The 56,877-nt window shown below is 57.8% G+C and carries 53 protein-coding genes and 1 pseudogene; 23 read left to right on the top strand and 31 right to left on the bottom strand.

Features of this window, described 5'->3' with window-relative positions; genetic code table 11:
* Positions 1 to 142 precede the first annotated feature (142 nt).
* The 3 genes from APH35_RS05205 to APH35_RS05195 all read right to left on the bottom strand — a co-directional run bounded on the left by APH35_RS05205 (position 143) and on the right by APH35_RS05195 (position 2,918).
* Positions 143 to 379, bottom strand: coding sequence for a hypothetical protein (locus APH35_RS05205; RefSeq protein WP_060494576.1), 237 nt, complete (start codon positions 377 to 379; stop codon positions 143 to 145).
* Between the two features lie 124 nt (positions 380 to 503).
* Positions 504 to 2,561 carry an LTA synthase family protein gene (locus APH35_RS05200; RefSeq protein ID WP_012271092.1) on the bottom strand — a complete coding sequence of 686 codons (2,058 nt, stop codon included), beginning with the start codon at positions 2,559 to 2,561 and terminating at the stop codon, positions 504 to 506.
* 165 nt (positions 2,562 to 2,726) lie between these two features.
* Complete coding sequence (locus APH35_RS05195) at positions 2,727 to 2,918, bottom strand: PLDc N-terminal domain-containing protein (RefSeq protein ID WP_012271091.1); 192 nt, start codon at positions 2,916 to 2,918, stop codon at positions 2,727 to 2,729.
* Between the two features lie 126 nt (positions 2,919 to 3,044).
* Here APH35_RS05195 and APH35_RS05190 point away from each other — a divergent pair, with 126 nt between their 5' ends.
* The gene (locus APH35_RS05190) at positions 3,045 to 3,983 is read left to right on the top strand and encodes a ZIP family metal transporter (protein WP_012271090.1); all 939 of its coding nucleotides are present in this window, start codon (positions 3,045 to 3,047) and stop codon (positions 3,981 to 3,983) included.
* A 149-nt stretch (positions 3,984 to 4,132) separates the two neighbouring features.
* Here APH35_RS05190 and APH35_RS05185 read toward each other — a convergent pair whose 3' ends face one another.
* Together APH35_RS05185 and APH35_RS05180 are read right to left on the bottom strand one after the other, a co-directional pair.
* Positions 4,133 to 4,663 carry a hypothetical protein gene (locus APH35_RS05185; RefSeq protein WP_012271089.1) on the bottom strand — a complete coding sequence of 177 codons (531 nt, stop codon included), beginning with the start codon at positions 4,661 to 4,663 and terminating at the stop codon, positions 4,133 to 4,135.
* A gap of 60 nt (positions 4,664 to 4,723) precedes the next feature.
* Complete coding sequence (locus tag APH35_RS05180) at positions 4,724 to 5,248, bottom strand: ankyrin repeat domain-containing protein (protein WP_012271088.1); 525 nt, start codon at positions 5,246 to 5,248, stop codon at positions 4,724 to 4,726.
* A 266-nt stretch (positions 5,249 to 5,514) separates the two neighbouring features.
* Between APH35_RS05180 and APH35_RS05175 the strand changes: the two genes are divergently transcribed.
* Positions 5,515 to 5,787 (top strand): DUF3509 domain-containing protein, encoded by a 273-nt coding sequence (locus APH35_RS05175; RefSeq protein WP_012271087.1) that lies wholly within the window; start codon positions 5,515 to 5,517, stop codon positions 5,785 to 5,787.
* A gap of 61 nt (positions 5,788 to 5,848) precedes the next feature.
* Here APH35_RS05175 and APH35_RS05170 read toward each other — a convergent pair whose 3' ends face one another.
* The 3 genes from APH35_RS05170 to aroC all read right to left on the bottom strand — a co-directional run bounded on the left by APH35_RS05170 (position 5,849) and on the right by aroC (position 8,705).
* Positions 5,849 to 6,385 carry an oxidase gene (locus APH35_RS05170; protein WP_060514318.1) on the bottom strand — a complete coding sequence of 179 codons (537 nt, stop codon included), beginning with the start codon at positions 6,383 to 6,385 and terminating at the stop codon, positions 5,849 to 5,851.
* The gene (locus APH35_RS05165; RefSeq protein ID WP_060494578.1) at positions 6,385 to 7,539 is read right to left on the bottom strand and encodes an MFS transporter; all 1,155 of its coding nucleotides are present in this window, start codon (positions 7,537 to 7,539) and stop codon (positions 6,385 to 6,387) included. The genes APH35_RS05170 and APH35_RS05165 overlap by 1 nt, the downstream gene beginning before the upstream one ends.
* Positions 7,540 to 7,613: 74 nt before the next feature.
* Positions 7,614 to 8,705, bottom strand: a complete 1,092-nt coding sequence (aroC, locus tag APH35_RS05160; RefSeq protein ID WP_012271084.1) for a chorismate synthase — start codon at positions 8,703 to 8,705, stop codon at positions 7,614 to 7,616.
* 130 nt (positions 8,706 to 8,835) lie between these two features.
* Here aroC and APH35_RS05155 point away from each other — a divergent pair, with 130 nt between their 5' ends.
* A complete protein-coding gene (locus tag APH35_RS05155; RefSeq protein ID WP_060494580.1) occupies positions 8,836 to 9,798 on the top strand; it encodes an alpha/beta hydrolase in 963 nt (320 codons plus the stop codon).
* 65 nt (positions 9,799 to 9,863) lie between these two features.
* A complete protein-coding gene (locus tag APH35_RS05150; RefSeq protein WP_060514317.1) occupies positions 9,864 to 10,646 on the top strand; it encodes a hypothetical protein in 783 nt (260 codons plus the stop codon).
* Between the two features lie 150 nt (positions 10,647 to 10,796).
* On the opposite strand, the gene prmB is transcribed toward APH35_RS05150, so the two are convergent.
* Positions 10,797 to 11,705 (bottom strand): 50S ribosomal protein L3 N(5)-glutamine methyltransferase, encoded by a 909-nt coding sequence (gene prmB, locus APH35_RS05145; protein WP_012271081.1) that lies wholly within the window; start codon positions 11,703 to 11,705, stop codon positions 10,797 to 10,799.
* 179 nt (positions 11,706 to 11,884) lie between these two features.
* Here prmB and APH35_RS05140 point away from each other — a divergent pair, with 179 nt between their 5' ends.
* From APH35_RS05140 to APH35_RS05120, 5 genes are all read left to right on the top strand, one after another.
* A complete protein-coding gene (locus tag APH35_RS05140) occupies positions 11,885 to 12,475 on the top strand; it encodes a cysteine hydrolase family protein (RefSeq protein ID WP_012271080.1) in 591 nt (196 codons plus the stop codon).
* An 85-nt stretch (positions 12,476 to 12,560) separates the two neighbouring features.
* Entirely contained in the window at positions 12,561 to 12,881 is a 321-nt protein-coding gene (locus tag APH35_RS05135) for a hypothetical protein (RefSeq protein WP_012271079.1), read from the top strand.
* A 105-nt stretch (positions 12,882 to 12,986) separates the two neighbouring features.
* Complete coding sequence (locus tag APH35_RS05130) at positions 12,987 to 13,547, top strand: Smr/MutS family protein (protein WP_012271078.1); 561 nt, start codon at positions 12,987 to 12,989, stop codon at positions 13,545 to 13,547.
* A gap of 70 nt (positions 13,548 to 13,617) precedes the next feature.
* Positions 13,618 to 14,163 (top strand): GTP cyclohydrolase I FolE, encoded by a 546-nt coding sequence (gene folE, locus APH35_RS05125; protein WP_012271077.1) that lies wholly within the window; start codon positions 13,618 to 13,620, stop codon positions 14,161 to 14,163.
* A 59-nt stretch (positions 14,164 to 14,222) separates the two neighbouring features.
* Positions 14,223 to 14,594, top strand: a complete 372-nt coding sequence (locus APH35_RS05120; protein WP_060514316.1) for a glutaredoxin family protein — start codon at positions 14,223 to 14,225, stop codon at positions 14,592 to 14,594.
* A gap of 69 nt (positions 14,595 to 14,663) precedes the next feature.
* Here the strand turns inward: APH35_RS05120 and APH35_RS05115 are convergent, their stop codons facing one another.
* Positions 14,664 to 15,266 carry a glutathione S-transferase family protein gene (locus APH35_RS05115; RefSeq protein ID WP_012271075.1) on the bottom strand — a complete coding sequence of 201 codons (603 nt, stop codon included), beginning with the start codon at positions 15,264 to 15,266 and terminating at the stop codon, positions 14,664 to 14,666.
* 145 nt (positions 15,267 to 15,411) lie between these two features.
* Here APH35_RS05115 and APH35_RS05110 point away from each other — a divergent pair, with 145 nt between their 5' ends.
* Positions 15,412 to 16,602: a benzoate/H(+) symporter BenE family transporter gene (locus APH35_RS05110; RefSeq protein WP_012271074.1), complete on the top strand. Its 1,191-nt coding sequence runs from the start codon at positions 15,412 to 15,414 to the stop codon at positions 16,600 to 16,602.
* Positions 16,603 to 16,708: 106 nt separating this feature from the next.
* Here the strand turns inward: APH35_RS05110 and APH35_RS29675 are convergent, their stop codons facing one another.
* The 3 genes and pseudogenes from APH35_RS29675 to APH35_RS05100 all read right to left on the bottom strand — a co-directional run bounded on the left by APH35_RS29675 (position 16,709) and on the right by APH35_RS05100 (position 19,662).
* Positions 16,709 to 17,413, bottom strand: coding sequence for a methyl-accepting chemotaxis protein (locus APH35_RS29675; RefSeq protein ID WP_371040180.1), 705 nt, complete (start codon positions 17,411 to 17,413; stop codon positions 16,709 to 16,711).
* A 204-nt stretch (positions 17,414 to 17,617) separates the two neighbouring features.
* A pseudogene (locus APH35_RS29670) lies at positions 17,618 to 17,710 on the bottom strand (hypothetical protein); the annotation flags it as partial.
* Between the two features lie 1,190 nt (positions 17,711 to 18,900).
* A complete protein-coding gene (locus tag APH35_RS05100; protein WP_060514314.1) occupies positions 18,901 to 19,662 on the bottom strand; it encodes an SDR family oxidoreductase in 762 nt (253 codons plus the stop codon).
* A 177-nt stretch (positions 19,663 to 19,839) separates the two neighbouring features.
* Here APH35_RS05100 and APH35_RS05095 point away from each other — a divergent pair, with 177 nt between their 5' ends.
* Positions 19,840 to 20,841, top strand: a complete 1,002-nt coding sequence (locus tag APH35_RS05095) for an NADP-dependent oxidoreductase (protein WP_060492563.1) — start codon at positions 19,840 to 19,842, stop codon at positions 20,839 to 20,841.
* 164 nt (positions 20,842 to 21,005) lie between these two features.
* Positions 21,006 to 22,031 carry an acyltransferase gene (locus APH35_RS05090; RefSeq protein ID WP_060514313.1) on the top strand — a complete coding sequence of 342 codons (1,026 nt, stop codon included), beginning with the start codon at positions 21,006 to 21,008 and terminating at the stop codon, positions 22,029 to 22,031.
* 101 nt (positions 22,032 to 22,132) lie between these two features.
* Here APH35_RS05090 and pyrF read toward each other — a convergent pair whose 3' ends face one another.
* Positions 22,133 to 22,834: an orotidine-5'-phosphate decarboxylase gene (gene pyrF, locus APH35_RS05085; RefSeq protein ID WP_060492565.1), complete on the bottom strand. Its 702-nt coding sequence runs from the start codon at positions 22,832 to 22,834 to the stop codon at positions 22,133 to 22,135.
* Between the two features lie 181 nt (positions 22,835 to 23,015).
* Between pyrF and APH35_RS28085 the strand changes: the two genes are divergently transcribed.
* Positions 23,016 to 23,183 carry a DUF2897 family protein gene (locus tag APH35_RS28085; protein ID WP_012271069.1) on the top strand — a complete coding sequence of 56 codons (168 nt, stop codon included), beginning with the start codon at positions 23,016 to 23,018 and terminating at the stop codon, positions 23,181 to 23,183.
* 251 nt (positions 23,184 to 23,434) lie between these two features.
* On the opposite strand, the gene APH35_RS05080 is transcribed toward APH35_RS28085, so the two are convergent.
* On the bottom strand, positions 23,435 to 23,770 hold the full coding sequence (locus APH35_RS05080; RefSeq protein WP_012271068.1) for a ComEA family DNA-binding protein: 336 nt from the start codon (positions 23,768 to 23,770) through the stop codon (positions 23,435 to 23,437).
* A 690-nt stretch (positions 23,771 to 24,460) separates the two neighbouring features.
* Between APH35_RS05080 and wecB the strand changes: the two genes are divergently transcribed.
* From wecB to APH35_RS28765, 10 genes are all read left to right on the top strand, one after another.
* A complete protein-coding gene (gene wecB / locus APH35_RS05075; RefSeq protein ID WP_060514312.1) occupies positions 24,461 to 25,585 on the top strand; it encodes a non-hydrolyzing UDP-N-acetylglucosamine 2-epimerase in 1,125 nt (374 codons plus the stop codon).
* Between the two features lie 27 nt (positions 25,586 to 25,612).
* Positions 25,613 to 26,860, top strand: coding sequence for a UDP-N-acetyl-D-mannosamine dehydrogenase (gene wecC / locus APH35_RS05070; protein WP_060514311.1), 1,248 nt, complete (start codon positions 25,613 to 25,615; stop codon positions 26,858 to 26,860).
* 11 nt (positions 26,861 to 26,871) lie between these two features.
* On the top strand, positions 26,872 to 29,058 hold the full coding sequence (locus tag APH35_RS05065; RefSeq protein ID WP_060514310.1) for a glycosyltransferase: 2,187 nt from the start codon (positions 26,872 to 26,874) through the stop codon (positions 29,056 to 29,058).
* A gap of 10 nt (positions 29,059 to 29,068) precedes the next feature.
* Positions 29,069 to 31,651 carry a heparinase II/III domain-containing protein gene (locus APH35_RS05060; RefSeq protein ID WP_060514309.1) on the top strand — a complete coding sequence of 861 codons (2,583 nt, stop codon included), beginning with the start codon at positions 29,069 to 29,071 and terminating at the stop codon, positions 31,649 to 31,651.
* A 43-nt stretch (positions 31,652 to 31,694) separates the two neighbouring features.
* A complete protein-coding gene (locus APH35_RS05055; RefSeq protein ID WP_060514308.1) occupies positions 31,695 to 32,171 on the top strand; it encodes a hypothetical protein in 477 nt (158 codons plus the stop codon).
* Between the two features lie 16 nt (positions 32,172 to 32,187).
* Positions 32,188 to 33,921 (top strand): hypothetical protein, encoded by a 1,734-nt coding sequence (locus APH35_RS05050; RefSeq protein ID WP_156341194.1) that lies wholly within the window; start codon positions 32,188 to 32,190, stop codon positions 33,919 to 33,921.
* A gap of 24 nt (positions 33,922 to 33,945) precedes the next feature.
* Positions 33,946 to 35,181: a glycosyltransferase gene (locus APH35_RS28080; protein ID WP_177335350.1), complete on the top strand. Its 1,236-nt coding sequence runs from the start codon at positions 33,946 to 33,948 to the stop codon at positions 35,179 to 35,181.
* Positions 35,174 to 36,361 (top strand): glycosyltransferase family 4 protein, encoded by a 1,188-nt coding sequence (locus APH35_RS05045; RefSeq protein ID WP_060514306.1) that lies wholly within the window; start codon positions 35,174 to 35,176, stop codon positions 36,359 to 36,361. The genes APH35_RS28080 and APH35_RS05045 overlap by 8 nt, the downstream gene beginning before the upstream one ends.
* Positions 36,362 to 36,583: 222 nt before the next feature.
* Positions 36,584 to 37,081 carry an acyltransferase family protein gene (locus APH35_RS05040; RefSeq protein WP_060514305.1) on the top strand — a complete coding sequence of 166 codons (498 nt, stop codon included), beginning with the start codon at positions 36,584 to 36,586 and terminating at the stop codon, positions 37,079 to 37,081.
* A 96-nt stretch (positions 37,082 to 37,177) separates the two neighbouring features.
* Positions 37,178 to 38,527, top strand: coding sequence for an acyltransferase family protein (locus tag APH35_RS28765; RefSeq protein WP_156341193.1), 1,350 nt, complete (start codon positions 37,178 to 37,180; stop codon positions 38,525 to 38,527).
* Between the two features lie 102 nt (positions 38,528 to 38,629).
* On the opposite strand, the gene APH35_RS28075 is transcribed toward APH35_RS28765, so the two are convergent.
* The 16 genes from APH35_RS28075 to APH35_RS28070 form a co-directional block, all read right to left on the bottom strand.
* Positions 38,630 to 40,570 carry an acyltransferase family protein gene (locus tag APH35_RS28075; RefSeq protein ID WP_177335349.1) on the bottom strand — a complete coding sequence of 647 codons (1,941 nt, stop codon included), beginning with the start codon at positions 40,568 to 40,570 and terminating at the stop codon, positions 38,630 to 38,632.
* A 398-nt stretch (positions 40,571 to 40,968) separates the two neighbouring features.
* Positions 40,969 to 41,850, bottom strand: coding sequence for a glucose-1-phosphate thymidylyltransferase RfbA (gene rfbA / locus APH35_RS05035; protein ID WP_060514368.1), 882 nt, complete (start codon positions 41,848 to 41,850; stop codon positions 40,969 to 40,971).
* A gap of 5 nt (positions 41,851 to 41,855) precedes the next feature.
* On the bottom strand, positions 41,856 to 42,752 hold the full coding sequence (gene rfbD, locus APH35_RS05030) for a dTDP-4-dehydrorhamnose reductase (protein WP_060514304.1): 897 nt from the start codon (positions 42,750 to 42,752) through the stop codon (positions 41,856 to 41,858).
* The gene (gene rfbB / locus APH35_RS05025) at positions 42,749 to 43,819 is read right to left on the bottom strand and encodes a dTDP-glucose 4,6-dehydratase (protein WP_060514303.1); all 1,071 of its coding nucleotides are present in this window, start codon (positions 43,817 to 43,819) and stop codon (positions 42,749 to 42,751) included. Before rfbB ends, rfbD begins: the two co-directional genes overlap by 4 nt.
* Positions 43,820 to 43,921: 102 nt before the next feature.
* Positions 43,922 to 45,919, bottom strand: coding sequence for a polysaccharide biosynthesis protein (locus APH35_RS05020; RefSeq protein WP_060514302.1), 1,998 nt, complete (start codon positions 45,917 to 45,919; stop codon positions 43,922 to 43,924).
* 58 nt (positions 45,920 to 45,977) lie between these two features.
* Positions 45,978 to 46,991 carry an MraY family glycosyltransferase gene (locus APH35_RS05015; protein ID WP_060514301.1) on the bottom strand — a complete coding sequence of 338 codons (1,014 nt, stop codon included), beginning with the start codon at positions 46,989 to 46,991 and terminating at the stop codon, positions 45,978 to 45,980.
* Positions 46,988 to 47,959 (bottom strand): UDP-glucose 4-epimerase family protein, encoded by a 972-nt coding sequence (locus APH35_RS05010; protein WP_060514300.1) that lies wholly within the window; start codon positions 47,957 to 47,959, stop codon positions 46,988 to 46,990. Before APH35_RS05010 ends, APH35_RS05015 begins: the two co-directional genes overlap by 4 nt.
* Positions 47,959 to 49,059, bottom strand: coding sequence for a DUF1972 domain-containing protein (locus tag APH35_RS05005; RefSeq protein ID WP_060514299.1), 1,101 nt, complete (start codon positions 49,057 to 49,059; stop codon positions 47,959 to 47,961). Before APH35_RS05005 ends, APH35_RS05010 begins: the two co-directional genes overlap by 1 nt.
* Positions 49,049 to 50,140, bottom strand: a complete 1,092-nt coding sequence (locus APH35_RS05000; RefSeq protein WP_060514298.1) for a glycosyltransferase family 4 protein — start codon at positions 50,138 to 50,140, stop codon at positions 49,049 to 49,051. Before APH35_RS05000 ends, APH35_RS05005 begins: the two co-directional genes overlap by 11 nt.
* The gene (locus tag APH35_RS04995; protein WP_060514297.1) at positions 50,137 to 50,844 is read right to left on the bottom strand and encodes an acyltransferase; all 708 of its coding nucleotides are present in this window, start codon (positions 50,842 to 50,844) and stop codon (positions 50,137 to 50,139) included. Before APH35_RS04995 ends, APH35_RS05000 begins: the two co-directional genes overlap by 4 nt.
* A complete protein-coding gene (locus tag APH35_RS04990; protein ID WP_256213714.1) occupies positions 50,841 to 51,683 on the bottom strand; it encodes a hypothetical protein in 843 nt (280 codons plus the stop codon). Before APH35_RS04990 ends, APH35_RS04995 begins: the two co-directional genes overlap by 4 nt.
* Positions 51,649 to 52,914: a hypothetical protein gene (locus APH35_RS04985; protein WP_177335348.1), complete on the bottom strand. Its 1,266-nt coding sequence runs from the start codon at positions 52,912 to 52,914 to the stop codon at positions 51,649 to 51,651. The genes APH35_RS04990 and APH35_RS04985 overlap by 35 nt, the downstream gene beginning before the upstream one ends.
* Positions 52,915 to 52,916: 2 nt before the next feature.
* Positions 52,917 to 54,353, bottom strand: coding sequence for a group 1 glycosyl transferase (locus APH35_RS04980; RefSeq protein ID WP_177335347.1), 1,437 nt, complete (start codon positions 54,351 to 54,353; stop codon positions 52,917 to 52,919).
* Between the two features lie 3 nt (positions 54,354 to 54,356).
* Positions 54,357 to 55,628, bottom strand: coding sequence for an O-antigen translocase (locus tag APH35_RS04975; protein ID WP_060514294.1), 1,272 nt, complete (start codon positions 55,626 to 55,628; stop codon positions 54,357 to 54,359).
* A gap of 3 nt (positions 55,629 to 55,631) precedes the next feature.
* The gene (locus tag APH35_RS04970; RefSeq protein WP_060514293.1) at positions 55,632 to 56,744 is read right to left on the bottom strand and encodes a DegT/DnrJ/EryC1/StrS family aminotransferase; all 1,113 of its coding nucleotides are present in this window, start codon (positions 56,742 to 56,744) and stop codon (positions 55,632 to 55,634) included.
* On the bottom strand, positions 56,737 to 56,877 hold a 141-nt coding region (locus APH35_RS28070; RefSeq protein ID WP_441295874.1), incomplete at its 5' end, for an acyltransferase. The genes APH35_RS28070 and APH35_RS04970, both read right to left, overlap by 8 nt.

Here is a 56,877-nt window from a genome sequence, read left to right as displayed (position 1 = left end):
TTCCGTGCACTACGCACCTGCCGGCAGCGGCCGGGCAGTTCGAGCTGATGCAAGACGCGAATTGATGCAGTGCCCACCCACAGATCAGGCAAGCACCTTCCACCAGCGTAGTGCCTGCAAGAGCACCACGCAAACGTGTGGCTCAGAGCGCTTCGTGGATGCTGGTGATGGTCACGCCGCTATGCTCCTTGAGCCAGCGGGCGGTCGGGGAAATGGTGCGGTCCTGGAAGTCGTTGAGGTCCAGCTCGTCCATCACCGGAAACAGGTGCGAACGAATGGCCCGCGCGGCGTCCTCTTCGCTGGGGCAGTGCTCGGCCCGCAGCGTCATGGTGGACGGTTCGCCTTTCTGATCGGCAAAGATGACTTCCCACTCTTTCATTGAACGAGCCCTCTCAATTCAAGAACACCAGTTGGGTGATGCCTGAATAAGTGACCTTGGGGCTGAAGGAATGTTCAGTCCGCTTTAGCCGCGAATGGGCCGCATAGCGGCCCGGTTTACGGCCTTACTTAGGTGTGCCGTGCACGACACCGGCGGTGTTATCCAGCAGGCTCTTGGTCGCGGTCTGGATATACGCTTCCAGCTTCTTGAGCATTTCCGGCTGGTCTGGGCTTTCGATCAACTCGGCCTTGAACTCGCTGCCCAGCTGGTAGCGGTACATGCGCGGGGACATGTCCTTGGACTCGATCAGGATGCGGTCGCCCTGCACCAGGCCGACGATCTGTTCGCTGCCAGACGGTTTGATCATGCCAACGCCCTGGTCGCCCTCAGGCAGGTTGAGCAGGTCACGGCCCCAGCACTGATGACGGGTCTGGCCGCCCAGGCGGCCCATGATGGTCGGCACGATGTCGACCTGGGTACCCACCGTGTGGTTGACCGCACCAAACTTCTCCTGAATGCCCGGGGCAATCAGCAGCAGCGGTACGTTGAACCGGCCAAGGTCCAGCTCGGTGACCTGCTGGTGGTTGCCAAAGCCATGGTCGCCGACGATGACGAACAGGGTGTCCTTGAAGTAAGGCTCTTTACGCGCCTTCTCGAAGAACTGGCCCAGCGCCCAGTCCGAATAGCGCATGGCGGTCAAGTGCTCGTCCAGGCGGCCCTGGCCAGTCACCTTCTCTACCGGCAGGTCTTTGGGCAGCGCATAGGGCGTGTGGTTGGACAGCGTCTGCAGCAGCGCGTAGATCGGCTTCTTGCCGTCGTGCTTGGCCAGTTCCTCGTTGCCGCGGTCGAACATGTCCTGGTCAGACACACCCCAGGTCGGGTCGGAGAACACCGGGTTCACGAAGTCGTTACGGCCGATGAAGGTGGTCATGCCCTGGTTACCGAAGAAACCGGACTGGTTGTCCCAGGCAAAGTCGCCGTTGTAGACATACACGTCGTCGTAATCACGGGCGCTGAGCAAGGCCGGCAGGCCAGACAGCTTGTGGCCGCCTTCCGGGGTCTGCATCAGGTATTCGAAACCTGGCAGGTTGGGGAAGCAGGCCATGGTGGCGAACATGCCCTGGTGGGTATGGGTGCCATTGGAGAAGAAGCGGTCGAACAGCAGGCCCTCTTTGGCCAGCTTGTCGAAGTACGGGGTAATGTTGTTGGGGCTGCCCAGCGCGCCTACCGAGTGGCCGGCGAAGCTTTCCATCAGGATCACCACCACATTCTTGATCGGCAGGGTGCGCTCAGCCGGCGGCACGAAGTCGCGGCGGATGGCTGCCTCGTCGGCATCGACCAAGGTGTCGTTGGCGGTCAGCAGCTGCTCGCGCACGCTTTGCGTGGCCACGTTCTGCTCCAGCACCGGCTTCCAGATATTGGCGCGGTCCTCGCCGAAGCGGCTCTTGGCAGCGTCGATCAGGGTCAGGGTGCCGTTCAGGCCCAGCTGGTTGACGAAGTTGGAGTCGGTGGTGAAGGCATCCCCCCAGCGCATCGGTGGCCCCTGGCGCAGGGTGCCACGGGCAGCGACCACGGCCACCAGCAAAATCACCATGAACACCGCCACGCGCTTGTACCACGGCGCCACGCGCTGCAGGCCATCGCCACGGGTCGCGCGGTCGATACCTTTGAACAGCAGGCTCAGCAGCCAAGTGCCGAAGGCCCAGGCCAGCAGGTAGCGCACCACCGGGAAACCGTACCAGAGCATGCTCATGACGGTTTTCGGGTCTTCCTTGATGTACTGGAACACCAGGCCGTTCAGGCGCTGGTGGAACTCGCGGTAGAAGTCCATTTCCATCAGGCCGAGGAACATCACCACGCTCGAGGCGAGGGTCAGCCAGAAACGGAACACGCCGCGCCGCGCCATGGCCCAAGGGCTGAGGATGGCCAGCAGCAGCGGAATGCTGATGTACACCACCACCCGCAGGTCGAAGCGCAAGCCGTTGACGAAGCCTTCGGCGACGGTCGAATAAGGGGTCTCGCCGATCATGTCGCTGTTGTAGACCAGCAGCGCCAGGCGCACGAGGCTGAGCATCAGCATGATCACCAGGCCGCTGAGCAGCGTGTAGGCCAGGTGGGATTTCAGGGTCGGCGAAAGCGACGTTCGCGCGCCCTGTTGCTTCAAGGCGTCCGTGTTAGCCATGAATGGGAAGGTCCTAGGATTGCGGTTTGCGAAGAGGCGGTGGCGCTAGACCAACGCAGCATTGTGCGGGTGCGGATTCTGTTTAAACCAATGTGAAAATTTTGTCACGGCCCCATTACCGCTTATGTCTGTTTCACCGCACCCGCAGCGAGCAACTCACATGGCTCAGATCCGCACATTCCCCCGCGGCCCGGCAATCGCCCAGATCACCAGCCCTACCACCGGCAGCAGGGCAATGAGCAGTATCCACAACACCTTGATGCCCACCTCGCTGCCACTCTTGATCACATTGAGGATGGCCCAGATATCCAGCGCCAGAATGATCAGCCCGACCAGGCTGTTGAATGTAGACCCCATGCCTAAACTCCTGTCCAGAGGCTTTGCTGCACAGCATAGTCAGCTATCGCGCCAATAGAAGGGAATCCTTGGCGATTGGCGCAGGTCCCTGAGTAGACTGCCAGTATTCATTGATTCGAGGTTCGCATGCCCCCCGCCCATAGCCAAAGCGCCGCTCCCTCCTCACTGCTGCACGCCTGGCGCCAGCAGGTTACCAGTACCCCTTGGCTCAGCGCCGGCCTGGGACTGAGCCTGCTGGCCGTGTGCGTGCTGCTGGCCGCCAGCTTCTGGAACGCAGTGAACGGCGACCATGCCGACAACCTGCACCTGGCCGTACTGGGCGGGCTGTCCGGTTTTGGCGCCACCGCGCTGGGCGCGGTGCTGGCGGTGGTGCTGCGCGATGTCAGCGCGCGTACCCAGGACGTGATGCTGGGCTTTGCCGCCGGCATGATGCTGGCCGCCAGCTCGTTTTCGTTGATTCTGCCGGGCCTGGACGCTGCCCGCGAGATCACCGGCAACGGCCCGGCTGCGGCGTTTACCGTCGTGTTGGGCATGGGCCTGGGGGTGCTGCTGATGCTGGGCCTGGACCGTTTCACCCCACATGAACACGAAAGCACCGGCCCGTGCGGCCCCGAAGCCGAGCGCATCAGCCGAGTCTGGTTGTTCGTGCTGGCGATTACCCTGCATAACCTGCCTGAAGGCATGGCGATTGGCGTGAGCTTTGCCAACGGCGATATGAACATCGGCCTGCCGCTGACCAGCGCCATTGCCATCCAGGACATCCCCGAGGGGCTGGCCGTGGCGTTGGCCTTGCGTGCCACGGGCCTGTCGAACCTGAAGGCCGCGCTGGTGGCGATAGGGTCGGGGCTGATGGAGCCGCTGGGGGCGGTGATCGGGCTGGGGATCTCGACCGGCTTTGCCCTCGCCTACCCCATCAGCATGGGGCTGGCGGCGGGGGCCATGATCTTTGTGGTAAGCCACGAGGTGATTCCCGAAACCCACCGCAACGGGCACCAGACAGCAGCGACCCTGGGGTTGATGGGTGGGTTTGCGGTGATGATGTTCCTGGATACCGCATTAGGCTGAGGCTAAACACCGGCCTGTAGGAGCGGCCTTGCGTCGCGATGGGGCGCGAAGCGGCCCCAGCATTTTCAGCTTCGCCGCATAAAATGCCGGGGCCGCTTCGCGGCCCTTTCGCGACACAAGGCCGCTCCTACAAGGAACCGCGCCAGGCTTTAGATGTGTACGGCGACTTTCAGGGCTTCCAAGGCCGGCTCGACCTTGATGCCCAGCTCTGCTCCCAGCTCCAGCACCCGCGCCAGGTCGTTCTGCCCCACCATCACCATCTGCAGTTCGTCGTCCAGCAGTTGGCTGAAGTTCAGCAGCACATAACCACCGGCCTCCTTGTTCAGCGCGCCCATCTGCACCTGGATGCGATTGAGCGCGGTCAGTGGCTCGGTACGGGCCAGCTGCTTGGGCTTGAGGGTAAACGGCACGCTGTTGTCGAACGAATCGCTGATCTGCTGGAACAGGTCCTGATAGCTGTCGGCCTGGAACACCACGGTGTCCGGCAGGCTGCCCAGCACCACCCATTCGCCCAGCGGGATCGGGAAGCTGTCGTCGTAATTGATATCAGGGTTGGCGGCCAGGAAGGCGACAGGGTCGGCGTAGGCCTCGGCGGCCTCGGCGGCGATGCGCTCGATGTCTGCCTCGCGCATGCAGCCGGCGCCAATGAGGCTGATGAATTCGAGCAACTGAGTTTTCATGAAAGGGGGCCTGCGACGGGTGAAAAGTCGCCAAGGATAGCCGCAAATGCCCCCAGGCGGTTAGCCGGCCAGCGCTTGCAGGCGTGCGGCGGCGTCCACCGCGCCCATGGTCTGGGCCGCCATCAGCGCCGTGGCGCCGCGTGCATCCTGGCGCGCCGGGTCGGCGCCCTGGGCCAACAAGTAGTCGATGATTTCGCTGCGGTTGAACATGGCTGCCAACATCAGCGCGGTACGCCCATCCTGCGCGGCGGCATCCACTGGCACACCGTGCTCAAGCAACAGGCGAATCATCGCCAGATCCCCCTTGAACGCTGCACCGGCAATAGGCAGTTGGCCGTTGTCGTTGGCAATCAATGGGTCGGCACCTTGCGCCAGCAACACGCGCACCGCGTCATGCTGGCCATGGTAACTGGCCAGCATCAGCAGGGTGTCGCCCTTGTGGTTACGCAGGTTGGGCGGCAGGCCACTGGCAAGCAGGCGCCCGAGCATGTCGGCGTCGCCCTGACGGGCACGTTCGAACACCTGCTCGGCGAATGCAGCGGCTTCGTCATCGTTCATGGTGGCGGGTGCGGTTTGGCTGGACATCGGGAACCTCCTGGCATATTTGATTGCCCAAGTTTTCGTCAGGCATGCCATTGCGGTCAAAGGTTCAGATTCTATAGGGCCGATAGGCAAATCCCGACCCGTGCAAAATGCACTGTGCAAAATGCACGACCATGCAGCCTGCACGATGCCGCTTCCGTAAATAACCCGTAAGAGCCTGTATTTACTGGGCTTTTCGCTAATCAGCGTTCTGGCACGGTCACTGCAACCATCAACTCACGTCTGCCCTACAACAGCCAGGAGTTGATATGGACCTCATCCAGCAAAAGTTCGTTTCGGTATTTTCGGCCTATCAGGTGAATACCCAAGCCCGCCCCGATGGCGGTGTGCTGCTTACCCTGCGCGCGGCGGATGGCAAGGTTACCCGCCGGGTGCTGACCTATGGGCAACTGCACAGTGCCGAACAGCTGTCCTGGGCGATCAGTGCCATCCGTCGCGACTTGGCCGAGCAGGCCAGTGAGTTGCCGGTGATTACCATGCTGCAGAGCCAACAGCGGTTTGCCTTGCCGACCTACCGTTGAATTTGAAACTGCCTGACATGGCCTCTTCGCGGGCTTGCCCGCAAAGAGGTCGGTAGGGCCACTACAGTTCGTCAATCCCCAAAAACGCCCGTGCAGCCACATCCCCGGTGAACCGCGCCTGCACGCCCTGCTCGCTGCCGTACAAGCGCAACGCCAGGCAAAACGGCGTGTCGCCCAGCTCAACCCAGCGCCGCGTCCCCGCCGGTATCACAAGCTGGTCACCTTTCTCGCACAGCACCGAATACACCCAGCCGCCCAACCGCAGGCCCACCTGCGCACGCCCTCCGACCACGGCAAACACCTCGTCGGCGTCATGCACATGCTCATCGCGCACATCGACCTGTACCGGGTCCTCACCGTCACGGTTCAACAGCACGAACGCCTTGCTGCCATGCCCCGTCATCAACTGGTCCAGGTATGCACGGCAAGCGCCCAGCACCTCATCCTGGGCCGTACCGGGGCGCACCCGCAGGCCATGCTCGGCATGGGCAAAGCGCACTCCGTGCTCGGCCAATGTGGCAGCGATGTCATCGTGGTGAGTCAGCACCTTGTTCGGCAGTGCCGGGCTGTCGGGGTGGAAAACGCTGAGAATACTCATCAGGGGCGGGTCCTGGTCGATTGCGAACGAAGGGCAATGATAACGGCTGCGGCCAAGGCTGCGGCACTGGCCATACCAAAGGTGAAGGTGGGGCCCAACAGCTTCCAGCTGTAGCCTGAGTACAACGCCCCCAGCGCACCGCCGGTACCCGACAGCGCCGCGTACAGCGCCTGGCCCTGACCCTGCTGACGGGCGCCGAAGCTGGCCTGCACAAAGGCAATGCTGGCGGCATGGAAGCAGCCGAAAGTGGCCGCATGCAGCAACTGGGCGAATATCAGCACGGCCGGCTCACCTGCCAGATTGCCCAGCAACAACCAGCGTATGGCCGCCAGCAGGAAGCTGGCCAGCAACACCCGCTGCACGCTGAAACGGGCGAACAGGCGGCTCATGACCATGAACATCAGCACCTCGGCCACTACCCCCAGCGCCCACAACAGGCCAATGGCACCGCGCGTGTAGCCCAGGTGCTCCAGGTGCAGGGTAAGGAACGTGTAATACGGCCCGTGGCTGAGCTGCATCAACGCCACGCAGGCGTAGAACGCCAGCACCCCCGGGGCACGCAACTGCTGCAGGAAGCCACCCGCGCCGCTGCGCTCGCCCTGCTCCAGCGGCTGGGCATTGGGTACCCACAGGCTGGCGGCGACGATGCCAGCCATGATCGTGACCAGCGCCACCGGGTAGATATCCAGGCTCAGCCATTCGAACAAGCGGCCCAGGCCAACTACCGTGAGAATGAAGCCAATCGAGCCCCACAGGCGCACCTGGCTGTAGCGCGACGTTTGCCCGTGCAGGTGGGCCAGGGTGATGACTTCGAACTGCGGCAGCACCGCATGCCAGAAGAACGCGTGCAGGGCCATCACCAGTGCCAGCCAGGCGTAGCTTTTGCCGAAGAAGATCAGGGCGAAGGTGGCCAGTGTCGACAACGCGCCCAACCGCACGATCAACAACCGCTGGCCGGTACGGTCGCCCAGCCAGCCCCACAGGTTGGGGGCGATGCAGCGCATCAGCATGGGGATGGCCACCAGCTCGCCGATGCGTGCCGGGGAAAAACCCAGGTGGTCGAAGTACAGCGCCAGGAAGGGGGCGGTGGAGCCTAGCAGGGCGAAGTAGAACAGGTAGAAGCTGGACAAGCGCCAGTAGGGGATGGGCTGCATGAGATAGCCTTGTGGCGACCTGCATCGGCCTCTTCGCGGCGGTTAGACGCCGCGAGGAGGCCGGCACGGGTGGATCAGAGCTGGCCCAGCACCGGGGTATTCACCTTCACATCGGCATTTTGCGCGCGGTGGCGCAGCAGGTGGTCCATCAGCGCGATGGCCATCATCGCCTCGGCGATCGGCGTGGCACGGATGCCCACGCACGGGTCGTGGCGGCCTTTGGTGATGACGTCCACCGGGTTGCCGTCGATATCGATCGAGCGGCCTGGGGTGGTGATGCTGGAAGTGGGTTTCAACGCCAGGTGGGCAACGATCGGCTGGCCCGAGGAGATGCCACCCAGGATGCCGCCAGCGTTGTTGCTGAGGAAGCCTTGCGGGGTCAGCTCGTCACGGTGTTCGGTGCCGCGCTGGGCAACGCTGGCGAAACCGGCGCCGATTTCCACACCTTTGACCGCGTTGATGCTCATCAGTGCATGGGCCAGTTCCGCGTCCAGGCGGTCGAAGATCGGCTCACCCAGGCCAGGCATGACACCTTCGGCGACCACGGTGATCTTGGCGCCCACCGAGTCCTGGTCACGGCGCAACTGGTCCATGTAGGCCTCAAGCTCTGGCACTTTGTCCGGGTCGGGGCTGAAGAAGGCGTTCTGCTCCACCGATTCCCAGGTTTTGAACGGGATTTCGATCGGGCCCAGCTGGCTCATGTAGCCGCGCACGGTGATGCCCTGGCTGGCCAGGTACTTCTTGGCGATAGCACCGGCCGCCACGCGCATGGCGGTTTCACGGGCCGAGCTGCGGCCACCGCCACGGTAGTCGCGAACGCCGTACTTGTGATGGTAGGTGTAGTCGGCGTGGGCCGGGCGGAACAGGTCCTTGATGGCCGAGTAGTCCTTGGACTTCTGGTCGGTGTTGCGGATCAGCAGGCCGATCGAGCAGCCGGTGGTGCGGCCTTCGAACACGCCGGAGAGGATTTCCACCTCGTCGGCTTCCTGGCGCTGGGTGGTGTGACGGCTGGTGCCGGGCTTGCGCCGGTCGAGGTCGTGCTGCAGGTCGGCGAGGGAAATTTCCAGGCCCGGTGGGCATCCATCGACAATGGCGACCAACGCCGGACCATGGCTCTCGCCAGCGGTGGTGACAGTGAACAGCTTGCCGTAGGTATTGCCGGACATGGACGCTCCGCGAAATCTGCCTGAAATGGACGAAAAGCAGGCAGTATACAGATGGATGGGTTGTCTGTGCTGGCCTTCGAACCTTCCCGCAAACATTGGGTCAAAGCACCATCTCCCCATGTAGTACCGCATGATGCCGCGCCTCGTCGCTTTCCTCTTCCTGCTGTGCACCGGCCTGGCCCAGGCCGCCGCACCCACCGTACTGCAACGCCCGATCGACCTGGACACCGGCCAAGGCGTGTTGCACGGCAGCCTGCTGCTGCCACAACAGGCCACGCCGCCGCCGGTGGTACTGATCATTGCCGGCTCCGGCCCCACCGACCGTGACGGCAACAACCCGGCCTCGGGCAGGGTCGACAACCTCAAGCGCCTGGCCCTGCTGTTGGCCAACGAGCACATCGCCAGCGTGCGCTACGACAAGCGCGGCGTGGCCGCCAGCCAGCCGGCCACACCTGACGAGCGTGACCTCAGCGTGGAGCGCTATGTAGCCGATGTGGTCGCCTGGAGCCACAAGCTCAAAGCCGACCCGCGCTTCGGCCCGCTGATCCTCATCGGCCACAGCGAAGGGGCACTGATCGCCAGCCTGGCCGCCGAACAGGCCGGTGCCAGCGCGGTGATCACCCTGGCCGGCAGCGGCCGGCCTATGGCCGACGTATTGCGCGAGCAACTGGCCCTGCGCCTGCCCCCGGCGCAACTGGCCGGTGGCAGCGCCCTGCTCGACCGCTTGCAGGCCGGGCAAACCAGCCTCGAAGTGCCGGCACCCTTGCGCCAGGTGTTTCGCCCCAGCGTGCAGCCGTACCTGATCTCGCTGTTCCAGCAAAACCCGGCAGCCGCCTTTGCCCGCCTGCCCATGCCCGCGCTGATCGTGCAGGGGCGCAACGATGTGCAGGTGGACGTGGCAGACGCCCAACGGCTGAAGGCGGCCAAGCCGGACGCGCAGCTGGTGCTGATCGACGGCATGAACCACATGCTGCGCATCAGCCCCAAAAGCATGAGCCAGCAGCGCGACAGCTACCTCAATCCCGAACTGCCGCTGGCGCGCGAGCTGGGTGAGCGAATTGTGACGTTCATCCAGCATTTGCCTTCGGCGTGAGGCAATGGGGCTCAGGTCTCGGGCAAGCCTGCCGATACAGCAGGCATAGCCGAGGACAAGCCCTGATGACCATCGCCCCCGCCGCCGTAGAGCCGGCCGAAGCCCCCCAGGAAAGCCCCGCCCTGCCCTGGGCCGAGCTTGCCGCCGAACACTTCCAGCTGCTGCGCCTGGCCGCACTGCCCACCGACCGCAGCACCGGCGCCCGGCCGCTGCGCTTTGTGCAGTTCGGCTATGCCGAGCGCCATGACAAGGCGCACAGCCTGCTGCGCATGGAAATCCAACTGCCCGGCCAGAAGGTGCACAAAGAGCAGAACCGCCTGGACATCCGTGTCGACCATGCCGAGCGCCTGGTGCGCATTGGCAATGAGCATGGCCTGCAACTGGAGCCCGTGAACCGTGGCATCGGCCGCTTCATGCTGGCCCAGACGGCGCAGTGGCTGCAGCGCAAATGGTCGCACTACCAGGTAGTGGGCATGGCGTTGCCGAGCAAGGATGCGCTGAACGAAGACTCCCGCCTGCGCCGTGACAACTGCCTGCGCGGGGTAGGTATCGAGGTGGAATACGAGGACAGCCAGCACCTGAAGGGCCGTACCGTGGACATGACCGTCGGCCAGCTGAAGGCCGCCTGGAGCAACGAGCGCCTGCAGCGGGTTGACATTCTGGATGCTGCCAACCTGTTGCAGCAGGCGGACCAGCAGTTGCAGGAAAAAGAAGCGCAACTGCGCGAGCGCGATGAGCGGGTGGCCAAGTACCACCGCGAAGACAGCGGTTTGCGCTTCACCATTACCTGCCTGGTGGCGTTTGCGGTGTTTCAGGCAGGGTTGTTGATCTGGATTGCCACCCGCTGAGGCCGCTTCAGCCGGTGGGGATTGGGGCCGCTTTGCGGCCCATCGCGACACAAGGCCGCTCCTACAGGGGCAGCGTAACCTTGGGGGAAACGCGTCTGCCTGTAGGAGCGGCCTTGTGTCGCGATGGGCTGCAAAGCAGCCCCAAATGGGTCAGACCCGGGCCTTGAACAATTCCTGATGCTGGCGGCACTGCTCAGCCGTCAGCATGAACACCCCATGCCCGCCGCGCTCGAACTCCAGCCAGGCAAAGTCCACTTCAGGGTACAACGCCTCGACATGCACCTGGCTGTTGCCCACTTCGACAATCAGCAAACCTTTGTCGGTCAGGTGGTCGGCCGCTTCGGCCAGCATCCGCCGTACCAGGTCCAGGCCGTCGTTGCCGCAGGCCAGGCCCAGCTCGGGCTCGTGGTGGTACTCGGCCGGCATGTCGTCGAAGTCTTCGGCATCGACATACGGCGGGTTGGACAGGATCAGGTCGAAACGCTGCCCCGGCAAACCGCCAAAGCCATCGCCCTGCACGGTATACACGCGGGTGTCCAGGCCATGGCGCTCGATATTCTGGTTGGCCACTTCAAGGGCCTGGAACGACAAGTCGGCCAGCACCACCTCGGCCTCGGGGAACACCTCCGCGGCAACGATGCCGATGCAGCCCGAGCCCGTGCACAGGTCGAGAATGCGTGCCGGCTCGCTGGCCAGCCACGGCTCGAAACGTTTTTCGATCAGCTCGCCAATCGGCGAACGCGGCACCAGCACCCGCTCGTCGACGATGAACGACATGCCGCAGAACCAGGCCTCGCCCAGCAGGTAGGCGGCCGGCACGCGTTCTTCGATACGGCGTTTGAGCAGGTGCTGCAGGCGTACCCGCTCGTCGTCCTCGAGCATGCAATCCAGGTAGCTGTCGGCCACCTCCCATGGCAGGTGCACCGCACCGAGCACCAGCAGGCGGGCCTCGTCCCAGGCGTTGTCGGCACCGTGGCCGAAGAACAGGTCGTGCTCGTGGAAGCGGCTCACCGCCCAGCGGATGTAGTCGCGCAACGTGCGCAGACGGGATGTGATCACGGGGTACTCCTATTTCAGACCGGACAAAAGTCTAACAGTCCCACCCGCACATTTGTTCGTTTGCCTTGCCCAAAGGCTAGCCACAGGCCAGTAACCATGCCGCTTGCGTTGTCAACCATTCCCATTGGCGTCAAGGCAGGGGACAATAGGTATACAAAAGCCCTTCCAAGGAGCCCTTGATGTCCGTTCCAACCACGATGTTCCGCCTCACTGGCCGCGACTACCCGCCGGCCAAGCTGAGCCACGCCAGCCTGATCATCATCGATGCGCAAAAGGAGTACCTCAGCGGTCCCCTGCAGCTGTCGGGCATGGACGAGGCCGTGGCCAACATCGCCAGGTTGCTCGACGCCGCGCGTAAAAGCGGCCGTCCGATCATCCATGTTCGCCACCTGGGCACTGTCGGTGGCCGCTTCGATCCACAGGGGCCGGCCGGCCAGTTCATTCCGGGGCTCGAGCCACTGGAAGGCGAAATCGTCATCGAAAAACGCATGCCCAACGCATTCAAGAACACCCAACTGCACGAAACGCTGCAGGCGCTGGGCCACCTGGACCTGATCGTCTGTGGTTTCATGAGCCACTCCAGCGTCAGCACTACCGTTCGCCGCGCCAAGGACTATGGTTACCGGTGCACCCTGGTGGAAGACGCCTCGGCCACCCGCGACCTGGCCTTCAAGGACGGGGTGATCCCGGCCGCACAGATTCACCAGTGCGAAATGGCCGTGATGGCCGACAACTTCGCTTGCGTGGCACCCACCGCCAGCCTGATCTGAACCACTGGCAAGACCGCCCGGCAGCCGGGCGGAACCCGATGGGCGGCAGCAGGTCGAATTCCGGATATCCACAGAGGAGAGCGGAATGAAGCTTAAAGGCAGTTTCGACGCCAAGCGCCTGCGCACGCGCGAGCCGCGTAACTGGGGCGCCCGCCTGGCGGCCGGCCTGTCGGCGCTGCTGGCGACCCTGGGCGTGCTGCTGGCCATGGCCGGCTTTGCCGGCCTGCTGGGCAACTACCCCGCCCTGCAGGAACTCAATGCCAACAAACCGCTGTCCAGCATCCTTACCGGGGCTGGGTTGCTGCTGCTATGGCTGGGCGTGCGCTTCTGGCGGCGCAGCCGTATCCGTTTGCGCCGCGGGCGGGAATTGAACCTGTCGCCGCACCTGATGAAAAAACACGACTGACAGCTACGCTGCGGTCGCGCCCCTTGTGGGAGCGGCCAATCAGACCCGACATGGCTGCACAGGGCCCCACAGTCGCGTAAACTACGCCGCCTACGTGGAGGCATCATGCAAGACGACGATTTTTCCCTGTTCAAGGCCGAAGTGCGTGGCGTAAAGCAAATCCGCCACGACCGCGCCGAAGTCGGCAAGCCCAAGGCCGACCGCCAGAAACTGGCTGGCCTGCGCCAGGCGGCGACCGTGCGCAGTGACAAGGCCCTGGTCATCGACGGCATGTCCGACCTGTTCGTCATCGACGTAGGCGCCGAAGACGAACTGATGTGGCGCCGCGACGGCGTGCAGGAAGGCCAGCTGCGCAAGCTCAAGCTGGGGCAGATCCCGTTCGAGGGCAGCCTCGACCTGCACGGCATGACCGTGGAAAAGGCCCGCGAAACCCTGTGGGACTTCATCGCCGAAGCCACCAAACTGGAAGTGCGCTGCGTGCGGGTGACCCACGGCAAGGCCGCACGCCTGGATGGCAAGCGCCCGATGATCAAGAGCCACGTCAACACCTGGCTGCGCCAGCACCCGCAGGTGCTCGGTTTTGCCTCCTGCAGCGCCCGCCATGGCGGCACTGGCGCGGTGTATGTGATGCTCAAGCGAACCATGCTCGAAGGCCGCGACGAGTAACGCCGCGCTTGCAGCGCCGCCCTCACCGCCGTACCCTTCGTTTTTGCGATTTTTTCCCACAGGTAGATCCATGTCCCTGGAACAGAACTACACCGAGATCCTCAGCCAGATTGGCGAGGACGTCTCCCGTGAGGGCCTGCTCGACACGCCCAAGCGGGCTGCAAAGGCGATGAAGTACCTTTGCCGCGGTTATGAGCAAACACTGGAAGAGGTCACCAACAACGCGCTGTTCAGCTCTGATAACAGCGAAATGGTGCTGGTCCGGGACATCGAGCTGTATTCGATGTGCGAACACCACATGCTGCCGTTCATCGGCAAGGCACACGTGGCCTACCTGCCCAAGGGCAAGGTCCTTGGCCTGTCGAAGGTGGCGCGCATCGTCGACATGTACGCCCGCCGCCTGCAGATCCAGGAAAACCTCAGCCGCCAGATCGCCGAAGCCGTGCAGCAGGTTACCGGTGCCGCCGGTGTGGCCGTCGTGGTCGAAGCCAAGCATATGTGCATGATGATGCGCGGTGTCGAGAAGCAGAATTCGACCATGATCACCTCGGTGATGCTGGGTGAATTCCGCGAAAACGCCGCCACCCGCAGCGAGTTCCTCAGCCTGATCAAGTGATTGGCTGCTGACCCCGAGCCGACCCCTGCGGGTCGGCTTTTGCATTTCAGGAGTTGCCCATGATCGTCAAAGCCCTGCGGGTTGGCCTCGGCCAGCTTATCGTCTTCGGTGACTGGATCAGCCGCCCGGCCAAGCGCAAGCGTGACGCCGCCGTCCAGGCCCGCGTCGAGCAAGCGGCCAAGGGCCTGGCGCTGTACCAGTTCCATGCCTGCCCGTTCTGCGTCAAGACCCGCCGCACCCTGCATCGCCTGAACGTACCGGTGGCGCTGCGCGACGCCAAGAACGACCCGGTGCACCGCCAGGCCCTGCAGGAAGGTGGCGGCCGGGTGAAAGTGCCTTGCCTGCGCATTGAAGAAGCCGGCAAGGTGACCTGGATGTACGAGTCCAAGGCCATCATTGCCTACCTGGATGAGCGGTTTGCTTCGGTCTGACAGGTCGTAGCTTTTCTGTATCGGCCTCTTCGCGGGCAAACCCGCGAAGAGGCCGATACAAGCTGAAGATCATCCCACCATCGGCACATGCCGTGGGTGGCTGCTGACCCGCTCCAGCCAGGCCCTTACCGCCGGGTAATCGGCCAGGTCGAAACCGCCCTGCTGCGCCACATGGGTGTAGGCATACAACGCCACATCGGCAATCGAGTATTGCTCACCCACCAGGTACGGCGTCATCTGCAGCTGCCGCTCCATCACCTTCAGCGCCTTGTAGCCGCCCTTGTGCAGCTTGCGGTACTCCTCCAGGCGCTCGTCCGGCAGCCCCAGGTAAAACTGGATGAACCGCGCCACGGCGATGTACGGCTCATGGCTGTACTGCTCGAAGAACTGCCACTGCAACACCTGCGTGCGCAGGCGCGGCTCGCTGGGCAGGAACTCGCTGCCATCGGCCAGGAAGTTGAGAATGGCGTTGGACTCCCACAGGTAGCTGCCGTCCTCCAGCTCCAGTACCGGCACCTTGCCGTTGGGGTTCATCGCCAAAAACTCGGGCGTTTCGGTCTCGCCCTTGAGGATGTCCACCGGGTGCCATTCATACGGCCGACCCAGCAAGCTCAACATCAGCTTGACCTTGTAGCAGTTGCCCGACTGGTAGTCGCCATAGACCTTGTACATCGCCCCTCCACTGCCAAGCAGTTTTGCAATTGCGCCCAATAGTTGGTGACTGTACGGCTAAATGCAATGGCCGCTGTATGGCAAGGATCAACCTTGCGCGCTGTAGTCTGAAAAAACTGCTTACACCTTTACAAGGATTTTGTTCATGACCGATGCCACCTCCGCACGCCTGCGGCCCCTGGCAGACACCTCTCCGTCGGCTGTGGTTGCAGGCTTCATTGCCATGCTCACCGGCTACACCAGTTCGCTGGTACTGATGTTCCAGGCCGGCCAGGCGGCCGGGCTGACCACTGCGCAGATTTCGTCATGGATCTGGGCGCTGTCCATCGGCATGGCGGTGTGCAGCATCGGCCTATCGCTGCGCTATCGCACCCCCGTCACCGTGGCCTGGTCCACCCCAGGCGCTGCCTTGCTGATCACCAGCCTGGGCGGGGTCAGCTATGGCGAAGCCATTGGCGCCTATATCACCTGTGCCGTACTGGTCCTCATCTGTGGCCTGACCGGCAGCTTCGAGCGCCTGGTCAAACGCATTCCGGCCTCGCTGGCCTCGGCACTGCTGGCGGGCATCCTGTTCAAGATCGGCAGCGAAATCTTCGTCGCCGCCCAGCACCGCACGTTGCTGGTGCTGGGCATGTTCTTCAGCTACCTGCTGGTCAAGCGCCTGTCGCCACGCTACTGCGTACTGGCCGCGCTGTTGGTGGGCACGGCATTGTCCGGCGCGCTGGGCCTGCTGGACTTCAGCGGCTTCCACTTGGAAGTGGCCAAACCAGTATGGACCACACCCAGCTTCTCGCTGGCGGCAACCATCAGTATCGGCATTCCACTGTTCGTAGTGGCCATGACCTCGCAGAACATGCCCGGCGTGGCCGTGCTGCGTGCCGACGGCTACCAGGTGCCCGCCTCGCCGCTGATTTCGGCCACCGGCTTTGCCTCGCTGCTGCTGGCGCCATTCGGCTCGCATGGGGTCAACCTGGCGGCGATCAGCGCAGCGATCTGCACCGGGCCGCATGCCCATGAAGACCCGAGCAAACGCTACACCGCGGCGGTGTGGTGCGGGATTTTCTACGGCATTGCCGGGGTGTTCGGGGCGACCTTGGCGGCATTGTTTGCGGCATTGCCTAAGGAGCTGGTGCTGTCGATTGCCGCACTGGCGCTGTTTGGTTCGATCATGAACGGGCTGACCGTGGCCATGAGCGAGGCGCGCGAGCGTGAGGCGGCGGTGATTACCTTCATGGTCACGGCTTCGGGGTTGACCCTGTTCTCGATAGGCTCGGCGTTCTGGGGGATTGTGGCGGGGGTGCTGACCTTGATGATCCTGAATCCGCGCAGGGGATGACGGTAGAGAGGCGCTGGGGTTGAGATCGAGCGCCGCCCGCGCGGCGCTCAATCTCAAAACCCACAAAGCACTTTGAACCTGGCACCTGGCACCTGGCACCTGGCACCTAAAGCCTGAAATGCCCCACCATCCCTTTCAAATCAGCCCCCAACTGCGCCAGCTCCACACTCGACCGGGCATTGTCCCGCATCGCCAACGCCGCCTGATCCGCACTACCGCGAATCTGCGTGACGCTACGGCTTATCTCCTCCGCCACCGAGCTCTGCTGCTCGGCCGCCGCGGCGATCTGCTGGTTCATCTGCTGAATCAATGACACCGCCGCGGCAATGCTGCCCAGCGCACTTTCCGTCTGCAGCGCATCGGCCACCGCCAGGCGCACCAGCTCGGCACTGCCACGGATCTGCGCCACCGATTGCTGGGCATTACCGCGCAGGCTGGCGACCAGTGTCTCGATCTGCTCGGTGGATTGCCGGGTACGCCGCGCCAACGCGCGCACCTCATCGGCCACCACGGCAAAACCACGCCCTTGCTCACCGGCGCGAGCTGCCTCGATGGCGGCATTGAGCGCCAACAGGTTGGTTTGCTCGGCCACGCTCTTGATCACTTCCAGCACGTCGCCGATGGTGTGAATTTCGGCACTGAGGCTGTCGATGCCAGCGCTGGCGGTTTCCGCCGCCGCCGCCAACTGCTCGATGCGCTGCATGCTCTGGCGCACCACCTGCTGGCCGGTGTCGACTTTCTCGTCCGCTGCCTGGGCCGCTTGCGCCGCCTCTTCGGCATTGCGTGCCACATCGTGCACGGTGGCGGTCATCTGCTGCATGGCGGTGGCGACCTGCTCGGTTTCTTCCTTCTGGCTGCCCACCTCGCGATTGGTCTGCTCGGTCACCGCCGACAACGCCTGGGCGTTGCCAGCCAATTGTTCGATGCCCTGCTGCAGGCCGCTGACAATACCCGAAAGCCCCGCCGCCATCTGCTGCATGGCCTGCATCAGTTGCCCCACCTCGTCCCGGCGCGGCGCCTGGGCGTCCAAGCCCAGCTCACCCGCAGCGATACGCTGGGCGCGGGCGATGACATGCTGGAGAGGGCCGACGACCGCACGGGTAATCATCCAGGCCGCCAATACACCGACGATCAAGGCCAGCACCGTGGCCAGGCCGATGGCAACGGCATTACGCTGCAGCTCGCCCTGCAGAGCCTGCTCCTGCCCCAGATAGGCCTGGTCGACTTGCCTGGTCACTTGCTCGGCACTGGTTTGCAACTGCGCCTTTAGCCCCTGCTCGCGGGCCAACTGGTCGGTGTATTCGTTGAGTTTTTCCGAGAAGCTGCCAATGTGCCCGGCCACTTCGCCAAGCACACTCTGGTAACCGGCATCGCCAACCGCACCCTGTAGTTGGCTGACCAGGCTGGCGGCCTCCACCGTCTGGGCAATTCGCTCCTGGCTCACGCCCTCTTCGCCCTTACGGCTTTTTTCCAGGCGCACCCGCGCTTCGTCCATGGCCTGCAGCATCAGCCGCGACACCTGTGCCACTTGCGCAGCTTGCTCAAGGAACTCACCACCCTGCTGGCCCTGGGACTGCTTGAGCGTGTACACACCGTCATCGGCCAGGCCGGCCTGCAGCACATCGAGGTTGTTGGCCACGCTGGACACCGACCAGCTGGCCATGTCCAGGGCCAGCTCCTTGGCCTGCACGGCCTCGACAAAGGCCTCGAATGCCTGGCCATAGGCAGCAAGATCGGTTTGCGCCGCCGCCAGCGCCGGCAGGCCGCGGGCACGTTCGACCAGGCCCTGCAGGCCGCTGCGCAAGGCCTCGGCCTGCTGCAGGTCGGAGCGCAGGGCAAACGCCTGCTCGTGCTGGCGCAAGCGCAACAGGTCGGTATTGAACTGGGCCAGCTGACGCAAGCTGTCGAAGCGCTGGCCGACGCCATGCAACGCGGCGATGCCGATGGCCGCCACCGCCAGCGTCAACAGCAGCACCAGGGCAAAGCCCAGGCCGAGTTTGCGGGCCATGCCCAAGTTGGCCAGCACACCGTGCTTGTTCGCGCCCATCGCCGACTCCCCTTCTGCTTGCGAGGTTATCCGAAGGCCAAGGGTGGCAACGTTGCCAGCCGATGAACAAAGGCCTGGCGTCAGAATAGTGTCAAATAGCTATGAGCGTGTCGTTATCAGCTTGCCAGAGGTCGCCCTGGGTGCTGGTATTCGCGGGCTTGCCCGCTGTCACACGAAGCGCATCCGACCTCAGGGCAGCCCTGTACCTGTGGGAGCGGGCGCGCCCGCGAAGAAGGCCACGCGCTATCCGCTCAGATCGCCGTAGCCCCACCATCGACCGTCAGGCAATGCCCGGTGGTAAACGCCGCACCGTCGCTACACAGGTACAGCACCGCACTGGCGATTTCCTCGACCTTGCCAATGCGCCCCACCGGGTGCATGGCGGCGGCGAACTCGGCCTTGCGCGGGTCGGCCTCGTAGGCACGGCGGAACATGTCAGTGTCGATCACCGCCGGGCACACGGCGTTCACGCGGATGCCCTTCTTGGCGTACTCGATGGCCGCCGACTTGGTCAGGCCAATCACCGCATGCTTGCTGGCGCTGTAGATGCTCATCTTCGGCGCCGCCCCCAGCCCCGCCACCGAGGCCGTGTTGACGATGACCCCACCGCCCTGGGCCTGCAGCAAAGGCAGCTGGTACTTCATGCACAACCACACGCCCTTCACGTTCACACCCATGATGGCATCGAACTCTGCCTCGCTGCCTTCCGCCAGACGGTGTTGCTCGATCTCGACCCCAGCGTTGTTGTAGGCATAGTCCAGCCGACCGCAGGTGGCGATCAGGCGCTCGTGCAGCTGGCGCACCTCGGTGTCGCGGGTAACGTCGCAGGCAATGAACAGCGCTTCGCCACCCGCCGCGTGGATCAGCGCCACAGTGGCTTCGCCGCCGACCGGGTCAAGGTCGGCCACCACCACCTTCAGGCCCTCGCGGGCGAAAGCCAGGGCGGTTGCCCGGCCAATACCGGCGGCAGCGCCAGTCACCAGGGCTACCTGGCCAGAAAAGGTCATGCTCATCGCGTGCTCCTGTGGGGGGTTAGGTGGGGTTCAGAGCATAGCCAGCCACCGCTCGGCCGGGCAGCATCATCACACCAACGGTTGGGCTACCATGCCTGTCAGTGATGTTAACGACCTGCCTAAATCAACAAGGTAGATTGAACACCTCACTCACTCCACTGCCCACAAGGACCCGCCATGACCCAGACCAACCGCCGCTTCCTGCTTGCCAAACGCCCGGTCGGCGCCGTGCGCCGTGACGACTTCAGCTTCGAGACCGTGCCCGTCGAACAACCCGGCGAAGGCCAGGTGCTGGTGCGTAACCTGTACCTGTCGCTGGACCCCGCCATGCGCGGCTGGATGAACGAAGGCAAGTCCTACATCCCGCCCGTGGCCCTGGGCCAGGTAATGCGTGCGCTGGGTGTGGGCGAAGTGGTCGCCTCCAACCACTCGGCATTCAAACCAGGCGACCACGTCAGCGGCGCGCTTGGGGTGCAGGACTACTTCACCGGCGAGCCCCAGGGCCTGCACAAGATCGACCCCAACCTGGCCCCCCTGCCCCGCTACCTGTCGGCGCTGGGCATGACCGGCATGACGGCCTACTTCGCCCTGCTGGATGTTGGCCAGCCCAAGGCCGGCGATACCGTGGTCATCTCCGGCGCGGCCGGTGCGGTGGGCAGCATTGTCGGGCAAATTGCCAAGGTCAAAGGGTGCCGCGTGGTCGGCATTGCCGGCGGCGCCGAGAAGTGCCGGTACCTGCTGGACGAGCTGGGCTTTGACGGGGTGATCGACTACAAAGCCGAAGACGTACTGGCTGGCCTGAAGCGCGAATGCCCCAAAGGCGTGGACGTGTACTTCGACAACGTCGGCGGCGAGATCCTCGATGCCGTGCTGACGCGCATCAACTTCAAGGCCCGCATCGTGATTTGCGGCGCGATCAGCCAGTACAACAACAAGGAAGCGGTGAAGGGGCCAGCCAACTACCTGGCGCTACTGGTGAACCGTGCGCGTATGGAAGGGTTTGTGGTGATGGACTACAGCAAGGACTACGGCAAGGCCGCGCTGGAGATTGCCGGGTGGCTGGCCAGTGGGCAGGTGAAGAGCAAGGAAGATGTGGTGGAGGGGTTGGAGACCTTCCCCGAGACGTTGCTGAAGCTGTTCAGTGGGGAGAACTTTGGCAAGTTGGTGCTGAAGGTCTAACCCTCAAAAGCCTGCGCCGCCCCTCCTTTAGGAGCGGCGCCCCATTGAAGTCGGGCCTCAGCACGTGTTGTGGCACTTTCACCGCTTGCAGTTTCCCCCTTCCACCGTACATTCAGGCATCTACAAGAACCCATTGCGCAAGGTAGCGACAAGGTGGGCAACCAATGCAGCAACGCTTGAATGCCGGACTCGACCTTTGCAGGATCGCCGCCTGCTTCATGGTGATAATCCTTCACATCGCATCAGCCGGGGCACTGCAACTGGATGACAACTGGATGTCCTCCAACATCTACAACTCCTTGGTCAGGTCTTGCGTCCCCCTGTTCCTGATGCTGTCTGGCGCCCTGCTGTTGAACCGAACAGAGGGTGCAATCACGTTCTACCAGAAGCGCTTTGTGCGCATACTGCCGCCGCTGCTGTTCTGGTCGGTGTTCTATGCGCTGTGGCGCACGACCCTGGGCACCGGGCACGGCAGCTTGTGGCAAGCGGCAGTGGCCATGCTCCACGGCCCTGTCTACTACCACCTCTGGTACCTGTACGCGATCATCGGCATTTATTTGTTCATGCCCTACATGGCCAAGGTCTACCAGCATTGCGGGGCACAGGAGAAGCGAGTGTTCCTGGGCCTGTGGCTAGTGATCAGTTGCCTGCTGCCCACCGCCGCACAGTTCAACCCTACATTGGCCAACGTGGTCCATACCTATGAGCTGTTTACGTTCATGGGGTTTGCCGGCTATGCATTCTTGGGCGCCTATGTTTACGAACAAATTCGGCTGCACGGCCCGGGCAACGCCTGGGTAAACCTTGCCGGCTTCGCCACCAGCGGCGCCCTGACCGCCGCCGCCACGCATGCCGTGTCCATGCAGCACGGCGAGCCCAACCAGGTTTTCTATTCCTACGTATCTCCGTTGGTGGTGCTGGCCGCCATCTGCGCCTTTCGCCTGCTGCTTGCGCTGGGCGGGCACCTTGTACAGCACAGTAAGCTGCTGGCCGAGCTGTCGGGTTGTACGTTGGGGCTGTACTGCTTGCACGTGTTCATCATGAACAGGGCCAGCATCTTCTATGGCCCGCTGATCGAGGGGCATTCGCTGGCGTGGTTGATACCGTTGCTGGCAGTGGCTGTTTTCGTGCTGACTTTGGTACCGATCTACTTGCTCAGGCTGTTCAAGCCGGTGCGCGCAGTGATCTGATTCCAGCTACCGAAGATGGGTGAAAAACCTGCACACACAGCCTGCAGAAACAAAAAAGGCCAGCACGCTCGTGCTGGCCTTCTTCCACAATCGCAGGCTACTTACGCGCGAATCTCAGCCACCACTGCCGCCAGCGCTTGCGCTGGGTCGGCTGCCTGGCTGATCGGCCGGCCGATCACCAGGTAATCCGAACCCGCATCCAGTGCCTGGCGCGGAGTGAGGATACGGCGCTGGTCATCCTGCGCGCTACCCGCCGGGCGAATGCCCGGGGTCACCAGTTGCAGCGACGGGTGCGCCGCCTTCAGCGCGGGGGCCTCAAGCGCCGAGCACACCAAACCGTCCATGCCGGCCTTTTGTGCCAGTGCCGCCAGGCGCAGCACCTGCTCCTGCGGGTCGACATCCAGGCCAATGCCAGCCAGGTCTTCGCGTTCCATGCTGGTCAGCACGGTCACGCCAATCAGCAACGGCTGCGGGCCGCTGCGCTTGGCCAGCTCTTCGCGGCAGGCAGCCATCATGCGCAGGCCACCGGAGCAATGCACGTTGACCATCCACACACCCATCTCGGCGGCGGCCTTTACCGCCATGGCGGTGGTGTTGGGGATGTCGTGGAACTTCAGGTCGAGGAACACTTCGAAGCCCTTGTCGCACAGGGTTTCGACAATGCCCGAAGCGCTGCTGGTAAACAGCTCCTTGCCAACCTTTACCCGGCACAGCGCAGGGTCAAGCTGGTCAGCCAGCTTCAGGGCGGCCTCACGGGTAGGGAAATCCAGGGCGACGATCAGGGGCGTCTGGCAGGCGGACATGGCAGGGTCTCTTGGCAAGTCGAAAACGGCGCGCATTGTAAACGAAGTGACGCAAGCTTTGGGGCCCGCGGGTCACGGAATTGGCCCGGCAGTGGCTGGCTTCTATAATTGAACCAATGGAACGGGCAAATGCTCAAAATTCGTACAAGCGCTGCCCACTAGCCGCTATAGGAGAACGACAATGCCCTGGTATGCCTGGCTGATCCTCATCATAGCCCTCGGCTCCATCGTCGGTGGGTTGATGATGCTGCGCGACACGGCAAAAAAATTGCCACTGACCGAAGACCAACTGCGCAAGGTGCATGAGCGCAATGCCGAGGCAGATGCCAAGGACGCGCAGGACCGTTAAAAGGGTTAAACAATGGGTTTGAGACGCCGTGGCTTCAGGCAACTTTTTGACGCTCGGCAAAACACTTAATTAACCTATTGTATTGTCTCGTTTTTTATTTTTATAAACGCCCCCCCCCCTTTTCCAAACAAAGCCGCACCCACAAGCGATTGCATCTCTCTTGTGGGCGCGGCCTCGCGCCGCGATGGGCTGCAAACCAGCCCCAAAAAAGCAATTAGCAGCCCCAAGCCAGCTGGCTGCCTGCCCGTCCCTTACTCCACCATCACCTTGTCACGATTCCGCTCCAGCAGGGCATTGCCTATCCCCTTGATCTCCAGCAGTTCATCCACCGAAGCAAACGGCCCATGGGCCTCGCGGTAGGCCACGATGGCTTCGGCCTTGGCCTTTCCTATCCCGTTCAACTCCTTCTGCAAAGTCAGCGCATCGGCCTTGTTCAGGTCCAGCCGAGGCGCTTGCTGGGCCTGCGCCTGAGCCACCACGGGTACCGCTTCGGGCGCCGACGGGGCGCTGGCCGGTGCTGCGCTAAGGGAGAACGACAGGCTGGCGAACAGTGGCAGCAGCAGGTACGACAGAACGTTGTTACGCATGGAAGAACACTCCTTGGGTTGGTCGATTTTCAGCAGCCGCTTTCCTTCGGCTGCGCAACTAACCCTAGCGGCCCTGCCATTTTGCGAACAACAACTAGGCCCGTTTAATCGTTACGGGATCAGACATTGAAAAAACCAACTTCGGCCATCCAAAAATGATGGCGTTACGCCATGTTTCAAGTTAACTTCATGAAAAAGAGGCAATGGCAAAACGCTGCCAGGTAAATTCCCGTTTAACCTCGGCTTCATTCAGACCAAACGCCGTTGCTTTTCCTACAAGCCTTGCCGGACAAGGCCCCCGCCCGTTCGTCGTATACGTTAGTGATATTGACTTTGTTGGCATGATGTCTGAATAACATTAAACAATCGTTTTTATTGATCATTCAGACAAAAATAGGATCCAATCCATCGATACTTGTCGGCAATTTCCTACGATCAGGGGAAAAAAACGTGCCAGATGGGATGTCATATTGATGACAAAGTGATAAATTTACCGTCATTGGACAACAGCTATGCTTGAAGGATCCGAGCAAAATGAAATCTTTTTCATATCATCCACTGGAACCGCTCGGTATACCGCGCGCGATTCCAGCCAGGCCAACCCCCCCGGCCGACCTGCGTATCCCCTGAGTCAGCATCTGTAGCTCCCAGTTCTAATCGCCTTCACTCAACACACAGAAGAACGTTGCCGTGCCCCTCAAGACCCTCACTGTATTTGGCACCCGCCCGGAGGCCATCAAAATGGCACCTCTGGCTCTCAACCTTGCTCAGGACGACCGTTTCGAGTCGCGCGTTTGCGTAACTGGCCAGCACCGCCAGATGCTCGATCAAGTGCTGGAACTGTTCGAGATCACGCCAGACTATGATCTGAACATCATGAAGCCTGGCCAGGATCTGACGGACGTGACCACGGCGATTCTGCAGGGGCTGAAGCCTGTACTGGCCGAGTTCAAACCGGATGTGGTCTTAGTGCATGGCGATACCGCAACAACTCTGGCCACCAGTTTGGCTGCCTATTACCAGCAGATCCCGATCGCTCACGTTGAAGCAGGCTTGCGTACTGGCAACCTGTATTCGCCGTGGCCAGAAGAAGGCAACCGCCGCTTGACCGGCGTGCTGGCAGCTCTGCACTTTGCCCCCACTTCAACCTCCCATGACAACCTGCTACGGGAAGGAATCAACCCAGCGCAAATCCACACCACAGGCAACACCGTGATTGACGCGCTTATGGAAGTCGTGAAGAAGCTGGAAAGCCCCGAGCTGAAAGCCAAGTTCCAGCAGCAATTCGATTTCCTCGAAGAAAAGCGCCGGATGATCTTGGTAACAGGTCACCGTCGCGAGAACTTCGGCGATGGATTCTTGCGCATTTGCCAAGCACTGAAAGACACAGCAGAAGAATTCCCGGAAGTCGACATCGTCTATCCGGTACACCTGAACCCGAACGTTCGTGGCCCAGTAAACAGCCTGCTCTCAGGGATTAGCAACGTGCACCTGATCGAGCCGCTCGACTACCTGCCATTCGTCTACCTGATGAATCGCTCCCACCTGATTCTCACCGACTCCGGCGGCATTCAAGAAGAAGCGCCGTCGCTGGGCAAACCCGTGCTGGTCATGCGAGATACCACTGAACGTCCGGAAGCAGTTGCTGCCGGAACTGTTCGCTTGGTTGGCACGACTGCGGAGGCAATTACTCAGAACCTTCGCGAATTGCTCACAAACGAAGAGGCGTATCGCCAGATGAGCGTAGCGCACAACCCATATGGAGATGGACGAGCCTGCGCTCGCATTCTCGAAAACCTCGCAAAAACAATCTGACCAACCTTTATCTCTCGAGAATCGCGCATGAGCTTTGAAAAAATCTCCGTCATCGGCCTGGGTTACATCGGCCTGCCTACCGCCGCTATCTTCGCATCGCGCAAGAAGAAGGTAATTGGCGTAGACATCAACCAGCACGCTGTAGACACAATCAACCGTGGTGAAATCCACATCGTTGAACCAGAACTGGACATGCTGGTGCACGCCTCGGTTACCGAAGGCTACCTGCGTGCTACCACCCAGCCAGAAGCAGCGGACGCTTTCCTGATTGCAGTGCCGACTCCATTCAAGGAAAACCACCAGCCAGACCTGACCTACATCAAAGCAGCTAGCGAGGCGATTGCCCCGGTTCTGAAAGCTGGCGACTTGGTAATTCTAGAATCCACCTCTCCAGTTGGCGCGACTGAAGCCATGGCCGATTGGCTCGCAGCCGCTCGCCAGGACTTGACGTTCCCCGCCACTCACGGCGAGAACTCCGACATTCGCATCGCTCACTGCCCCGAGCGGGTTCTGCCAGGGCACGTACTGCGAGAGCTAGTAGAAAACGACCGGATCATCGGTGGTCTGACGGCTAAGTGTTCTGCTGCCGCAGTTCGTCTGTACAAGAGCTTTGTCGAAGGCGAGTGCATCATCACCGACGCCCGCACTGCTGAAATGTGCAAATTGACTGAGAACAGCTTCCGCGACGTAAACATCGCGTTCGCCAACGAATTGTCGATGATCTGCGACAAACTGGGCGTCAACGTTCGCGAACTAATCCGTCTCGCCAACCACCACCCGCGCGTCAATATCCTTCAGCCAGGCGCCGGCGTCGGTGGCCACTGCATCGCTGTGGATCCATGGTTCATCGTCAGCAAAACCCCAGAGCAAGCTCGCTTGATCCGCCAAGCACGTGAAGTCAACGACTATAAGCCTGAGTGGGTAATCGAGAAGATCAAGCATCAGGTAGAAGCCTGGACCAAATCCAAAGGCTCGATGCCTCGTGTTGCGGTACTGGGTTTGGCGTTCAAGCCGGATATCGACGACCTGCGCGAAAGCCCGGCCTTGAGCATTACCGAAACGCTGTCGGCACAACTGGATTCGCAACTGCTGATCGTTGAGCCAAACATCGAGGCACTGCCTAAAAACCTGGCAATCCATAAGCAAGTGGATCTGGAAGCCGCAGTTGAGCAAGCCGACATCTTTGCCGTACTGGTCAAGCACCGTGACTTCGCTGAACTGACCAAGGTGGCACGTGCCAGCTCGGTTGTTCTGGACTTCGTGGGCCTTGAGTAGGAGATAATTCGGTGCTGCCCTTCAAGCAAAAAGCCGTTTCGCTGCTTGGCAAGATCAAGCGAAAAGTAAAGGCCGTTGTAAGACAACAACGTTCGAGCCCGCTCAACGTTCATGAAAAGCATCTGAACAAGAAGCATCTCTCCTACCGGATGATGAACGCTGCCTCGGGGTCGAACTTCAGAATCGATGGCGAACTGTATTGCCCACAAGAGGCAATTGCGAAAGCCGCCGTGTTCTCGGTCGTTTACTACAACGCTGCTGGAAGGGTGGTCACCGCTCCGGAGAAGCTGTTCGGCTTCTCCACTTCCGACCGATTTGGCAACTACAAGTATCTTTCTGCCTCCCCGGAAGGTGAACCGTTTACCGTTTTCCTGACGCTTCCTGACGGGGCGACAGGATTCCAGCTCAAGCTGATTTCGATCAAGAAGCTGCTGGATATCTACCTTAAGCCTGGCGCCAGGCTTGAACCGATCAAAATTAAACATAAACAGCTCACCTCTTCGATCATCAGCACTATCGAGCGCCACCAAGCCAGCAAACAGCCGGTGACGTTGGAGATGCTGGCCAGGGCTGCCAAGCCAATCGAAAAAGTGAAAAACAAGTATGTAGTACTGATGTACTGCTACGAATATTTCGCCAAAACGTCTGTCGATACCGCTATTTTCTTCGGGCGACTGGCATTTATGGCACATCCTAATCATGACCTTTTGGTTGACTTACGTGGGTTGCTGACCCATGCAGGCCGCCTTTATGAGCTTGAGGACTTCCTGAACGAAGCCGCCAAGCTGAACGATCAAAAAGGCTGGAACGTTTCGTCTCACCGCGTGGCCGACGATATCGACAAACTCGAAAACGGTTTTCCGTTCCCTATCGCTCGTTCAGCGCCGGATTATGTCCCAGGTAATTCTGTTCTTTACCTGCTGCATAACTCCTTGCCTTACAACTCAGGGGGTTACGCCACGCGCACGCATGGCCTGCTCAAAGGAATCAAAGCAGACGGACGATACGTCGCCCATGCAGTTTCGCGTCCGGGATTCCCTACTGACTCCAAGCAGCATATCAGCACGAAGCTGCCAGATATTATCCCGGCAGAAGATGTGGTCGACGAAATTCGCTACCTGCGTTGCGATCAGAAAACACGTAAGAGTAGCCTGACCCTAACAGAGTACGTTGATAACTTTGCCGAACAGCTGGTGACTTACGCCAAGGCCAACCAGGTTAAAGTCATCCACGCGGCGTCCAACTATCCGAACGGTTTGGCAGCAATTAAAGCTGCCCGCCAGGTTGGCATCAAGTCGGTATACGAGGTTCGTGGACTGTGGGAAATTACCCGAATGTCACGGCAACCTGAGTGGGAGCATACCGAGCAATATGCCTTTAACGCCAAGATGGAAGCTGAGGCCTGCATTCATGCTGATGCGGTCATAACCATCACGAAGGCACTGAAGGATTTGATGGTAGAGCGTGGAGTAGATCCGGCTAAAATTATTGTTGCGCCGAACTGCGCGCACACCCATTTGTTTGAGCCCGATGTTCCAAAAGACATCGAAATGTCGGCAAAGCTTGGTATCGCTTCTGATGAAGTGGTCATTGGCTACGTCGGTTCGATCGTTAACTATGAAGGCCTGGACGATCTGATGCGTGCGGTTGCCATGCTTCGTGACCGAGGCGTGAAGAACTTCAAGTTCCTGCTAGTAGGTGACGGTGCTGTACTCCCTCAGCTGAAATTGATGATTGAAGAGTTCAACCTCCATGAAATCGTCATCTGCACGGGTCGGGTACCTCACCACGATGTGCCGCGCTATTATTCCCTCATCGATATAGCACCATTCCCTCGCAAGCCTTATCTGGTATGCGAGACCGTATCGCCGTTAAAGCCGTTTGAGGCACTGGCAAGCGGGAAAGCGATTCTTGTATCCAGCTGCGCTGCGCTCACTGAGATTATTGAAGACGGTTACAACGGCTTAGTCTTCGAAAAAGGCAATGTGGAGGCGTTCTGCGACCAGCTCCAGCGTATGATCGAAGATAGCGAATTACGCATGAGTCTAGGCCGCCAAGGGCGTGAATGGGTGTGTCGCGAGCGTGACTGGAGCGTGGTGTCGAGCAAGGTAGCCGACTTGTATGCCTCTCTCGAGGCTCTTGTACCTTCCACTGCCATCCAGAACTCCCCTCTACGGGTTGCCGAACGCCAGAACTGATCATTAAGCCATGTCGATAACTATAGATCATCGCCGCGATAAAAATTCAACGGCCCAACTGTTGCCGGTTAAATGCTTTCTGCATCACACCTTTGTCGAAGAAAGCAGTGCCGACATTGCAGATCAATGTATCTCTGCGTATGCGCAAGTTGGCGGCAAAGTAGCGGATCCGACGTTTGATTTCCACGTCGACTGGGAGTCGGAAAAACGCAGTACCGATATTAATTGGCGAATGAAATTACAGGGCTGGACTTTCCTGTACCCTGTCATTTCCTGCTTCGACTCGTCTGAAGCAAAGCAAGAGCTCTTACAATCCTTCCTGGAGGTATTGAAAGAGTGGTGGGCACTACACGGCGATACTTCCGACGGCATCAGCAGCGCCCAAAAGCCCAAAAGCTACGCTTGGTCCGACCTATCGGTTGGACTAAGGGCTTTGGCCTGCGCATTTTTCCTAGGGCGCATTCGCCACTTCGAGTTAGAGCTAAGCGAAGCTGATGCTTATGTATTGAACATTGTAATCATGAAACATGTTCAACAGCTTAGCAGCCCCAGTATCTTCAATTTAAACAACCATGGCTTGTATCGAACTCACGGGCTCATGGCGCTTACTTATTCCCTGCCACTGCAAGCGGAGGAGCGCGATACGTTGCGCAGCTATGCCTTAGCGCACATGGAGGATCTCGTAGGCTCGCTTTTCGATAAAAATGGTATCCACCGCGAACACTCGCCGGCATATCACTTTTATGCAACCGAGATCATTCAAGCAATCGACGCTTCGGGCTGGTACAACGCAAGCACCGTGGTCTCAGATTGCGCTGAAAAAGCACAACGCGCAAAAAAATGGATCGCAGACCCCCTACAGCAACCGTTGCGCATAGGCGACTCAATCCCTGTTAAGCTTCACACCTCACTTCCAACCACAGCGCTCAGAGATGAGTTTAACAAGCCCCTAGCATATATTTCGAGTGATTTTCATGACAGTGGCTATGCGGTAGTTCGCTCGAACTGGAACAGCCCGGTTAGTACCTCATCGATGTTATTTATGATGGGTATGCATCACTCCACCATTCACAAGCACCGTGACTGCCTGTCGTTTGAATGGTTTGAAAGTGGAGAAAAAGTGATATGCGACAGTGGGGCCTACTCGCTCAAGCAAGATAATTACGCAAATTACTTCACGAGCACTCGCGCTCACAACAGCCTGGAGATCGAGGGCCTTGATGTACTAAAGATGAAGCCCTATGGGTCAGCCATCGAAAGTACAACTGAGTGCGGTAAAGGCATCTACAAAATCACCGGCGCGCTAAAATTTGCCGCGATCACGCACGCTCGGACAATTTATTTCAAGCCCCGCTGCTGGCTGATCATTATCGACGACTGCGTATTTGCGAAAGCCCGCACCGTGACTCAGTGGTTTCACACTGACCCAGCATATAGACTCACGCAAGCCAATGAAAACGCGATATCGCTACAAGCCGATGAAAGAAGCTTGTTCATTGATTGCTTGGATAGTGAAGCAGCCGCGCAAATTCATCACGGTGATGTCACAAACCTTCAAGGCTTTTTTTGCAATTCGGAAAACAGCGTTAGTGCTGGAACAGCAATTGGCTTCAAATTCTTCGCCAAAGACAAACGTATCATTACCTGCTTGGCATTGGGCAAGGACGAGAGAAAGGAAGCACTTGACTTCGTAGGCTCAGGTTTCGATACAACATTTGGTGTCAGCAACTCACTCAACATCAGCACCCCCAATGTTTTGCCAGGAATCAGCCATAAGCGCATTACACCTGGCGCCAATCTTGAGCTTGGCAATGGAGAGGGCACCTTTGAAGTTCTTGTTAACAACGTAAACTTCCATTTCTATGCCAACATGAGAGAAAGCAACAAGCTCATTATCATGTTGCCGGGAGCTACAAATCGAGAGAAGGGGCATTTGGACTTCCAGCGCTACAGTTGGTCTAAAAACTTTGACTGCAGTGTTATTGCGTTCACCGATCCTTCAATCAAGTCGAGCAACGATCTAAGCATAGCTTGGTTCCAGAACCACGTCAGCGCCTATGGAATTGAGGCGCTCGGTGTCTTGATCAAAAAAATCTCCAATGATACCGGCTATGCAACAGAGGATATTGCACTGTTTGGCTCATCGGGCGGTGGTTTCACGGCCCTTCAGTTGGCCAATACCTTCCCAGACAGCCCGGTTATAGCCATAAATCCTCAGACTTACCTCTACAATTACAGTCGTCCTCATTTCGAAAAAATGGTTCAACGTTGCTACCCTGGTATGTCTCCGCAAAAGGTCATCAATGACTACAGGAGTCGCCTCGTAGTAGACCTTGACCCGCTTATGCGTAAACAGGCGGCTTATATATTCCAAAACATCCACGATGAAAAGCATCTAAACCTCCACACCAAGTTGCTTTTGAAGTCAATGATTGAAGAAAGCTACTCAGAGCAAAATCTTGACGACCCAATGCGCTCCGACAGGACCTTGCACGTAATTTATTATGCAGACAAGGAAGCGGGGCACACACCGCCGAACAAGGAAGACACCATCTCAATCATTAACTCCGTCAGAAATGTTTTGAATTTTTAACTACAAAATTTAATCTAATGATATTTTTAGATCAGGAAAAAAAATGAAAATCTCTACTCTCAAATACACCACTTTGGCAGCACTGTTCACCTTCGCTCTCGCAGGCTGCAATGATGCGGAGGCGCCGAAAACGTCGGCAACATCTCAGCCAGCAGCAAGCTACGTTAATGAAGGTCAAGCCGCAGTCGAACTGCCAAACGGCATTAAAGTAGGTGTTGATGGTAAAATCATCAAAACCTTCATCGTAGAAAACAAGAATGGTAAGTTCCAACGCCAAGTAATCGTATTGCCTGCCGAGAAAATGTCTGTAGAGGGCTCTCTTTACTACACTTTGGCCAAACTCGGTTATGCCCGTAAAGCCAAGCCAGAGTCCGAGAACGCTTACAATCTGTCTTATATAAAGAAAAGCACTCCACCTGTACATGCCAGCTACAAGTCCCTGGCAGATGCTAAAGACGGAAAAGCACAAACTCGCCTTGTGCTGACCTGGAAGCTTGAAGACACCAAGACTGAAAGCTGATAAGGGTTAGTCACGCATGCTGCGCAATATAGTAGGATGGTACGTATCTCTTGGCGCTAAAATGTTTCACATTGCGCCTATCAATACGGTTACGGTAGTTATCCTAACATTAGTTTCACAGCTATCACTGTTGCTAACATTCTTCCTTCCGCTTAAGGTCATAATTCTATTGGGCAGTAATGGCATACCCCATTATTACCCTGAATCTTGGCATAGCCTGGGGCACAGCAAGCTAGTGGTGGCTCTGAGCTGCGCAGCAGGCGTATTTTATCTTCTCTACGGAGTTGCAGAACACACAATCAAGTTTTGCGCGGAGCGTGGCGCTAAGCGCATGCTTGAAAAGAGCCAGAAGATTACTCTTTTCCATGACCAGGAAGAGATATCCAGTAGGGCTTATCAGCGCTACGTACAAAGCTTGGCGTCTTTAATATTTATATTTTTTGCAATCACCGGTCTATCTTTCTACTTTCCTAGCCTGGCAGCTTTGCTTGTCACGTACTGCATTGGGACCTATGTTGCCGCCTCACAGCTTTATAAACACAATCATTGGTTTAAGAAGAAAATAGATAGCGGGATCGGCGGAACTGCAAAAGTTCTGACATCGATCGGTTTTCTACTCGCATTTGTATGGATTACATTTGCACTTCTGCAAGATATCCACAAAGGGAAAATGATCGCAATTGTTGCGCTCATACTTTCCCGACAAACAATGCAGCGTCTTTCCACCATCATTCTGGATTTCGCTAACTTGTTGCAACAAAAGCCTCAAATCAGCGCGTTATTCTTTCATGGCCACGTTTTGAAAACTGATAAGCCATTGGCAAATAAAGGATTCTGGTCGCTTCTGGAGCACCGGCGCCGCCAGGCATGGCTTCAGACATTGATTCATGAGCTGCTTGGTGATCACTACAGCATTCAAGACACCGCATGGCACCAGACGGGTGCAAATGATGTGTTTGCATTCAAAGTGATCACTCACAACGGTCAAAAAAATAGTGAAGAATTGTTCTTGGTTAAGATTTACGCTAGCCATAGAAGAGAGCTCGCCATGCAAGAGGCGACACTGCTGGCCAGTAAGAATGCAAAGACGCTCCCCACTCCAGAATTTCTGGGCGCCACACACCTGGACAACTATCACTGTCACATATTTGCTTGGCAAGACGCCAGAAAATCAATCCCCAAGGAAGTCAAGCCCGGCGGGATGGAGATTTCCACAAGTTTGATGGCTTTCACACCTCCACCTGCACTCGTCTCGCGTTACTGCCGCTCGCGACCACTTCTGTGGCAGAGGCTTGACTCAACGGTGATTGATCGCTTGAGGCTAGGATCCCAAAGCGAAGGTGCACAGCAAATCGTAGACCGATTTTCTGAGTATTTACCAAAAATTGAAAAGAATTTGGAAGCCCTTCCGCTTCAAATTGTGAATCCTGACGTGAACGTGGATACTCTTCAGCAGTTCTCGGATGGGAATTTTGCACTATGCCACTGGGGCCGATGGAGTTTGGAGCCAATTGGCGCTGGATGGCCAATTCTTGAGACAGATCTGCAGCGACTGGTTGAGCGCTTTGAAGATATTCGTTGCAAGCGAAGCGAATTTTCTAACGTACATGTACAGCACATTGTATTATGTGCACTTCTGTATGCTTTAGAGCGCCTGCTGCAGCGCCAGCAGTTCGCCAGCGCATTCAATATGCTCCCGGACATCCTAGAAAAACTAGAGGCACAAGCCGAGGTGCCGATTCCTGCTTGAGGTACGTATTTGTCCAGAGTAGCCATGCTCGTATGGAATGAGTTTCGCAACGACGCAAGAGTATTGAAAGAAGCTCAGACTCTGCAAAGCGCAGGTCACGAAGTCACCGTTTTTGCCTTGCACACACCGGGCGTCACTCTGCCCAGTGAAATTTTGCCAGGTAACATTGGTGTCAAACGCGTAGGGCGGAGCCCTTTCTGGAAACTGCGCAAGCGGAGTAATTCGCTTGCCAGCGCGAATTCCAACGCCATGGCAGGCCCTGTACCACATCTTAAACCTTACAAGCGGGTGCTACGTATAGCAGCTAGACTCTGGACCCACATGGGCCTCCTCTGGTCAATTGTCAAGTATCGTCCCGATGTCGTACATTCGCACGATGTCAACACTTTACCAACTAGTTGGCTAGCAGCACGAATAAGCCAAGCGCATCTGGTCTATGATGCTCACGAAATCAGCACAAGCCGAGAGGGCTATTCGAGCTTCAGAAGATTAGTAGCTGTAGTAGAGCAAAAGTTAATGCCGCGTGCTGACGGTACTATTACGACCACAACAGCACGAGCAAAATTCTTTGCCCGTGCTTATGCTGTCAACCGTCCTTTGGTTCTCCAAAATCGACCTCGCTTCCAATGCGTAAAAAAGTCCAATCGTATCCGCGATGAACTTAATCTAGCAAATCCTTGGCCAATCGTTCTTTACCAAGGCGGTATTCAACAGGGCCGTGGGCTTGAGCGTTTGGTTCGTGTGGCCGCCAAAGTACCTGATACATATTTTGTTTTCATCGGTGGCGGTCGCCTTGAAAAAAGTTTGTACTCCATTGTCAGCGAGCTGAATTTACAGGAGCGCGTTCATTTTATTTCCACCGTCGCACTAGATGAACTTCTTAGTTATACGGCGTCAGCAGACGTTGGTGTCCAGCCGATAGAAAACACATGCCTGAACCACTACACAACCGACTCGAACAAGCTCTTCGAATACATTCAAGCAGGACTTCCCGTAGTTGCATCAGACCTGCCTGAGATCAGGCAAAAAGTAACAAAACATAATCTAGGCCTACTCGTAAAGCCTGGTTGCGACGAATCTCTTGGCTTTGCAATAAGACTACTTATCAACGACAAGGAGAAGCGGGAGCATCATGCGAAGCAGGCGTTAATTTCTGCGCATGCACTTAGCTGGGAAACTCAAGAAAAAGAGCTAATAGATTTATATCAACGAGTACTTTTCAGCCCATCTCGCACACGTAAGGGAGCGCATGATGCATAAGCGCATCCTCTTACTGACCTTTTTCTTCCCGCCCGATTTGAGTGCTGGCTCGTTTCGCGCCCAAGCGTTATTAGATGCTATTCGTCTACAAACTGGCGAGGACGTTCACATTGATGTGATTACCACTCAGCCAAATCGCTATGAGTCATATTCAGCACCTGCCTCTAAACTTGAACTTGATGGTCGAGTTCGTATAATTCGAATAAAGCTCCCATCTCACAAGAGTGGATTTATAGATCAGTCTCGAGCTTTTATTTGGTTTGCGTTTCAGGCCGCACGCTACATACACTCAGTGCAATACGATCTCGTGGTCGCCACATCATCGCGCTTGATGACTGCTGCACTGGGTGCATGGATAGCCAAAAAACAGCAAACAAAATTATATTTGGATATACGCGACATTTTTGTAAAAAACATCCAGGAGTTGCTCCCCCCCCCCTTTTCCGCACCACTTTCATGGGGCTTCTCGCGACTTGAGCGATGGACGGTTGATCACGCTGAAAAGGTAAACCTTGTTTCGCGTGGCTTTCTTGATTACTTTACAATTCGTTATCCTGAGCGCATATTTTCTCTATATACAAATGGTGTAGATAAAGATTTCATGGACTTCCCCATGAATACAAATGAGCTAACTAGCGCTCCAGAATCACTGCGTATCTTGTACGCCGGTAACATTGGTGATGGCCAAGGTTTGCATTTGATTATTCCAGAGCTTGCACAGCGACTGGAGGGTAAAGCGCACATTCAGGTTGTCGGTGCTGGGTCGCGCGTCGGTCTTTTAAAAGATGCTTTGGAAGGCAAAGGAATCAACAATGTTGAAATTATTGCCCCCATACCTAGAAAAGACCTACTTCGCCTTTATGAAAGCTCCGACGTACTGTTCCTGCATCTCAATACCCACAGGGCCTTCCGTCGCGTACTTCCATCAAAACTCTTTGAGTACGCAGCTACTGGCAAACCAATCTGGGCCGGTGCCACCGGTTATGCTGCCAAGTTCCTTGCCAACGAAGTCAGCAACTCGGTCGTATTTGATCCTTGTGACGCTGAAGGCGCAATGCAAGCCTTGAAGAGCTTACGCCTCGGCCAGGTTTCACGACCGGACTTTATTGAGCGATACTCTCGAAATCGAATAATGCGCCCGATGGCCAGGGAAATACTTGAGCTACTTGAGCCGTCATAGAATATTCATTCAATATATCCACCACAAGTACAGCAACAGGACAAGCTTTTATGATTTTTTTCGCTTTACCCCCATCAAGTCAACTTAGATATCAGCCAATAACTCGAAAAGCATTCTGCTTTTGATGTCTGTAGAGAATTAAATCTCGCATCACAATAAACACCAAAGATACTGCTAAAGCTTTAATATATTTTCAATGGCCCCATGACAGGGAAAACAAAAATGCAAGGCAAACACCTGGCCTACCGTCCAGATATAGACGGGTTACGGGCTTTGGCCGTACTGGCCGTTGTGATTTTTCACTTCAACAAAGAATGGCTTCCAGGTGGGTTCGTCGGTGTCGATATTTTCTTCGTAATATCTGGATACCTGATCACCGGCATCATAATTCGACAAGTATTATCTGGGAATTTTTTATTTTCTGATTTTTATATTCGACGCATACGCAGGATTGTACCAGCCACTCTTTTCGTGACGCTGTGCACCTTAATTTTCGGCGCATTATTTATGCTCCCCGAGGATGTTAAGTCTCTTTCAAAGTCGGCGATAGCTGCTACATTTTCGCTTGCAAATGTCTATTTTTGGAAATTTCTAGACACCAGTTACTTCGCAGCCTCATCTGACACCATCCCTCTACTGCATTTATGGTCATTGGGCGTAGAAGAACAATTTTATCTAATTTGGCCAGCACTTTTGCTAATTTTGTTTAAAATTGGCTGAAAAAAACTTTTAACTTTCGCAGCCTTATCTATTGCAGCCGTATGCTTCTGGATTGGCCAGCATACACTCCTTTCCGACCCGAGCTTTGCATACTACATGCTACCTGCTAGGGCTGGTGAGTTGCTGGTTGGCGCAGTCACATATTGGATTTGTGAGAAAAATTCCGGCAATTCATCACGGTGGGTATCGAATTTACTTGCGACCTTGGGTACAGCCGGGCTTACTTGGTCACTGTGGTGTATTCGTGAAAACGACGGTTTTCCAGGCTTTATATCAGTAATTCCCGCTATAGCCACTGCCTTGGTAATTGCCTCTGGCACCTTTGGGAAAAATTTCTTAGCTTCCATTATTTCAGTTCGGCCTATCGTAGCCGTTGGACTCGTATCCTTTTCGCTGTATTTATGGCATTGGCCGGTCCTCGCTTTCTACAGATATGCGTACGGCGAGCCAGTAACACTTGGCGCCATCGCCATCTGCGCACTAGCCATCTGCATGACAACCCTATTTTCATACTTTCAAGTTGAGAAACGGTTTAGGTCTGGCACTTCTAACAAGAAGGCCATTCTCACCGCCATTCCGGCTTCTATAGGTTTAGCAGCAGTATCAACCGGGCTAATTTTAGCCAACGGCGATATTTTAAACCCAATCGTTGAAAAGAACTCATCCAAGGTTGATCTATCTTCTGTAAACACCAAACCAGCATTGGCATACAAGTTCAACTGCCAGCTTGCCAGATTCAACCAGTCCACAATTAACGATCCGCGCTGTCTCATCGGTGATTTGTCAGCAAAACCGTCGATGCTAATTATCGGTGACTCTAATGCTGCTCATTATGTCGGCTTCATCAGAGCGGTAGCTGAAAATAGTAAGCACTCTGCACGCAACATTACCCACAGCGCTTGCGTCCCAATCTCAAATAACAATAGCAAGTATGTCGCCAGCGCGATCAGCAAGTCTTGCGCAAACTATAACTCCAACATATTGAATTACGCAAAAGACTATAGAACCGTATTTATTGCCGCATCTTGGGCAACGTACAATAAATCCGATACTTTTTTTGCAGATTTAGAAAAGCAAATTGCAACGCTTTCAAGCTTGGTACCCAACGTCGTGGTTGGACTCCAAGCACCTCGCTTTGAGAAATACGATAGAGAATGTGCAGAAAAGGCCAGGAAAATACCGCTGCTTAATTGCGAGGCCAGCTCGCGCTACAGTTCATCTTCAGACACTGAGGTCAACCTCAAAATCACCCAGATAGTTTCAAAGTACCCAAATGTCTCTACATTTACGCTAAGAAATTATCTATGCACAAACGGTATCTGTTCAGCATACTTTGATGGTAAACCGCTTTATTTTGACAAGGGTCACCTGAGCATGTACGGGTCTTACACGCTTGGAAAAGCGTACATCCAAAACCCGAACAAGTCGGCGGAGCTTACTTTCTAACGCAGCAAAATGGCCTGGCACAAAATATATGCCAGGCCATCTGCTTATTGAGGTAATCTGTCAACGCTCACTTGTTTTAAACCTGAGACAACGATTATCTCTTCAAAAAACAATCTCAGCTTCCTTCATAGGATACTGCATGTATCGCTTACCCAACTTATAGGAACCGTACATGCTTAAATGGCTGCTATCGAAATATAGAGGAACACCATCAAGATATGCTGAGCAGGTGCCTTCACCACACAGATAATCTCTCACACTAAACGTAGTTACATTAGGATACCTTGACACAATTTCTCTAATCCTCTTGTTTGTTGCTGTGTCGGTGCTAGAAAGAAATGTGGAACGGCTTTCGCAGTTCAAACCTGGAATCTTTTGAGATTTCTCTGCGCACTGTCTATCATATTTATTGAACCTTGGAACTTGCAGACCGACTACAACCTTCGGCACCTCCCGAGACAGAAGCGCAATCTGCTTCTCAAAATCCTGATAAAACATGTCGTTCTTACTGTAAGTAGCCCATTGAGCAGATATAAATACCACCTTATATCCCTTCGCATACTTAATAGTATTCACACCATAGCGTTCGCATGAGTCAACCCTCACTTTCGACACATATCTTCCTGCGTTCTCGGCAAATGGTACGCATGCGCTATGTGTAATATTTCTAGCAGAGAAGCCTTTGCGCTCGCCGACCAACTTTATGAACCCAAGGTAATGAGCAGCATTTGAGTCACCAATAATCAACATGCTTGGCTTTTTTGAGTTATCTCCAACAATGCAGCGCGACTCATCAATTACGCGAGCGTTGAATTTTTTCATATGACAACTAAAGCTATAGGCCAGATCCGACTTAACATTAGCAGTTGCAAGATGGAGATCCTTATCCTTACCCATTAAAGGATTTGCAATTTTCCCACCAAGATTAATAATTACAACACCAAAAAAGGCCACAATGGCAGCTACCGAAACCACCTGAAATAGTGTTCTAGCAACCGAGTCTCCTGACCTGAATTTTTTTTCTACCTTAAAATACGAAAATACGGTTGCCAATATCATTACCAAAGTGCATGCGACAACTGCACTCAGGGTATTCGGCTCTCCGTAGGCATATCTGTAAAACGCAAGTACAGGCCAGTGCCATAGGTATAGCGAGAAAGAAACCAGGCCTACTGCGACCAATGGACGAGTAGAAAGAGCTGTTGTAACTGCTGACTTTCCAAAGGTGCCAGATGCGATCAGTAATGCTGTTGAAACAGCAGGTACGGCCGAGATAAATCCAGGAAACCCTCCCGTTTCGCGAACGAACAGTAGTGACCATGCAAGGCCGATAGAACCAATAACCGCTAGCAACCCAGATGTCCATGCGCGCGCACGATACTCGGTACTTTGGCACATCCAGTAGGTCATCGCTCCAATGATCAGCTCGCCCGCCCTAGATGGCAGCATATAATAAGAGTAGCTTGGATCTGATACTATCGTCTTCTGCCCAATCCAAAAACTACAAGCCGCCAACACCACTACCATAAACATAAAATATTTACGGCTTATAAATTTAAACCCCAATACCAAAGCGGCAGGCCATATGAGATAGAACTGCTCTTCAACTCCGAGCGACCAAAGATGGAGAAGCGGCACAGTATCTGATGACGCAGCAAAATAACTTATATCTAAAAATCGCCAGAAATAGATGTTGGCAACTGATAAAGTAGCAGCCACTGCCGACTTCGCCAGTGCCATCAAATCTTTCGGGAGCATAAACAGCGCTCCGAAGATCAAGGAAACTACTGTCACAAACAAAGTCGCAGGTATAATCCTACGCATGCGTCTAATATAAAAATCCTGGAACGAAAACCGGCCTGCGTTTATCTGCCTAGTGATAATACCAGTAATCAAAAAACCTGATATTACAAAGAAAATATCTACACCTACAAAACCACCTGGTAACCATTCCTTATTGAAGTGAAAAATCACGACGGCCAATACGGCCAATGCCCGAAGCCCATCTATATCAGGGCGATAGGCTAGGTGTTTGCCTTGCATTGTTGACTTCCCTTTCATGGGGTCTGAGGAAAAAGGGTGCCATTATACCTTTTTGTTCACGGCCTCGGTTCCTTTCAGCCCATGAGGACGCCCACCTTCCGGCAGGGTGGCTTAGATACGAATTGCTTTTCTATTTACTCTCCACTCAGCCAGCCTCAAACCAACCTGATGACCTATGACTCAGGATCATAATCAAGCTGCCTAGCCAAGAGCTGTCTAGATGGACTGCATTTGCGTAACAGCGAACGTAAGATTTTTGAGCAGCGTCAATACCATTCAATAGAACCTCTCAATCAACCTATTGCAGAAAATAGAGAAAGAGGCCTAGCTTGCCTGATTAGTGACTTCGCTGCTCAACCTGCTTACCCCCTAAAAATACTTCGGGGGGGAATCCCTTTTCAATAAACCCTATCCCCCACCAACCGCTTCAAATACTGCCCATACCCATTCTTGGCCAACGGCTCAGCCAGCTTCAACAGCTGCTCCGCCCCAATCCACCCCTGCCGGTACGAAACCTCCTCCGGACAAGCCACCTTCAACCCCTGCCGCCGCTCAATCGTGGCGATGTACCCGCTAGCCTCCAGCAGCGAGTCATGCGTCCCGGTATCCAGCCAGGCATACCCGCGCCCCATGATCTCCACGGACAGCCGGTTCTGCTCCAGGTACACCCGGTTCAGGTCGGTAATCTCCAGCTCGCCTCGAGGAGAAGGCTTGATGCCCTTGGCGATTTCGACAACGTCCTTGTCGTAGAAGTACAAGCCGGTTACGGCATAGCTGGACTTCGGCTTGGCGGGCTTTTCTTCCAGGCTGATTGCCTTGCCCTTGTCATCGAACTCGACCACACCGTAACGCTCGGGGTCGTGCACGTGGTAGGCGAACACGCTGGCGCCTTCGCCGCGGTCCATGGCGTTGCGCAGCAACTGCTGGAAGTCATGGCCGTAATAGATGTTGTCGCCCAGCACCAGCGCCGACAAATCGTTGCCAATGAAGTCTTCACCAATCAGAAACGCTTGCGCCAGGCCGTCTGGCGAGGCTTGCACGGCGTAGCTGATGTTGATACCCCACTGGTGGCCGTCGCCCAGCAGTTGCTCGAAGCGAGGTGTGTCTTGTGGGGTGGAGATGATCAGGATGTCCTGAATGCCCGCCAGCATCAACGTGGTCAGCGGGTAGTAGATCATCGGTTTGTCGTACACCGGCAGCAGTTGCTTGGAAATTGCCAGGGTCGCGGGGTGCAGGCGGGTACCCGACCCGCCCGCCAGAATGATGCCTTTACGCTTCATAGTGGTCATTTCTCGTGTATTTCCGTGAGCATGCGGGCCACTCCCTGGCGCCAGTCTGGCAGGTTCAGGGCAAAAGCCTTCTGCAGTTTGTGGGTATCAAGACGTGAATTGGCCGGTCGCTTGGCCGGGGTCGGGTAGGCGTCGGTCGTCAAAGGGTTGACCTGTTCGGCGTAGGCTTTCAACGCCACGCCTTGTGCCGCCGCCTGCTCGAGCACGAAGCGGGCATAACCGCACCAGGTGGTTTCGCCGCCAGCCGCCAGGTGGTACAGGCCGGCCAGGGCCGGGTTGCGACGGGTGGCGGTGATGGCGTGGGCGGTGATGTCGGCGATCAGTTCGGCGCCAGTCGGGGCGCCGTGCTGGTCGTCGATCACGCCCAGGCTGTCACGTTCGCCGGCCAGGCGCAGCATGGTTTTGGCGAAGTTGTTGCCGCGGGCGGCATACACCCAGCAGGTGCGGAAGATCAGGTGCTGGCAACCGGCAGCCTGGATGGCTCGTTCGCCTGCCAGCTTGCTTTCGCCATAGGTATTCAGCGGGCCAACTGCGTCGTCTTCGCGCCAGGGCTGGGTACCCTGCCCTGGGAACACGTAGTCGGTGGAATAGTGCACCAGCAGTGCGCCGCAGTCGGCGGCAGCACGGGCCAGCACGCCCACGGCTTCGGCGTTTACCTTGAAAGCTTGCTCGCGGTCGCTTTCGGCCTTGTCGACGGCGGTATAGGCGGCGGCGTTGACGATGACATCTGGGGCGTAGGCGCGCACGGTTTCGGCCAGGCCTGGCAGGTTGGCCAGGTCGCCGCAGTGCGCCTGGCTGCGGCTGTTCAGCGCCAGCACCTGGCCCAGCGGGGCCAGGCTGCGTTGCAGCTCCCAACCTACCTGGCCGTCCTTGCCCAGTAGCAGAAGTTTCATGCCGAGCGCCCTGCGTAGTTCTTCTCTACCCAGTCGCGGTAGCTGCCGGACTGTACGTTCTGCACCCACTCCTGGTTGTCGAGGTACCAGGCCACGGTCTTGCGAATGCCGGTTTCGAAGGTTTCAGCGGGTTTCCAGCCCAGCTCGCGCTCCAGCTTGCGGGCATCGATGGCGTAGCGGCGGTCATGGCCGGGGCGGTCGGTCACGTAGGTAATCTGTTCGGCGTAGGGCTTACCGTCGCCGCGTGGGCGCAGTTCGTCCAGCAGTGCGCATACGCGGTTGACGATTTCCAGGTTGGGCTTTTCGTTCCAGCCGCCAACGTTGTACACCTCACCGGTGGTACCGGCTTCCAGTACGCGGCGAATGGCGCTGCAGTGGTCTTTGACGTACAGCCAGTCGCGAATCTGCTGACCGTCGCCATACACCGGCAGTGGCTTGCCGGCCAGGGCGTTGACGATCATCAGCGGAATGAGTTTTTCCGGGAAGTGGTACGGGCCGTAGTTGTTCGAGCAGTTGGTGGTCAGTACCGGCAGGCCGTAGGTGTGGTGATACGAGCGCACCAGGTGGTCGCTGGCGGCCTTGCTGGCGGAATACGGGCTGTTTGGCTGGTACTGGTGGGTCTCGGTGAAGGCCGGTTCGTCGGCGGCCAGCGAGCCGTACACTTCGTCGGTGGATACATGCAGGAAGCGGAACGCCTGGCGTGCCTGGTCATTCAAGCCACCCCAATGGGCGCGGACGGCTTCCAGCAGGCGGAAGGTACCAACGATGTTGGTTTCGATGAAGTCTTCGGGGCCGTGGATAGAGCGGTCGACGTGGGACTCGGCAGCAAAGTTGACGATCGCGCGCGGCTGGTGCTCTTGCAGCAGGCGGGCTACCAGCTCGGAGTCGCCGATGTCGCCGTGCACGAAGATATGGCGCTTGTCACCCTGCAGGCTGCTCAGGGTTTGCAGGTTGCCTGCGTAGGTGAGTTTGTCGAGGTTGACCACAGGCTCATCGCTACCCGCCAGCCAGTCGAGCACGAAGTTCGCGCCAATGAAACCCGCACCACCAGTTACCAGAATAGTCATCGTTCAGTTTTTCCCATTTCCCGCTGTCAAACTTCACTGCGTTTGAAGTTCATATGGGCGTTGCTTTGCAGGCAACACCTGTTCTGTTTGTTTGTGCCGTGCTCAGGGCTCCAGACGCCGACGCTGGTACAGCCAATCGACAATTTCCCCGCCGGGCACATAGCCGCTCACGGTGTCGCGCAACAGCTGGCGCACGGTGGCGAAGTCATCGACCGAAGAGGCGGCCCGCAGTGCCTCCAGGCGCTGCTTCAGCACATCCCAGGGCAGGTAGTCTTCGTTGGCGCTCATGATCATGGGGTGGCGCGTGGCAATCACGTTGTCGCCGATCAGCAACTCTTCGTAAAGCTTCTCACCCGGGCGCAAGCCCGTGAAGTTGATGGCGATATCGCCCAGCGGGTTGCGCTCGGAGCGAATGCTGAAGCCGGACAGGTGAATCATTTTTTCCGCCAGCTCCACAATCTTTACCGGCTCGCCCATGTCCAGCACGAACACATCCCCACCCTGCCCCATGGAGCCGGCCTGAATCACCAGTTGCGCGGCCTCGGGAATAGTCATGAAGTAGCGGGTGATTTTTGGATGGGTCACGGTCAGCGGCCCGCCAGCCTTGATCTGCTTGTGGAAGAGCGGGATGACCGAGCCCGACGAGCCCAGTACGTTGCCGAAACGCACCATGGTGAAGCGGGTTTTGTTCACCTGCGACACGTTGCCGGTGTCGCCCATCAACACGGGTGCCAGCTCGCGGCTAAGGGCCTGCAAAACCATTTCGGCCAGGCGCTTGGTGCTGCCCATCACATTGGTGGGGCGCACGGCCTTGTCGGTGGAAATCAGCACGAAGTTGGCAACACCCGCCTGCAGCGCGGCCTGGGCGGTGTACAGGGTGCCGAACACGTTGTTCGACAGGCCTTCGGCAATGTTGTGCTCGACAATGGGCACATGCTTGTAGGCGGCGGCGTGGTAGACAGTGTCTACCTGCCAGGCGCGCATCACGTCGAGCATCTTAGACTGGTCACGAACCGAGCCCAGTATCGGGATCAACTGCACGGCCAGCCCTTCGCGAACGATGCGCTGTTCCAGCTCGCCGGCAATGGTGTACAGGTTGAATTCACTGTGCTCGAACAACAGCAAGGTACGCGGGGTTTGCCCGAGAATCTGGCGGCACAGTTCGGAGCCGATCGAGCCACCGGCGCCGGTCACCATCACCGTCTGGTCGATGATGCAGTGCTGCAACAGGTCGCCTTGCGCAGGCACCGCGTCGCGGCCCAACAGGTCGGCGATGTCCACTTCCTGGATGTCGTCCACCTTCACCCGGCCGCTGGCCAGGTCCATGAAGCCGGGCACACTGCGCACGTGCAGCGGGTAGCCTTCCAGCAGGTTGAGGATTTCACGGCGACGGCTGCGGCTGACCGAGGGCAACGCCAGCAGGATTTCTTCGGCAGCAGTGTCGTCGATCATGCGTTGCAGCTGTTCTGGCTGATACACCTGCAGGCCGGCGATCACCCGGTCGGTGATGCTGGCGTCGTCGTCGATGAACGCCACCGGGCGCATGGCCTTGCCCATGCGCAGGGCCGCCACCAACTGGTTGCCTGCAGAGCCCGCACCGTATACAGCTACCCGTGGCAGGCCGTCATCACGGTTGGCGAAGGGCACGTGCTGCACGGCGGTGGCGAACCAGTCACCGAGGAAGTACTGGCGCATGGCCAGGCGCAGGCCGCCGACCATGATCAGGCTCAGCCACCAGTAGTTGAAGGTGATCGAGCGTGGCACCACGTTCTGGTGGTTGCTGGCCCAATAGATGATGAAGCCCAGGATCAGCGCCGACAGGGTCACGGCCTTGATGATGGCGATCAGTGCATCATTGCCGAAATAGCGCATCACCGCCCGGTACAGGCCAAAGCGGATGAACAACGGAATCGAGATGATCGGCGCGGTGATGAACAACCAGGTGTGATCACGAACAGGGTTGGCCAGGTCGTCGATACCCAGGCGCACGACAAACGCCATCCACAGCGCGAACCAGACCAGAACCACATCCGTCGCTACCTGAATCAGCCGTTTGTGACGTCGAGGTAGTCCAAGCAGTCTTGAGCGCAGCTTATCCATAAAACCTCTTAGGGCTTTCCAAAGTGACATGTCTACTGTCTTCGTCCTATCACTTTAGCTAGTGTTCGAGTTCACCGGCGCGCCAGCGCACGGCCAGATATGCCAATGGCAGGTAGGCGATGATCACGCCCCACACGCCGTCCAGGCCCAGTAACAGCACACACAGGGCTACCGGCAGTAGCCAGAACAGGTTGATCGCTGCCACCGCCAGGGTGACCGGTAGGTGTTTGCCATAGTGCCGCGAGGCAAACTGGTAAGCGTGGCTGCGGTGTGCTTCGTACACCTTGTCACCGCGCAACAGGCGGCGGATCAGGGTGAAAGTGGCATCCACGACGAACACCCCCAGCAGGATCAACCAGCACCAGAACAACTGCGGCGAAGCCCATGCGGCCTGCAGCGACAGGCCCGCCAGCACGATGCCGAGGAAGCCGCTGCCGGCGTCGCCCATGAAGATCTTGGCTGGCGGGAAATTCCAGAAAAGGAAGCCCAGCGTGGCCGCAGCCAGCAACAGCGGCAGCGCCATCAACTGCGGCACACCGGCCAAGGCCGACAGCAGCACCATGCCCAGGCAGGCGGTGACCGCTTCGACGCTGGCAATACCATCAATGCCGTCCATGAAGTTATACAGGTTAAGCATCCACACGGTGTAGAACGCCGCCAGAATGAAGCCGAACCACTGCAGGTCGAGGGTAAAGCCGAACACCTGCAATGGCGCCAGGCCACCCAACCAATACAGCATCCACGCGGCTGCAGCGAAGTGGCCGAGCAAGCGCCAGCGGGCCGCGATGTGCCCGTGGTCGTCCATGAAGCCGATGACCGCGATCAACGCCCCTGCCCCACCAATGGCAACCAGCGCCGCCAGCGGCACGGCACCGACCAGGCCCAGCACCGGCAAGCAAGCCAGAAAGCTCAGCACAATGGCCACACCGCCTCCCCTTGGCGTAGGCACGGTGTGCGAACTGCGCGCGTTGGGCACGTCGATGATCTGCTTGTTCAGGGCGTAGCGCCGCAGTGCTGCGGTCAACAGCAGGGATGCACCTGCGACCAGGGGGATAAGCCACCATGCCGTCATTTGTCTTGCTCTTTCAAAAAGTTGAGTGCCGTGGCCCGCAATGCCTGGTCCACGTCCAGCGGGGGCTGCCAGCCCAGCAATTCACGGGTTTTGCCACTGTCTACCTGCAACGAACCGCACAAACGCTGGGCCAGGGCGCCCTTGCCGGCCAAGGTCGCCGCCCCCTTCAACCAGGCAGCGGGAACGGGCAGCAACCTGGCGGGCTTGCCCAGTGCCTGGCCAAGCCGTTGCAGCAACTCGGTGGTGGACAGGTCGTGGCCATCGCTGGCCATGAACGTCTGGTTGGCCGCTGCCGGGTGATCGATACAGGTAAGCAGCAGGTCCACCAGGTTATCCAACGCCACCAGGCTGCGCTTGTTGTGAATGGCGCCGAATGGCAGCGGCACGCCTTTGCTCAGCCAGTTCATCATGCTGCGGAAATTGGCTTTTACGCCTGGGCCATACACCAGAACCGGGCGCACGATTACCACTTCCAGCCCGGTTTGCGCTGCCAGTTGGCGCAGGCCATCTTCGGCTTCACGCTTGGAAATACCGTAGGGGTCTGATGGCGCAGGGGCTTCGTCGGCCGAAAAAGGCTGGCGGCCGTCGGTGGTTTCACCGTTCACCTTCACCGAGCTGACAAAGATGAAGCGCCGTACACCTGCCAGGGCCGCAGCCTTGGCAAGGCTCAGGGTACCTTCCACGTTCACCCGGCGGAACTCGGCAAGAGGATCGGCTGCGGTTTCCTGCATGACGTGCACGCGGGAGGCCAGGTGAATCACCGTGTCCACCTGGTCGAAATGGCCGGTAGCCACATCCACCGCCGCCAGTTCGCTGAAGGGCCGGTAGTCGACGCCAGCCAGCCCCTGGGCGGGCAGTTGTCGCACCAGCGCGCGCGGCTCCCAGCGTGGGTCGCTGGCAAGCCGCTGCAGCAACACCTGGCCGACAAAGCCACTACCACCCGTTGCAAGAATGCCTTGCCCAGCCATCAACCTCTCCCCAGCAGGCGGGTAAATACACTGCGGTACTGGTCCGCCACCACCGACCAGCGGTAACGGCGATTGGCGATTTCATGCAGGCGCTCCGACAGTTGCGCGCGCGCGGCTTCATCGCCCATCAGTGCCTGCACGTGCTTGCGCAACGAAGCGCTGTCGGCAAAGTACAGGGCCTGGTCTTCGGTGGTTGCGCGGTTGAACGACACATCAAAGGCCACCACCGGAAGGCCCAGCCACATGGCCTCGACCAGCGACGGGTTGGTACCGCCGGCGCTGTGGCCATGCAGGTACACCGTGGCATTGCTGCGCAGCGGGCTCAATTGCTCCACATCGTAGATCGGGTCCAGCAGGTGAATGTTGCTCACCCCTTCATACTGCTTGCGCAGTTGCACCCCGTATTCGCTGTGGTTCCAGTTGCCGATAATCGCCAACGGCATGCCAGACCCGGCAAAGGCCTCGAGAATGACATGGATGTTGTTCTCCGGCTCGATGCGGCACACCGTGAAGGCGTAAGGTGCAGCAAGGAACGGGTACGCTTGACGGGCTTGCACGCTCGGCTCGCCGGCTCGGGCCTGGTCACCACCGTAGGCAATCAATTCGCTGGGCTTGTTGTATTCGGCGGTCACGTATTCCTGCAACACCTTGTTGTCGGTGATGACAGCGTGAGCAAAGCGCACCGCCACTGCTTCGGAAAGTTTCAGGAACCAGCGGGCGAAGTTGGACCACTTGGCGCGCTTCCATTCATAGCCGTCGATGTTCACCACGATCGGCTTGCGCGTCAGTAGACGCATGAATGGCAAGGCGATGCAGCCGGAAACCCCCAGGATCAGCATCAGGTCATGCTTGCGGTACGCGTGCAGCATGCTCAGCACGTCGTACGGAATGCTTTGCACGCCATTGGCCTTGAGGTTCAGGTAAACCAGACGGGCACGTTCAAAAAACTTCGGGCGCTGGGGGTAATGCGGTGCGCTGCAATACACGGTGAGTTCACAGTCACTGGGCAGGTTGCGCACCAATTGTTCGGTCAATGTTTCCCAACCACCGTATTGAGCGGGCAAACCTACCGTACCAATCACTGCAATCTTATAGGTCATCAAACACCATCACGATATTTTTCTGGAAGTTGGCGGTGGAAAACTCACTCGCTTTCATGCGTGCGTGCTCGGACAATGCCTGGCACGCCTGTGGGTCCTGCGACAGGCGCGCAACCGTGCGCAGCAACTGTTGGTGGTGCTTCGAATCGATCTGGTAACCCTCTACCCCATCGCTGACCAGTTCGACCGGGCCGCCTACCGGGGGCACGATGGTGGGAATGCCGAATGCCATGGCCTCGAGAATGGTCAGGCCAAAGGTTTCCACCCAGCCATCCACATGGGACAGGTTCAGCACCAGGCTGGCCTCGCGGTAAAACTTCGCAACATCTGCGCTGGCCGGGCTGAGCACCAGGTTTGCCGGCAGCGCCTTGCCTGCGAAGTAGCTATCCACTTCCTGCGGGCTGGCGTTGAGTACCAGGGTAAATTTCAGCAGCGGGTCGCCAGCCAGCGCTGTGGCCAGGGCGACAAACTCGTCCACCCCTTTGTAACCCTTCAACGACGCCAGCATCAGCACATTGAAACGGCCGGCATGCAAGTGTTGGTACGGCGTGGCCATCGCCTGCTGTTGAAAGCCCTCGGCCAGGCCGTTATACACAGTCACTGCTGGCACCCCGGCCACACCCTCTTGCACCTGCAGGTACTTCGACACGTAGACCACCTTGCTGGCACAGCCGGCTATCACCCGGCGCAAGAACGCCTTCAACAGCGCTGGCCGAATGGAGGTTTCGTGCACGTGGTACACCACCTTGGCACCGCGCAAGCGTGCAGCCAGGGCGGCGCCAAAGGGCAGCATGGTGTTGATCAACACCACGTGCCCTGGTTGCACGCGGCGCAGCATGCTGAAGAACAACGCCACCTGAGAGCCGGCATAGGCCAGCAAGGTCAGCCAGCGGTTGTCGAAACGCTTGTATGCAAACTTGCAGGTGCGAACCTGCAATTCGTCGAGCACGCCGTGGCCACTGCTGCCTACATGCAGCGTGCAATCGGCGCCACTTTGCTGAAGTGCGGTAATAGTCTGGTTCAGAACCCGGGGGCTACCACTGTAGTCATTCAGTAGATGGACAAAGTGCAACGTTTTCATGCCGCCCCTTCTTCAGCAACCCGCGCCTTGATGAACTTGGCCGGCACACCGCCATAAATCGAGTTCTTGCGGTAAACACCCGCAGCTACCACCGCCCCTGCAGCAAACACGCAACCGTCTTCGATCACCGCGCCATCAAGCACGGTTACCTTGGCACCGAGCCAGCAGTTGCGGCCAATCCTGATGCCCTGGCGGGTTACGCCTTGCAGGCGGATGGGTTGCAGCGGGTCTTCGAAGTTGTGGTTTTCCGAGTGAAAGCTGACAAAGTTGCCGATGATGGTATCGCTGCCAATCTCGATGCCGCCGGCGCAACCCAGGAAGCAACCGGCACCCAGGCCGACGTTGTCGCCAATCACCAGGCCCTTGCCGATGTTGGCCAGGCTGCCGGTGCATTCGATGATGATGTGCTTGTTCAGTGACACGGCGGTGCCGAAGCGTATGCCGTCATTGGACAACGCATCCACAAAGCAGCCTTGATCGATCACCAGCCCGGGGCCGTAGTCGATCTTGCTTACTTCCTTCAGGGTTACCCCCGAGCCGATGAACGCCAACCGCCGCCGGCGCAGGCGAATCACCCCGCGACAGGCCATCAGCAGCTTGCTCACGATCAGCCCAAGCAGGTAGCCCGACGAGATCCGCCGGTCGATTACCATTGGGCGCTTCTTGACCAGCAACACCAGTTTTTCGAGCAAGGCATGCATCATTTCACGGCCCTCACCTGGGTAAACAAGGCTTTGACGAAGGCCGGGCTGCGGTAGGCAACCGCCTTGCGGATAGCGGCGTAGACCAGATACAGGTCAAGCAGGCCGCGCTGCAGCAGGCTGTGGGAATGAAAGCTGATGCGCAAACCGTGAATCATTTCTTCAAAGCGGAACAACGCGCGCTCGGGGGTATCGGCGCTGTGCTCGGACAGGTCGTGGGCAATTTCCACATCCAGCACGCAGGCCTTGGAGTAATAGCCTTCGTAGCGGATGAAAAAGTCGGTGTCGGTGGCATAGAAGCGCAGCCGCTCGTCGTAGAACGGTTTCATGCGCTGGAAGCACTGGCGGGTGAAAATCAGCCCGCTGTTGATGCCAAGCAGGTTTTTCGAGGCCACCAGGCCGGGGGCCACATCGGGGGTAAGGCGGCCCATGAACAGCCAGCGCTGGCCGGGGCTCACCAGTTGCCCATGGCTGACCAAGCGGGGCATGAACACGCCTACCTGATCGCCGTCTGGCGCACTGCGCACCTGGCCGATCTGCGCCAGGCAGCTGGACAGGCGAACGTCCGAATAGTTGGTATCGTCGTCCGAGATCATGAAAAGCTCGACGCCAGCAGCGAACGCCTCTGCGGCGACCTGGTTGTAGATCACCGACAAGCGTTGATTGTGCGCCTCGTACCAACGCACACCCGGGCACGGCTGCGCCACGCCAGGCGAGTTGTTCCAGACGTACAGTTGCAGGTCGATACCCTCTTCATGCAGCAATGCCTGCTGTGCAAGCAGCGACTGCAGGGCAATCGAGTCCTGGCTAGTTTTCCGATACAGAACGATCAGTACTGCCAAGCTCAACTTTTGTTCTTCTGTTTTCACCAATGATCACCATCACCACGATCGCGAATATGTAAAGGACCACGCTGTTCGTATAGGACTGGAAAAAGAACGAGCTCAGGAAGAACGGGTAGCTGGCAATCACGAAGTTGCCCAAGCCGTTTTTCCACGCGCTGGCATGCGGCCTGTCCCGAACGATGATCGTCACCAGCTTGTGATACCAAAGAATCAACCCCGCCATGATCAGCGCCCCGACCCATCCGCAGGTGGCCAGCAGGTTGAGCCAGAACGAGTCGAACCAGTACGGCTGGCCTGGCCCTACCGAGCCGAAGCCATAGCCCATCGGGTGCGCATTCAGCACCTGGTACATATGCAACCACTGGCGCTCACGGTCCAGTGCGGACAAATCCTGGGTGTAGCCCATCGACAGGTAGGCGAAGATCGCCATGGTCAAGCCAAAGAACTGCAGGTAACCCAGCAGCGAAATCAGCCAGGCCGTACGCAGCACCCTGGCCACCACCAGCATCGCGCAGATACACACCAGGCCGATCATGGCCGTACGCACCGAACCAATTGCGATCAACACACACAGCAGCAAAAACGCAGCGCTCAATAGCAGACGCCGGGTAAGCGACCAATCGCGCCCGCTGAGCAACACGGCCAGCGTCATGGCGGCGGTGTTCAGGATGACAGCGGAAAACTCCAGCGTGCCGGTGAAAAAACCGGAAATCCGCGGCAGCCCGTCACGCATCGAGTTATAGGGCTGTAGCTCGTAGCCTTTGGCGCTTAGCAACGGCCAGTACCAGAACTGCTCGACCGAGGCGATGGTCAGGTACTGGTACAGTGCATACAGGCCGGTGAGTACGCTCATGGCCAACACCGACCAGTACACATGGCGCAGCTTTTTCTCGGTCGACACCGCCTGCGCCCAGATGGCCACAGCCATGCCGACAAACACCGGCACGGCCAGTGCACGGAACATACGCACCGATCCCGCACTTAAGTCGCCAAACAGCAGGTACAGGAAGGCGAAGAACAGCACAATCAGCAACGACCGGCCGACTTCGAGGTTAACCATGCCACGCGCAGTGATGCTGGCCAGGGCACGCAGTAAGAGCCACATGACCAGCAACAGGCTGATCATTTCACGCCAGCCGGCAAAGGCGCTGCCCAGCCCCAATGTCAGGACGATGTAATCGCTCAAGAAAAGCAGGCAGAACAGCACGCCGATAAAGATCTTGATCACACTCACCCTCGCGCTCTGGCAAACCTGGCCAGCCGCAACAGCGTGACCTTGATCAGGATCTTGATGCGCGGCACCCAGGCGTAGGAAAGCAGCGTTCGCAACGCCAGGTTTGTGTCCATACGGCACAGGGCGTCGAAAACATCCGCAGGGATCATGCTAGTGACCTTACCTGTCGGTTTCATGAAATCGAGATTGCCCGACCACGGCAGCATGGCCGTCAGCTGGTTTTCGCTGTATTCACCCCGTTCGATGCAGGCCAGGTAGCGCGCTTTCACCGCTTCCACCGAGTTCACCTGTTGCACGGCTTCGACCACCGCTGCGCTGGGCTGCGGTTGCTCGATGCTGGCCAGCAACTGGTCGACGCTGGCCACCTTCAGGCTGTCTGCAGGGGAATAGCCCTGAATCGGCGCAACCAGCCCAACACAACGCCGGCCCTTGAGCAATTGCTCGGCGAACGCCGTACCGCCAGGTATCGGGTAGCTGTCCAGGTAGAAGTCGGCTTTTTCCGCAAAGGCCAGGTAGTCCTTGTACGGCAGGTGGCGGCGAATGAAAAAACGTCTGGGGTAACGCAGTTTCACTGTCCACCACCAAGTGTTGGTCAGTGGGTTGGCACCAATGATCCAGCACTCGGCGCTCGGGAACCTGTCAAGAATGGCCTTAATCGATGGGCGCATGTCCAGCCCGCCATGGGGCTTGTACTTGGCGGCAGAGGCTGCGCTGAACACCTTGATCCGCTCATGCGCAGGCACAGCGTCCGGCACCTTTGCTCCGCTGGTTTCAATCGGGATCGCCAGGAAGCTCTTTTGGCAGGTGAGGTGCTTATTCTTGTCCAGGTGATGCCCGTAGGCGCTGATCTCGAAGTACACATCGGCCACCGAAGCACCAAAGCTGAACACATGGTCCGCGTGGTTGACAAAATACACCGTCACCGCAGCGCCACGCTGCTGTTTCAGCAGGCCACAAGCAACGGTGGTGATTATGTCGTCCGGATGGATATGCAGCACCACCTTGTCGTATTGGGCTAGGGTGTCGACAATGGATTGCAGCCGGGCGCACGGGTCATCGCCATGCGCCACTTCGATATGGGCAAAATAGCCGGCCAGCCGTTCGAGCACCTGGGGTTTAGCGCTGCGTGCAACCAGCAGGTCCACAGGCTCTTGGTGCATGTGCGCCAGGCGCTCCATCAGTCGGGTGTGCCCGCCTTGCAGGTAGGGCTCGCTGACCACATGCAGGCAACCCCGCGATTTGCCGCTGGCAGCCGGTACCGTGACCTGGCTGGCGCACTGGGCGACCAGGTGGCGCTCCAGTGTTGCAGCATCATAGATACCCAGATCCACCGCCCACAGCAGTGCGCCATAAACCTGCGCCTGTATCAGGGCTTGGTCAGGTTCGCCGTCAAGAATGCGTCCGTGTAACTGTTCGATGACGTCCTTCATCATTACTCAGCTCCGCGCCGTATTCCCAACAATGGTGTGCAAACGGCGGAACACCGCAAGATACATGACTATTCCGTACAGCAGGTAGTTAACAGCGTAGGCAAGGGTAACCTTTTCATATCCCCACAACTGGGTTAAATAAACCGTCAATGCGTACAGCGAGAGCGTCGAAAGAATCTCTGTCACCAGATACAACCGAGTAAGCGCCTTGCCTAGCATCAGGTAGGCCATCAACCAACTCACTACCTTCAAGCTGTCTCCGACCATCTGCCATGCGAACAGTTCACGCATGGGCAGAAAGGACTCAGAGAACAGCACGTGAATGATGAAATCCCTGAGCAGATATATGACCAGGCCAGCGGAGACAGTCAAAGGCAGGATCAGCTTATACCCCTGTATGATTTCCCTACGCAGCTCACCTGCATCAGAAAGCTCGGAAAGCCTTGGCAGGTAATAGACGGCCAGTGTTGTGGTGATCAGCATGAGGTAGGCCGTGCTCAGACGCCACATGGCCTCCCAATAACCTGCATGATCCCACCCGAATTCCGTGCCCAGATAGTCACGGATGAACACATGGCACACGGGTATCGAGCACGCTGTCACCACAGCCATCAAGGCAAACTTGCCAAGCCTGGACAGCGACTGCTTGTCCAGCTCCCCGATGAAGTCGGTGATGCGGAACCATTGCGTTCGCATGCAAATGACAAGTGTGGCCATAAAGCTCAATGACTGGTAGACCGCCAGCGAAACCAACGCTCCGTACAGCCCCAGCTTTACTGTCAACGCACAGGTCACTGCCAGCGATATCAGGCTGCCAAGAATGTTGGCGAGTACATAGCGCTGCACATCCTTCTTGCCGTTCAGGATGCCGAGCAGCAGTGAGTTGAACGCAAAGAACACCAAGGTGCAGGCAAACCACACCAGTACAGGTGCAAGCGTTTCGTCATTGAAAAACCAGCCTGCCAAAGGTGCCTGCAAAACCACAATCAGCACGGCCAGCACCGCCGAGATCAGCAGTGACAGCGTGCCGGCGGTACGCCAGATCTTGCGTTGCTCAACCGGTTCATCCGCAAACTCCGCCGTGTACTTGGTAACGCCGGTGCTGACAGCACCACTGGCCAGAGTGGTGAACATAGTCACGGCATTTTGCAGCTGCCCGATAGCAGCGTATCCCGCTGGCCCTACATAAAGGGCCAGCACTTTGTTAAGCCCCAGCAATGTCGCCATCTTTACAAAAACAGCAATAGCATTCAGCAAACTGGTCTTGATCAACGTCATTAATTAATGCCCGGATACAGTAAAGCTGTTGCAGGCATCAATGACCGTCTGGATATCCGCTTCGCTCATGGTAGGGTCTACAGGCAGGCTGATTACCTCGTCATGAATCCTTTCCGTAAGCGGCAGATTCAAACCATGGTACTGGCTGTAGGCCTGCTGCTTGTGAGGAGGGATCGGATAGTGGACCAGTGTCTGCACGCCCTGCTCTCGCAGGTGCTGCTGCAGCTCGCTCCTGTATGCCGTACGGGCAACATACAGATGCCAGACATGCCCTTCGGCAGATGCAACCTGCGGCTGGGCAATATGCGGATTGTGAATACCAGCACGATAACGCGCAGCGATATGCCGACGCCTGGCGATCTCGTCGTCAAGATGCTTGAGCTTCACGTCCAGCATTGCAGCCTGGATTTCATCCAGCCGACTGTTCACACCTACGTACAAGTTCTTGTATTTTTCGTGGGAGCCGTAGTTTCTGAGAGCCCTCAGCACTTCCGCCAATTCGGGGTCCGAGGTCGTGATAGCCCCTGCATCGCCCAGCGCTCCCAGATTCTTACCTGGATAGAAGCTGAAACCCGAGGCATCTCCCCAACTCCCCGCACGCTTGCCATCAATGGAGGCACCGTGTGCCTGGGCCGAGTCTTCGAGCACGAGCAATCCGTACTCGGTGGAAATTTCGTTGATTGCTTTCATATCAGCAATCTGCCCATACAAGTGAACAGGCAAGATGACACGCGTTCTGTCGGTGATCGCCCGGCGAATGAGGGATTCGTCGATATTGAACGTTGCAGCATCTGGTTCGACAAACACAGGCTCCAACCCACTGGCAGTAATTGCCAGAATGCTGGCAATGTAGGTGTTGGCCGGGACGATAACCTCATCCCCCTGCTTGATTCGCCCAAGTTGTTTCCAGGCAGTCAGGGTCAGCGTCAGTGCATCAAGGCCGTTTGCTACGCCAATACAATAGGCAGTACCGCAATAAGCGGAAAAGTTGCTTTCAAAGCGCGCCAGTGCGTTACCGCCGATGTACCAGCCAGAATCGATGACATCGGCACATGCCTGCAGCAACTCTTCACGATATTGTTTATTAACGGCCTTGAGATTCAGAAAATCAACCATGCTCTAGCTCCCTTATTATTTTTGCAGGATTACCCACTACCACGCAGTAGTCGGGTACATCCTTGGTCACGACGGCACCAGCACCTACCATGGCATGACGCCCAATTGTGACGCCCGGGAGCAATGTCGCATT

This window comes from Pseudomonas sp. NBRC 111132 (assembly GCF_001320565.1).
GTDB classification, from domain to species: domain Bacteria; phylum Pseudomonadota; class Gammaproteobacteria; order Pseudomonadales; family Pseudomonadaceae; genus Aquipseudomonas; species Aquipseudomonas putida_P.
The sequence above is the reverse complement of the archived record's forward strand: the minus strand, read 5'-3'. Positions and strand labels throughout refer to the sequence as shown.

What these genes read in the sequence shown, in the direction of transcription:
- APH35_RS05205 (WP_060494576.1), bottom strand. Translation starts at nt 379, where the DNA reads ATGAAAGAGTGGGAAGTCATCTTTGCCGATCAGAAAGGCGAACCGTCC.
- APH35_RS05200 (WP_012271092.1), bottom strand. Translation starts at nt 2,561, where the DNA reads ATGGCTAACACGGACGCCTTGAAGCAACAGGGCGCGCGAACGTCGCTT.
- APH35_RS05195 (WP_012271091.1), bottom strand. Translation starts at nt 2,918, where the DNA reads ATGGGGTCTACATTCAACAGCCTGGTCGGGCTGATCATTCTGGCGCTG.
- APH35_RS05190 (WP_012271090.1), top strand. Translation starts at nt 3,045, where the DNA reads ATGCCCCCCGCCCATAGCCAAAGCGCCGCTCCCTCCTCACTGCTGCAC.
- APH35_RS05185 (WP_012271089.1), bottom strand. Translation starts at nt 4,663, where the DNA reads ATGAAAACTCAGTTGCTCGAATTCATCAGCCTCATTGGCGCCGGCTGC.
- APH35_RS05180 (WP_012271088.1), bottom strand. Translation starts at nt 5,248, where the DNA reads ATGTCCAGCCAAACCGCACCCGCCACCATGAACGATGACGAAGCCGCT.
- APH35_RS05175 (WP_012271087.1), top strand. Translation starts at nt 5,515, where the DNA reads ATGGACCTCATCCAGCAAAAGTTCGTTTCGGTATTTTCGGCCTATCAG.
- APH35_RS05170 (WP_060514318.1), bottom strand. Translation starts at nt 6,385, where the DNA reads ATGAGTATTCTCAGCGTTTTCCACCCCGACAGCCCGGCACTGCCGAAC.
- APH35_RS05165 (WP_060494578.1), bottom strand. Translation starts at nt 7,539, where the DNA reads ATGCAGCCCATCCCCTACTGGCGCTTGTCCAGCTTCTACCTGTTCTAC.
- aroC (WP_012271084.1), bottom strand. Translation starts at nt 8,705, where the DNA reads ATGTCCGGCAATACCTACGGCAAGCTGTTCACTGTCACCACCGCTGGC.
- APH35_RS05155 (WP_060494580.1), top strand. Translation starts at nt 8,836, where the DNA reads ATGATGCCGCGCCTCGTCGCTTTCCTCTTCCTGCTGTGCACCGGCCTG.
- APH35_RS05150 (WP_060514317.1), top strand. Translation starts at nt 9,864, where the DNA reads ATGACCATCGCCCCCGCCGCCGTAGAGCCGGCCGAAGCCCCCCAGGAA.
- APH35_RS05140 (WP_012271080.1), top strand. Translation starts at nt 11,885, where the DNA reads ATGTCCGTTCCAACCACGATGTTCCGCCTCACTGGCCGCGACTACCCG.
- APH35_RS05135 (WP_012271079.1), top strand. Translation starts at nt 12,561, where the DNA reads ATGAAGCTTAAAGGCAGTTTCGACGCCAAGCGCCTGCGCACGCGCGAG.
- APH35_RS05130 (WP_012271078.1), top strand. Translation starts at nt 12,987, where the DNA reads ATGCAAGACGACGATTTTTCCCTGTTCAAGGCCGAAGTGCGTGGCGTA.
- folE (WP_012271077.1), top strand. Translation starts at nt 13,618, where the DNA reads ATGTCCCTGGAACAGAACTACACCGAGATCCTCAGCCAGATTGGCGAG.
- APH35_RS05120 (WP_060514316.1), top strand. Translation starts at nt 14,223, where the DNA reads ATGATCGTCAAAGCCCTGCGGGTTGGCCTCGGCCAGCTTATCGTCTTC.
- APH35_RS05115 (WP_012271075.1), bottom strand. Translation starts at nt 15,266, where the DNA reads ATGTACAAGGTCTATGGCGACTACCAGTCGGGCAACTGCTACAAGGTC.
- APH35_RS05110 (WP_012271074.1), top strand. Translation starts at nt 15,412, where the DNA reads ATGACCGATGCCACCTCCGCACGCCTGCGGCCCCTGGCAGACACCTCT.
- APH35_RS29675 (WP_371040180.1), bottom strand. Translation starts at nt 17,413, where the DNA reads ATGACCGCCACCGTGCACGATGTGGCACGCAATGCCGAAGAGGCGGCG.
- APH35_RS05100 (WP_060514314.1), bottom strand. Translation starts at nt 19,662, where the DNA reads ATGAGCATGACCTTTTCTGGCCAGGTAGCCCTGGTGACTGGCGCTGCC.
- APH35_RS05095 (WP_060492563.1), top strand. Translation starts at nt 19,840, where the DNA reads ATGACCCAGACCAACCGCCGCTTCCTGCTTGCCAAACGCCCGGTCGGC.
- APH35_RS05090 (WP_060514313.1), top strand. Translation starts at nt 21,006, where the DNA reads ATGCAGCAACGCTTGAATGCCGGACTCGACCTTTGCAGGATCGCCGCC.
- pyrF (WP_060492565.1), bottom strand. Translation starts at nt 22,834, where the DNA reads ATGTCCGCCTGCCAGACGCCCCTGATCGTCGCCCTGGATTTCCCTACC.
- APH35_RS28085 (WP_012271069.1), top strand. Translation starts at nt 23,016, where the DNA reads ATGCCCTGGTATGCCTGGCTGATCCTCATCATAGCCCTCGGCTCCATC.
- APH35_RS05080 (WP_012271068.1), bottom strand. Translation starts at nt 23,770, where the DNA reads ATGCGTAACAACGTTCTGTCGTACCTGCTGCTGCCACTGTTCGCCAGC.
- wecC (WP_060514311.1), top strand. Translation starts at nt 25,613, where the DNA reads ATGAGCTTTGAAAAAATCTCCGTCATCGGCCTGGGTTACATCGGCCTG.
- APH35_RS05060 (WP_060514309.1), top strand. Translation starts at nt 29,069, where the DNA reads ATGTCGATAACTATAGATCATCGCCGCGATAAAAATTCAACGGCCCAA.
- APH35_RS05055 (WP_060514308.1), top strand. Translation starts at nt 31,695, where the DNA reads ATGAAAATCTCTACTCTCAAATACACCACTTTGGCAGCACTGTTCACC.
- APH35_RS05050 (WP_156341194.1), top strand. Translation starts at nt 32,188, where the DNA reads ATGCTGCGCAATATAGTAGGATGGTACGTATCTCTTGGCGCTAAAATG.
- APH35_RS28080 (WP_177335350.1), top strand. Translation starts at nt 33,946, where the DNA reads ATGCTCGTATGGAATGAGTTTCGCAACGACGCAAGAGTATTGAAAGAA.
- APH35_RS05045 (WP_060514306.1), top strand. Translation starts at nt 35,174, where the DNA reads ATGCATAAGCGCATCCTCTTACTGACCTTTTTCTTCCCGCCCGATTTG.
- APH35_RS05040 (WP_060514305.1), top strand. Translation starts at nt 36,584, where the DNA reads ATGCAAGGCAAACACCTGGCCTACCGTCCAGATATAGACGGGTTACGG.
- APH35_RS28765 (WP_156341193.1), top strand. Translation starts at nt 37,178, where the DNA reads ATGCTACCTGCTAGGGCTGGTGAGTTGCTGGTTGGCGCAGTCACATAT.
- APH35_RS28075 (WP_177335349.1), bottom strand. Translation starts at nt 40,570, where the DNA reads ATGCAAGGCAAACACCTAGCCTATCGCCCTGATATAGATGGGCTTCGG.
- rfbA (WP_060514368.1), bottom strand. Translation starts at nt 41,850, where the DNA reads ATGAAGCGTAAAGGCATCATTCTGGCGGGCGGGTCGGGTACCCGCCTG.
- rfbD (WP_060514304.1), bottom strand. Translation starts at nt 42,752, where the DNA reads ATGAAACTTCTGCTACTGGGCAAGGACGGCCAGGTAGGTTGGGAGCTG.
- rfbB (WP_060514303.1), bottom strand. Translation starts at nt 43,819, where the DNA reads ATGACTATTCTGGTAACTGGTGGTGCGGGTTTCATTGGCGCGAACTTC.
- APH35_RS05020 (WP_060514302.1), bottom strand. Translation starts at nt 45,919, where the DNA reads ATGGATAAGCTGCGCTCAAGACTGCTTGGACTACCTCGACGTCACAAA.
- APH35_RS05015 (WP_060514301.1), bottom strand. Translation starts at nt 46,991, where the DNA reads ATGACGGCATGGTGGCTTATCCCCCTGGTCGCAGGTGCATCCCTGCTG.
- APH35_RS05010 (WP_060514300.1), bottom strand. Translation starts at nt 47,959, where the DNA reads ATGGCTGGGCAAGGCATTCTTGCAACGGGTGGTAGTGGCTTTGTCGGC.
- APH35_RS05005 (WP_060514299.1), bottom strand. Translation starts at nt 49,059, where the DNA reads ATGACCTATAAGATTGCAGTGATTGGTACGGTAGGTTTGCCCGCTCAA.
- APH35_RS05000 (WP_060514298.1), bottom strand. Translation starts at nt 50,140, where the DNA reads ATGAAAACGTTGCACTTTGTCCATCTACTGAATGACTACAGTGGTAGC.
- APH35_RS04995 (WP_060514297.1), bottom strand. Translation starts at nt 50,844, where the DNA reads ATGATGCATGCCTTGCTCGAAAAACTGGTGTTGCTGGTCAAGAAGCGC.
- APH35_RS04980 (WP_177335347.1), bottom strand. Translation starts at nt 54,353, where the DNA reads ATGATGAAGGACGTCATCGAACAGTTACACGGACGCATTCTTGACGGC.
- APH35_RS04975 (WP_060514294.1), bottom strand. Translation starts at nt 55,628, where the DNA reads ATGACGTTGATCAAGACCAGTTTGCTGAATGCTATTGCTGTTTTTGTA.
- APH35_RS04970 (WP_060514293.1), bottom strand. Translation starts at nt 56,744, where the DNA reads ATGGTTGATTTTCTGAATCTCAAGGCCGTTAATAAACAATATCGTGAA.